This is a genomic window from Dactylosporangium sp. NPDC000555, assembly GCF_040300025.1.
Classification (GTDB): Bacteria; Actinomycetota; Actinomycetes; order Mycobacteriales; family Micromonosporaceae; genus Dactylosporangium.
Window position 1 is genome coordinate 1 of sequence record NZ_JBEPDB010000016.1, and the last position, 57,671, is coordinate 57,671.

Consider the following 57,671-nt stretch of genomic DNA (forward strand, 5'->3'; position numbering starts at 1 on the left):
AGGTTGCCGGCCTCGCGCTCGGCGGTCGCCTTCATGGCGGCGGACTCGGCGCGCGCCTTGTCGGTGATCTCGCGGGCCTCCAGCCGGGCCGCGGAGATGATGCCCTCGGACTCGCGCTTCGCCTCGCCACGGTGGTCGTTGGCCTGCTCCTCGGCCAGGCGCAGGATCTGCTCGACCCGGGTGCCCAGGCCCGACAGCGTCGGCCGGTTGTTCTCTTCCAGCTGCTTGTTCGTGTCGCTGAGCTTCTGCTCCATCGTGCCCAGGCGCTGCTCGGCCTGGCGGACGCGCCGCTGGGCCTCGGCGAGTCGGCCCTCGGCCTCTTCGCGGGCCTGACTGGCCTGCTGCAGCTGCGCGTTGAGGCGCTGCAGCTTGCTGTCGACCTGCTGGCGGTCATAGCCGCGCAGGACGACGCTCAGCTCTTCGTGGTCCGAGCCGTTTTGGAAGAAGTCAACCGAGGACTGCTGCTGGGGCATTGGCACATACTTGCAGACCACCCGGGGGCTTTCGCAAGGGTACGACGGCTAACTTCCGCAGGGCTTCCATGGTCAACTTCGGCAGGCCTGGACGCGCCAGGTTTTTGTCCTGCTTTATGGGCGTGTCACCTGACCGAAAGGGGGCGGGTGAAATTGCCGCACCGGGGAGGTCACCGCGCTGTGACCGTCCCCGGGGCGGGGTCGAGGACCGGCCCCCTACCGGTTGCGGAACCGGTTGATCGCCTGCTCGTGGCGGGAGCGCAGCCGCTGGTCGCGGACCCCGAGGCCCTCGCCGGGCGCCAGGCACAGCACGCCGACCTTGCCCTGGTGCAGGTTGCGGTGCACGTCGTACGCCGCCTGCCCGGTCTGCTCGAGCGGATACGAGCGCGACAGTGTCGGATGGATTCGCCCTCGGGCGATCAACCGGTTGGCCTCCCACGCCTCGCGGTAGTTCGCGAAGTGACTGCCGACGATGCGCTTGAGATTCATCCAGAGATACCGATTGTCGTACTGATGCATGAACCCAGATGTCGAGGCGCACGTGACGATCGTGCCGCCGCGCTTGGCCACGAACACGCTCACCCCGAACGTCTCCCGCCCGGGGTGCTCGAACACGATGTCGGGGTCCTCGCCGCCGGTCAGGGAGCGGATCTCGGCTCCGAAGCGTCGCCACTCGGCGGTGTCCTGGGTCTGCTCGTCCTTCCAGAAGCGGTACGAGGACCGGTCGATGACGAGCTCGGCACCCATGGCCCGGCACAGCTCGGCCTTCTGCGGGCTGGAGACCACGCAGACCGGCGTCGCGCCGCCGTTGAGCGCGAACTGCACGGCGTAGGAGCCCAGGCCGCCGGAGGCGCCCCAGATGAGTACGGTGTCGCCCTGCTTCATCTGCGCGCCGTGGTGGGAGACGAGCTGCCGGTAGGCGGTCGAGTTGACCAGGCCGGGACAGGCCGCCTCCTCCCACGACAGGTGAGCCGGCTTGGGCATGAGCTGGTTGGCCTTGACCAGCGCGAGCTCGGCCAGGCCGCCGTAGTTGGTCTCGAACCCCCAGATGCGCTGCTGGGGGTCGAGCATGGTGTCGTCATGGCCGACCGCGTCCTCCAGCTCCACGCTGAGGCAGTGCGCGACCACCTCGTCGCCCGGCTTCCACTTGCTCACCCCCGAGCCCACCCGCAGCACCACCCCGGCGGCGTCGGAGCCGACCACGTGATACGGCAGGTCGTGGCGCCGGCTCAGGGAGTTCAGCCGGCCGTACCGCTGCAGGAACCCGAACGTCGAGACCGGCTCGAAGATCGAGGTCCAGACCGTGTTGTAGTTGACCGCGCTGCCCATCACGGCGATGAGCGCCTCGCCGGGCCCGACCTCGGGCGTGGGCACCTCCTGCACGTGCAGGGACTTGCGTGGGTCCTTCTCGCGCGTGGTGAGCCCGTCGAACATCTCGGCCTCTTCGGCCCTCACTACCACGCCCCGGTAACTGGCGGGCACCGGCAGGTCCGCCACGGCGCGGAGCTCGGCGGCGGGGTCGGGTGCCCCTTCCGCCCGCATGATCGCGTCGAGGATGTGCTGCACCGTCGGCTCCTAACGTCCGGAAGGTTGTTGAGGCAGCGTCGCCGCGGAAGTGGGCGGACGGCCATGGGGGTCGGCAACACATCTCGGCCCCTCCAACCCGATGTTACTGAACGGTAGCTAGCCCCGGCACCGGCCTGTGAAGAACTGCATCGGCCGGCTCAGGCCTCCGTGCGCGAATCTGCTCGGTTGGGCTCCACCAGCTCCACGAGCACGCCTCCGGCGTCCTTCGGGTGCACGAAGTTGATGCGGGATCCGGCGGTACCGCGGCGAGGCTCCTCGAACAGCAACCGCACCCCGCGCTCGCGCAGCGCGGCGCAGGCGGCATCGACGTCGGTCACAGTGTAGGCGAGCTGCTGCATGCCTGGCCCGCTGCGGTCCAGGAACTTGGCGATCGTCGAGGCGGGTGACAGCGGGGCGAGCAGCTGCAGGCACCCGCCCTCGGGGGTCGGGCCGACCGAGAGCATGGCCTCGCGCACCCCCTGCTCCTCGTTGACCTCCTCGTGCACGCAGCGCATGCCGAATACGCGGGCGTAGAACGCGATGGCCTCGTCAAGGTCCGCCACCGCGATGCCGACGTGGTCGATCCGCTGGATTCCGATGGGTGACATTTCCAACTTCTGAACCGAGGTCTCCATGGCGATAGTCTGAACTTATCTAACGTTCAGGTCGCGATGACGCGGTGTGAACCTTCTCTCGGAGGCCTCCTGGGATGACTCAGTCGGTGATTGTCAACGGCGCCCGCACGCCGATGGGGCGCCTGCTCGGCGCGCTCAAGGACTTCCCGGCCACCAAGCTGGGCGAGATCGCCATCCGGGCGGCGCTCGAGCGCTCGGGTGTCGCGCCGGAGCAGGTGCAGTACGTGATCATGGGCCAGGTCCTGCAGGCCGGCGCCGGTCAGATGCCCGCCCGTCAGGCCGCCGTCGGCGCCGGGATCCCGATGAGCGTGCCCGCGCTCACGATCAACAAGGTGTGCCTGTCCGGCCTCGACGCCATCGCGCTGGCCGACCAGCTCATCCGGGCGGGCGAGTTCGACATCGTCGTGGCCGGGGGCATGGAGTCGATGACCAACGCGCCGCACCTGCTGATGGGGCAGCGCCAGGGATACAAGTACGGCGACGTGGTGATCAAGGACCACATGGCGCACGACGGGCTCAGCGACGTCTACGACCAGGTGTCGATGGGTGAGTCGACCGAGCGGCACGTCGCCCGGCTCGGCATCACCCGCGAGGCGCAGGACGCGTTCGGCGCCGCCAGCCACCAGCGGGCCGCCGCCGCCCAGAAGAGCGGCCACCTCGCGGAGGAGATCGTCTCGGTGGAGGTTCCGCAGCGCAAGGGTGAGCCGCTGCTGGTGACCGATGACGAGCAGATCCGGCCGGAGACCACGGTGGAGAGCCTGGCCAAGCTGCGCCCGGCGTTCACCAAGGACGGCACCATCACCGCCGCGACCTCCTCGCCGATCTCCGACGGGGCCTGCGCCGTCGTGGTGATGAGCCGCGCCAAGGCCGAGGAGCTCGGGCTGACCTGGCTCGCCGAGATCGGCGCGCACGGCAACGTCGCGGGCCCGGACAACTCGCTGACCAGCCAGCCGGCCAACGCGATCAAGCACGCCCTGGGCCGCGCCGGGCTGAGTGCCGCCGACCTCGACCTGGTCGAGATCAACGAGGCGTTCGCCGCCGTCGGCGTGCAGTCCACCGCCGAGCTGGGCATCGACCCGGAGATCGTCAACGTCAACGGCGGCGCGATCGCGCTGGGTCACCCGATCGGGATGAGCGGCGCGCGGCTGGCCCTCACCCTCGCCCTCGAACTGCGCAGGCGCGGCGGCGGCCTCGGCGCGGCGGCGCTGTGCGGCGGCGGCGGCCAGGGCGACGCGCTGCTGCTGCGCGTGCCCAAGCGGTGACGATCCGTCGCTCCCGCGACGTGCCGGTGCTGGTGGGGGCCGCCCGCGAGGGCGACCCCCGTGCCGTGGCCCGGCTCATCAGCCTGGTGGAGGACGGTGACGAGGTGCTGCCGCGGATCGCGGCGGCGCTCGCGCCGCACACGGGAGAGGCCGCCGTCATCGGCCTGACCGGCTCCCCCGGCGTGGGCAAGTCGACCACCACCAACGAGCTCGTCCGCGCGTTCCGCGATGACGGCCGGCGCGTGGGCGTGCTCGCCGTGGACCCATCCAGCCCGTTCACCGGCGGCGCCATCCTCGGCGACCGGGTCCGGATGCAGGAGCACACCACGGACCCCGCCGTGTACATCCGCTCGATGTCCAGCCGCGGCCACCTCGGCGGGCTGTCCGCGGCCACGCCGGCGGCCGCGCGGGTGCTGGAGGGCGCCGGCTGCGACCCGGTCGTGGTCGAGACCGTCGGCGTCGGGCAGGCCGAGGTCGAGATCGCCGGCCTCGCGGACACCACCGTGGTACTGCTGGCGCCCGGCATGGGCGACGCGATCCAGGCGGCCAAGGCCGGCGTGCTGGAGATCGCCGACGTCTTCGTCGTGAACAAGGCCGACCGCGACGGCGCCGACGCGACGTACCGCGACATCCAGGGCATGATCGGCCTCGGCGACCGGGCCCCCGGGCAGTGGCGTCCCCGCGTCGTGCGCTGCGTCGCGCCGCGCGGCGAGGGCATCGACGAGCTCGTGGCGGCCATCGACGCGCACCGCGCGCACCTGCGCGACTCCGGCGAGCTGCGCGCCCGCCGCCAGCGGCGGGCCGAGGCCGAGGTCGAGGCGATCGCGCTGGGCACCCTGCGCGCGCGGATGAAGGACCTGCGCAGCGGCAGCGCGCTGAGCGACCTCGCCGAGGACGTCGCGGCCGGGCGCACGGACCCCTATTCGGCGGCAGAAACCCTGCTGGCCCAGCTCGGCTGAGGCCCGCGCGTCGCTCGGCGGCGACCTGCCCGGCCCGCGTGACGTGCTCGCGATGGTCGTCCCGTCCGAGCGGGCACGCAACCGGCGGCGCCCGCGGCGACTCTCTCCTGGTGGGCGTCAGCGGTTGGCGCTCGCCGTAGGCCGGCCGGCGGCACGGTGCCGCTCGTCCCCGCCCGAGCCGCCGCGGCTCGTCCGAACATGGAGGGTGTGCAGTGAAGACACTGACGGTCGACGGGGTGACGGTCGCGTACGAGCGGGACCGTCCAGTCCTGCGCGATGTGTCGGTCGTGGTGTCGCCGGGCCAGATCCTGGCCGTCACCGGCCCCTCGGGGGCGGGCAAGACGACGCTGCTGTGGGCGATGGCGGGCCTGCTGCGCCCGGCCGCGGGTGTCGTCGCGGTGGACAGCACGCCGCTGCGCGACCGCGACCACGCCGTCTCCGAGCGCGTGGTGCTCATCCCGCAGGACAACGGCCTCGCCGCGATCCTCACGGCCCAGGAGAACATCCAGGTCGCCATGATCGCCGGCGGCGCCGCTCCGGCCGACGCCCGCCGCGCCACGGTCTCCTCGCTGGAGCGCCTGGGCCTCGCCGGCCAGGCCGACCAGCTGGTGGAGGAGCTCTCCGGCGGCCAGCAGCAGCGCGCGGCGATCGCGCGGGGCCTCGCCCTGCACGGCCACGTGCTGCTGGCCGACGAGGTGACGAGCGAGCTGGACGCCACCAACCGCCAGCGGGTCATGGAGCTGCTGCAGGAGGAGGCCCGCCGGGGCGCCGCGGTGGTGTTCGCGACGCACGACCCGGAGGCCGCCGCCGCGTGCGACCGGGAGCTGCACCTCGCCGACGGTGCCGCGCAGCTGGTCCGCGGCTGATCTGCTCCGGTCGCTTCAGGAGACGGTCGGACACCGCAACGTTTTCGCGGTGACGCGGGCGACCTACGGCGCCTGAACGGAGGTCCCCACCGTGGCGCCGCGCGAGTACGCTGCGGGCGATGCGAGACCTGGGACGAATGGGGAGAGAGTGACATGAGCGAAGCCGTTGACCCGGACCTGACCGGCGACGCCCTCGCCACGGTCGAGCCCGCCTCGGCGGCGGTGGTGCCGGCACAGTCGGGCCCGCCGGAGCAGGAGCACTCGCGGCTGGACGAGGTGGCCGAGAGGGTCACCACGTTCGCGGACAAGGCCGGGGAGTTCGCGTCCAGCACCGCCGCCGCGTCCGGCCGGATCGCCTCGCAGGTGGTCGACCGGCTGCGCAACAACGCGGAGCTGGCCGCCGAGCGCGGCACCACGACGATCGCCGACGAGGTCGTCGAGAAGATCGCCGGCATCGCCGCGCGCGAGGTCTCGGGCGTGTACGACCTGGGCGGCGACGTGGCCCGGGCCTTCGCCGCGGTGCGCGACCGGCTCGGCCTGGGCGAGTCCGAGGGCGAGTCCTCCAGCCGCGGTGTGTCCGTGCGCCTGGAGGGGCGCACGGCGGCGGTCCGCATCACGCTCGTGATCGAGTACGGTTTCGTCGTGTACTCGGTCGCCGAGAAGGTCCGCACCAGGGTCATCGGCTCGGTGGAGAACCTGCTCGGGCTCGAGGTGACCGCGGTGGACATCGTGGTCGACGACGTCCACTACGACGACAAGCACAAGGTCCGGACGGGCAACGACGAGGCTCGCGCGGCCGACTACGCATAAGCCCCAAAAGTCGAAAACCGTAGGCCCGCGCCCCGCGACCGGACGCGCGGCGCGGGCTTAGCGCAGGATCGCGGCCGGGTCGATGGTGACGACGACGGGAAGGTGGTCGGAGGCCGTCAGCGACAGTTCGGTGCGGATGACCTTGAGATCGCGCACCGCGGGGACCATGTGCCGGGAGACGCGGATCTGGTCGATGCGGCGAGCCGGCAACCAGTCGTCGGGCCAGTGCCCCGCGGTGGGCTGCCAGTCGGCCCGCAACACCGCGGCGGCGTCCCGAAGGCCGGCGCGGCTGAGCACCTCGGTGGAGCGACGGTCCGCCCGCAACGGCGCTTCGGGGTCGTCGGACCAGCGGACCTGGTGCAGCAGCGCCGGGCTCCAGGCGGCGTCGGTGTAGGGATCCGGATCGTAGAAGGTGCCGTCGGGCAGCCTGTCGGAGCCGACCGCGTTGCAGTCCCCGGCGAGCATCGCGGCCCGGTCCTGCCGGAACATGCTGACGACCCGGAGGGCGTCGGCGAACCGTCGGTCGGGTCGGAACGGGTCAGCGTGGTACGAACCCACTTTGACCGGCTGGGCACCCCCGATGTCCAGGACGACGGTTGCCAGCGCGTGCCACAGGTCACCGGGCCCGATGGCGCGCCACGCGATCGGCGTGATCCCGCTACGCCACAGCACCGCGGTGTTGAAGCCCGAGGTGGCCGAGGCAACGGCGACCCTCGGTGCCGCCTTGCCCGCCGGCTGGGGGATGAGGCATTCCATGCCGGTCGCATCCGCCAGTCGCAGCAACTGATCCGCGGCCGCCTCCGGGGTCGCTCCGATCAGCTCCTGCACCGCGAGTACATCGGGATCGATGTCACGGATCACCTCGAACAAGTTCTTCTCGCGCGCGGCGACATCCGTGACCGCGCCGGGGTCATTCCTGCCGAAGTCGAACAGGTTGTAGGTGGCGAACGTGATCAACCGATGCCCTCCTGTCATGACGGTCACCCAACCCGGCAAAACGTTCGTGGTGACAGCACTAGCATCGGGGTTGACGGACCGACCCGCCGCACGCGAGGAGCGCCGATACCCATGGACGCCCACGACATCGCCGAGGGACGGGCGCGCTGGCAACGCCGCTACGACGAGGCCAGCAAGCGCGACGCCGGCTTCACCACGCTCTCCGGCACCCGGCTCGAGCCGGTGTACGGGCCGCCCGAGGGCGCCGACGCGCCCGGGTTCGAGCGGATCGGCTGGCCAGGCGAATACCCGTACACCCGGGGCCTGCATTCCACGGGGTACCGCGGCCGCGCCTGGACCATCCGCCAGTTCTCCGGGTTCGGCAACGCGCGGCAGACCAACGAGCGGTACAAGATGCTGCTCGGCGCGGGCGGCGGCGGGCTCTCGGTGGCCTTCGACATGCCGACGCTGATGGGCCGCGACTCCGAAGATCCGCAGTCGGAGGGCGAGGTCGGGCACTGCGGCGTCGCGATCGACTCCGCGGCCGACATGGACGTGCTGTTCGACGGCATCCCGTTGGCCGGCGTCACCACGAGCATGACGATCTCCGGGCCCGCCGTCCCGGTCTTCTGCATGTACCTCGTGGCCGCCGAGCGCCAGGGCGCCGACCTCGGCCGGCTCGACGGGACCCTGCAGACCGACATCTTCAAGGAGTACATCGCCCAGAAGGAGTGGCTCTTCCCGCCCGAGCCGCACCTGCGCCTGATCGGCGACCTCATGGAGTACACCGGCCGGCACATCCCGCGGTACAAGCCGCTGTCGGTCTCGGGGTACCACATCCGGGAGGCCGGCGCGACCGCGGCGCAGGAGCTGGCGTTCACGCTCGCCGACGGCTTCGGCTACGTCGAGCTCGGCCGGTCCCGCGGCCTGGACGTCAACGCGTTCGCGCCGGGGCTGAGTTTCTTCTTCGACGCCCACGTGGACTTCTTCGAGGAGATCGCCAAGTTTCGCGCCGCGCGGCGCATCTGGGCCCGCTGGATGCGCGAGGTCTACGGCGCGACCAGCGAGAAGGCGCTGTGGCTGCGGTTCCACACGCAGACGGCCGGGGTGTCGCTGACCGCGCAGCAGCCGTACAACAACGTGGTGCGCACCGCCGTCGAGGCGCTCGCCGCCGTGCTCGGCGGGACCAACTCGCTGCACACCAACGCGCTGGACGAGACGCTGGCGCTGCCCACCGACCAGGCGGCCGAGATCGCGCTGCGCACCCAGCAGGTGATCATGGAGGAGACGGGGGTGGCGAACGTGGCCGACCCGCTGGGCGGGTCGTGGTTCGTCGAGGCGCTCACCGACCGCATCGAGGCCGAGGCCGAGGCGATCTTCGCCCGGATTGGCGACATGGGCGGCGACGGCACGATCACCAGCGGCATCCTGCGCGGCATCGAGGACGGCTGGTTCATGTCCGAGATCGCCGACAGCGCGTTCGCCTACCAGCAGGCGCTGGAGAAGGGCGACAAGCGCATCGTCGGCGTCAACGTGCACACCGGCTCGCTCACCCGTGACCTGGACATCCTGCGGGTCTCGCACGAGGTCGAGGCCGAGCAGAAACGGCTGCTCGCGGCTCGCCGCGCCGGCCGGGACAACGTCGCGGTCAAGGAGCGGCTGGAGCGGATGGTCGCGGCGGCCCGCGGCGGGGAGAACATGATCCCCCCGATACTGGACGCCGCGCGGGCCGAGGCGACGCTGGGTGAGATCTGCGGCGCGCTCAGGGGGGAGTGGGGCGTCTACCGCGAACCCGCCCGATTCTGAAACATCGGGCGTTATCGAACCGCAACATAACGCCGCAACCCGGCCCTTCCCGCGCTGGTCTTCTTAAGACGACCTGACCACGGGGGAGGGGCATTGCTGGCACTCGTGCTCGCGGCGTTGCGAGCCCGGCGCGCACAGGCGTTCACGCTGCTGCTGCTGAGCACGCTGGCCGCGGCCGCCGCGGCGGCCGCACCTTGGTACGTGCTGGCCTCCACCGAGCGTATCGCCACCCGGCACGTCGAGACCGCGCCGGTCCATGAGCGCTCGCTGGAGACGATCGGCGAGGGGCCCGTCGACGGCGGCTCCATCGAGGCCCAGCTGGCCGCCTCGGCCGACCGGACGCAGCGGATCGTCGGGCTGACCGGCTTCACCACCTACACCGGGGCCTACCTCTCCGGCCAGACCTCCGCCGCGGCCACCGCACCGCCGGCGGGTGCCAAGCCGGGCGGTGCCGGCGGTGAGCGCAGCACCAACTCGCCCGTGGCGCTGCGCACCGGCGCGTGTTCACGCGCGTCGATCGAGGGCGCCTGCCCCGCCGCCGACGGCGAGGTGATGGTCAGCTACCGCACCGCCCGCTTCCTGCGGGTCAAGGCGGGCGACACGCTGAACTTCGCCAACTCCGGCCTGGCCCACCCGCTGCGGCTCACTGTCGTCGGCGTCTACCGCCCCGACGACAGCCTCGACCCGTTCTGGAGCAGTGACGAGCAGCTGCTGGCCGCCGCGCTGCCGACCGGCGCCCCGCCCGACATGACCGAGCCGGTCGACGACGCGCTGCTGACCGCGCCGGCTACGTTCGACAAGAGCCTCGCCACGGTGCCGGTGCGCACCATCGTCGACATGGTCGCCCAGCCGCGGCTGCTCGTCGACCACTCGCCCGAGGAGGTGCGCGAGCGCCTCGACGCCGGCTATGTCGAGGCCGTCAACAACCGGCTGATGTTCGTCACCCAGCTGCACGCGACCATCAAGAAGGTCGAGCGGGACGGGCGCCTGGTCTCCCTCGGCGTGCCGGTCGGCGCCTTCCAGCTCCTCGTGCTGTGCTGGTTCGCGCTGTACCTCGCGGTGAAGTACACCGGCGAGGAGCGACGCCCCGACATCGGGCTGGTGAAGCTGCGCGGCGCCCCGCGCGGGCGCATCTGGGCGCTGGTGAGCGGGCAGAGCGCCCTGCCGATGGTGGCCGGCGCGGTGCTGGGGCTGCCCATCGGCTACGCGGTCGCCACGGCCATCGCCGGGCGCATCCGCGACGCCACGGTCAACGAGCAGGCCGCCGCCCTATCCGTCGGCGCGGTCGCGCTGGCCGTGCTCGGCGCGCTGCTCGCCGCGCTGCTGGCCGAGCGCCGGGCGCTGTCCTCGAGCGTCGCAGAGCTGCTGCGCCAGGGCCGGGTGCGCAACCGCATCTGGCGCGACCTGTTCGACCTGCTCCTCGTCGTGCTGGCGGTGGCGGCCGTCTACCAGGTCAAGCAGCGCGCCTCGGGCGACGCGGCCGGCCTCGCGCTGCTCGCGCCGGGCCTGGCCGCCCTCGCCTTCGCGCTGGTCGCGGCCCGGCTCATCACGTTCACCGCGGGCCGGCTGGTCGAGGGCGCGCTGCGCCACGGCCGGGCCGCCCGCGCGCTCACCGCGATCTACCTGGCCCGCCGGCCGGGCGTGCACCGCCTGGCCGCGCTGATGATCGTCACCGTGGCGCTGTTGTGCACCTCCGCGCTGACCTGGGGCACCGGGCGGGCCGAGGGCCGCGCCCGGGCCGAGCTGGAGGTCGGCGCCGACCGGGTGCTGACCGTGCGGGCGGAGAATCGGCTCGCGCTGCTGGGCGCGGTGCGCGCGGCCGACCCCGGCGGCGCGCACGCGATGGCGGTGGTGGAGTCGCTGGTCTCGGGCTACGACCGGGTGCTGCTCGTGGACAGCCCGCGGCTGGCCAAGGTGGCGACCTGGCGCCCGGAATACGGCGCGAGCGCCGCGCGGACCGCCGCCCTGCTGCACCCCGAGGCCCCGCAGCCGGTCATGGTCACCGGCGCCGAGCTGACCGCCGACTTCGCCACGCACTTCACCGACACCGACACCGATCCGAGCCGTGTGGTGTACCTCGACATCGTGCTCGCCGACCCGAAGGGCGCCCGGATCGCCGCCCGCGTCGGCCCGCTCGCCGAGGGACCGCAGGTGATCAAGGCCGCGGTGCCGGCCTGCGCGACCGCGCCCGGCTGCCGGCTCAGCTCGCTGCAGATCGTGCAGTCCACCAAGGAGGAGAAGGTCTTCTTCCCGTCCCGCCCGGGCGTCGAGGTGACCTTGCACGGCATCACCCAGGCCGGCGGCCAGCCGGTGCTGAGCAAGGAGATGCTCGGCGAGCGCACCAGGTGGCGGCTGGGGGTGAACGGCAACTCGCCCAACCTCATCGTCACCGCGGTCGGCGACGGGCTGCGGCTCACCGTCGCCCCGGTGCGCCCGGGCGTCGCCGATCCCGGCGTGTACCCGCTGGACACCCCGGCCCCGCTGGCCACCGTCCGGGCCACCCCGTGGCAGCCGCGGCGCGTCGGCGACCAGCGGATCACCTACGGCTCGACGTCGATCTCCGAGACGGTCGCCGGCACCGCCCGCCGGCTGCCCCGGCTGGGCGAGAAGGGGGTGATCGCCGACCTGGAGTACGCCGACCGCCTCGGCGCCGACTTCGGCGCGGGCGAGTCGCTGCAGGTCTGGCTCAACGCCGGCGCCCCGGGTGACATCACGGACCGGCTCAGGGCTCAGGGCCTGATCGTGCTCGGCGAGGAGTCGATCGACGGCGTCGCCGGCCGGTACGCCTCCTTCGGCCCGCCGCTCACCCTGCAGTTCATGCTGCTCTCGGCGATCGTCGGGCTGGCTCTGGCGATCGGCTCGGCCTCCGTGGTCGCCGCCGTCGAGCGACGGCCCCGCTCTCGCGAGCTCGGCGCGCTGCGGGTCCAGGGCGCCCCAGCGCGGCTGGTGCGGCGGGTGGGCGTCGAGGGGTACCTCGTGCTCGCCGGCGTGTCCGTGCTGCTCGGCTTGCTGCTGGCCGTCATCATCCGCGCCTACATCGGCGACGTCCTGCCCTACTTTGCCGACGGATGGAGAGCGCCGTGATCGGGCTGGTCCTGTCGATGGCGCGGGCCCGCTCCGGGCAGGCCCTCACCGCCTTCCTGCTCGCCATGTTCGCCATGGCGGCCGCGGTCAGCGCGCCGGTGTATTCCACCACCGCCGACGCCGCCGTGGTGCGCAGCGAGGTGGCCGCCGCGCCGGTCGCCGAGCGGGTCGTGCAGGTCCGGCGCACCACGCCGTCGCCGACCGACCACGACTTCGAGGACCGGGTCCCGCAGGTGTTCGACAACGGGTTGTTCACGAGTGTGTACAGCACCGAGTACAACATCATGATCTTCCCGGCCGACCCGAAGTCGACACCGCCGATCGCCCCGCGCTTCGTCTACCGTGACCACGCCTGCGCGCACCTGCGCTTCAGCGCCGGGCGCTGCTTCGTCAGCGAGTCCGAGGTCGTGCTGAGCACCGCGCAGGTCAAGCACCTCAAGCTGCGCATGGGCGACACTCTCCCGGTCAGCTTCGCCCTGCTGGACCAGCGCAGCGGCGAATACTACGAGGCCGGCCCGCGGGTCACGTTCACCCTGGTCGGCGCCTACGACCCGATCAACCCGGCCGACCTGTACTGGTCCGACGCCGACTACTTCAACCCCCGCCCCACCTCGCGGTTGACCACCGAGCCCGCCTTCGCCTCGCGGCTGAGCATGGAGGCGGTGGAGCACCGCGACGAGCGGCAGATCTTCGACCTCGCCATCGACTGGTCGGCGGTCGACCGTGACTCGCTCGACAGCGTCAACGCCGTCGTGAAGCTCGGCGAGGCGCAGCTCTCGGGGTTGCCCGGCCACGCGGTCGTGCAGACCGAGCTGCCGCACCTGGCCGAGCGGATCAACGCCGAACGGAGTCTCGTCGCCGAGGTCGTTCCGGTCGCCGCGGTACCGCTGGTGCTCCTGTGCTGGTTCGTGTTGTTCATCGCCGTCGCCGCGGCCACCCAGGAACGGCGGCTGGAGCTGGGCCTGCTGTCGCTGCGCGGCGTGACCGCGCCGCGGCGCTGGTGGCTCGCCGCCGGGGAGAGCGTCGTGGCCATCCTGGCCGGCGCCGCGGCCGGCTTCGTGCTCGGCCATTACCTGGTCCGGCTGGCCGCCTGGATGCTGCTGGGCAGCTCGGCCGGCGTGCCGCTGTCGGCCGGGCTCACCCGGTGGTCGCTGGCCGCGCTGGTCGGCGCGCTGGGCGCGGCGGTGCTGGCCCAGCGGGCCGAACTGGTCAAGCGCACCGTCGACCTGCTGCGCAACGTGCCGAGCCGGGCATCGCGCTGGGGCGCGCCGGTCTTCGAGGTCGTCGTCGTGGCACTCGCCGCCGTCTCCGTGGTGCAGTTGCGTCGCGGCGGCGGGGGGCTGACCGGCTTCGCGCTGTTCGCCCCGTCGGCGATCGTGATCGCGGTGGCCCTGCTCGCCGCCCGCGCCGTGCTGCCCATCGCCGAGCGGGTCGGCCGGCGGGCCCTGCGCCGCGGCCGGATCGGCCCGACGCTGGCCGCCTACGCGCTGACCCGCCGCCCCGGCACCCAGCGCGTCCTCGCCCTGTTCGTGGTCGCGCTCGGGCTCATGGTCTTCGCAGCCACCGCCGCCACCGCCTCCGCCGACGCCCGCGACCGGCGCGTCCGGGTCGAGCTCGGTGCGCCCCGGGTGCTGTCCGTCGAGATGCTGAGCCGGGCCGCGCTGCTGAGCAAGGTCCACCAGGTCGACCCGCAGGGGCGGTTCGCGATGGCCGCCGCGATGCTGCCGGTCTCCGACGACACCGCGGTGCCACCGATGCTGGCGGTCGACAGCGTGGCGCTGCCCAGCGTCGCGCTGTGGGAGGACCGGTCGCTGTCCGCGCAGACCGCGCACGACCTGCTCAAGCCGAAGGTCGCACGGCCCACCATCGAGGTGACCAACAAGGACCTCTCACTGGACGTCACCATCGACTCGCTCGTCGACGGGTTCCGGGTGCGCTGGATCGCCGTCGTGGTCCCCCGCGACGGCTCCGGCGTCGGGCGGGTCGACCTCGGCGCGGTGCGGACCGGCCGGCACACCTACACCCGCAACCTGCCCATGTGCGTGCAGACGTGCCGGCTCGCCGGGCTGGAGCTGGAGCAGCCCGAGAAGCGCGGCTTCGACGTGACCATGACCTTGCACGGCCTCACCCAGGCGGGCAGGACGATCGTCGACGAGGCGGGCTTCGCCGACGCCGACGGCTGGCGGACCCCGGAGTCGCCCGGGTCGAAGCTGCTCGTGCCGACGCTCACCGCGGCCAAGGACGGGCTGCGGGCCGAGCTCACCAACTACAAGGGGGCCGACACCGCGGTACAGCTGATGCCGACCGACGTCCCCTCGCCGCTGCCGGTGATCATGGCCCGCACGGCCGGCATCGGCGACCACATGACCGGCCTGGACACGAGTCGCCAGTCGATCACCATCGCCGGTGAGGTGGAGACGGTACCGAAGCTGGGCTACAAAGGCGGGCTGGTCGACCTCGACTACGCCGAGCGGCTCGCCCCCGACGGCGGCGACGCGCTGTACCCGCAGATCTTTCTCGGCCCGCAGGCCCCGGCCGACGTGATCGACCGGCTGCGGGCCCAGGGCCTGCAGGTCACCGGCGACCGCGCGCTCGGCCCGCTGCGCGCCGCGCTGGACGAGCAGGGGCCGGTCGTCGCGCTGCGCTTCCACGAGCTCGCCGCCGCCCTCGCGGTGGTGCTCGCTGCCGGCGCGCTGTGGCTGGTGGCGAGCCTGGACCGGCTGCGGCGGGCCGGCGAGCTGCGGTCGCTGCGGGCACAGGGGGTGGCCCGCCGCGACGCCGCCGCGAACGGCTACCTGGCCCTGGTCGGCACCGCGGCGCTCATCGCCCCGTTCGCCGCCCTGGCCAGCTGGCTTCTGGTGCGGGAGTATCTTCCGGTGTTCTCCGACGACGCGCAGGGCTTCCAGGCGTCGATCTGGCCCTCGCCCGGGCCGGTCGCGATCGCCTGGGGAGCGGCCGCGCTGCTGCTGGCCGCGGTGGCCGTGGCCGCCGGGGCCCGGCTGCGCGCCGCGACGGCGCGGCGGAGGCGATGACGCCGATGCACACCAACGACGCGCGCATGTTGGCAACGGACTCTGCGACGGCCGGTTCGACGATCGGGATGGGGACGGGGACGCGATGAACGGATTGGCGGTCGCCTGCCGGCGGGTCGTGCACATCTACCGGGCCGAGGCCGGCGACGTGGTCGCGCTGGCCGGCGTCGACCTCTCGATCGCCCCGGGGGAGACGCTCGCGCTCGTCGGCCCGTCGGGTTCGGGCAAGTCGACGCTGATCGCGCTGCTCGCCGGGCTCATGCGCCCCTCCGCCGGCCGGGTCAACATCGGCACGTACGACATGGGCAAGCTCTCCGACGGCGAGATCGCCCGGCTGCGCGGCACCGAGATCGGCGTGGTGCTGCAGGGGGCGGCGCGCAACCTGCTGCCCTACGCGTCGCTGCACCGCAACATCTGGCTCGCTCAGCGGCGGGCCGCCCGCACCGAGGGCATCAAGCTCGACGACCCGGACCGCATCCTCGACCTGGTCGGCCTGCCCGGGCTCGGCCGCGCCCGCATCGACGAGCTGGCCCCCGGCGCCCGGCAGCGCGCCGCGCTCGCCGTCGGCGTCGCCGCCGGCCCCGGGCTGCTCCTGGTCGACGAGCCCACGAGCCAGCTCGACACCCACGGCCGCGACGAGGTGCTCGAGGCCCTCGAGACCGTCAACCGCGAGCGCAACACGACGATCGTCGTGGTCACGCACGACGGCGAGGTCGGCACCCGCCTCGGCCGCGCGGTGACCATCCGCGACGGGCGGGTCGGCGCCGAGGGGCGCGACGGCCAGGACTTCGCGGTGGTGGCGGGCGACGGCACGGTACAGCTTCCGCCGGAGGTCCTCGGAGACTTCCCGCCCGGCACGCTGTTCACCGTCGAGCACATCGACGGGGCCGTCACGCTGGTGGCGGGTGGATCCGACAGGTCACTCGCGGCGGACCACCTGGGACACGTGCAAAACTAGGGCCATGACCGACCCACGCCAGTCTCAGTCGATCTTCAGCCGCGGGGCCGTGGACCTCGGCGCCCTGGCCCGCAGCAATGCGGCCGCGGCGCAGCGGGCCGCGCAACCGGCCTCGCAACCGGCCTCGGCGGCACCAGCCGGCGCCAACGTAGTCGACGTCACCGAGGCGACGTTCCAGAACGACGTCATCCAGCGTTCGCTGACGGTGCCGGTCGTCATCGACTTCTACGTCGAGATGAGCGCGCCGCATCAGCAGTTCTCCCCGCTGCTGGCGAAGCTGGCCGCCGAGGGCAACGGCGCGTGGGTGCTCGCCCGGGTCGACGTCGAGGCCAACCCGCGCCTCGCGCAGATGTTCCGGATCCAGAACATCCCGTTCGTCGTCGCGATCGTGGGCGGGCAGCCGGTCGACGCGTTCAACCAGATGCTGCCGGAGCAGCACCTGCGCCAGTGGATCGACGCCGTCCTCAAGGCCGCGGGGGTGGAGGTCGAGCAGCCCGAGGACCCGCGGCTGCTCGCCGCGGACGACGCCATGGCCGACGGCGACCTCGACGCCGCCGAGGCCGCCTACCGCAAGATCCTCAGCGAGACGCCGACCGACGCCGTGGCCGAGTCCGGGCTGGCGCAGGTCGGGCTGCTGCGGCGTACCGAGGGCGTGGACATCGCCGGCGCGCTCGCCGCCGCGCAGGCCGCACCCGCCGACCTCCCGGCGCAGTTGCTCGCCGCCGACGTCGAGGTTCTCACCGGCGAGGCCGACAAGGCGTACACGCGCCTGGTCGACCTCATCCGCCGCACGGCGGGCGACGAGCGGGAGACCGTGCGCAAGCACCTGGTCTCGCTGTTCACCGTCGCCGGCCCCGACGACCCAGCGGTCGCCAAGGCCCGCCGGGCACTGGCGAGCGCGCTCTTCTGACGGCGCCCGCCGTGCGCCGGATCGCCGTCGTCGACGCACCGAGCAACCTGGGGCTGCGGCCACCGACCGCCACCTCGGTGCCCGGCTGCGCCAAGGCGCCCGGCGCGCTGCGCGACCACAACCTGCTCGCCCGCCTCGGCGCGCGCGACGCGGGCTGCGTCACCCCGCCGCGGTATGACCCGGCGGGGTGGCAGCCCGGCGACGGCGTGGCCCAGGCGGCCGAGATCGCCGTCTTCGTCCGCCGCCTAGCCGACCGCATCGGCTCGATCCTCTCCTCGGGTGACTTCCCGCTGGTCCTCGGCGGCGACTGCTCGATCCTGCTCGGCGCCGGCCTGGCCATGCGCCGCTACCAGCCCGAGCTGGGCGGGCGCATCGGCCTGGTGTACGTCGACGGCCACTCCGACTTCCGCCACGAGGGCAACGCCTCCTACGTGGGCGCCGCCGCGGGCGAGGCCCTAGCCCTCGCGACCGGCCGCGGCCAGGCCAACCTGTCCTCGATCGAGCAGCGCCGCCCGTATTTCCGCGACGTCGACGTGGCGCTGCTCGGCATCCGCACGCACGACGAGTACCGCCTGGACCTGCAGGCGGCCGGGATCGTCGCCCGGGCCGTGCCGGAGCTACGCTCGGACGGCGCCGCCCGCTCGGCCCAGTGGGCCCGCGACCAGCTCCGCGACTGCGCGGGCTTCTGGGTGCACATCGACGTCGACGTGCTCGACCCGGCCGTGATGCCGGCCGTCGACGCTCCGGACGTGGGCGGCATCGCCTACCGCGAGCTGGAGATCCTGCTCAGCGGCCTCGTCTGCGACCCGCGCTGCGTCGGCGCCCAGGTGACGGTCTTCGACCCGGACTACGACCCCGACGGGCAATACGCGGCGGAAGTCACCGACGTCCTCGTCGCCGGCCTCGAGCCGCTCATCACGTCCTCCGCCCTGGTCGCCGCGTCGCCGGACCCGGTGATCTCGGCCCCGCCGTTCGCGCCGCCGGTGTCCGCGCCACCGGTCTCGGCCCCGCCCTTGACCACACCCCGCACGCCGACCTCGTTCACGTCGCCCATCGCATCCCCCACGCCGCCCCCATCCTGGTCCTCGTCTCCGTCTTCTCCGTCCTCGTCTCCGGCTTCCGTGTCTCCGTCTCCGTCTCCGTCTCCGGCTTCCGTGCCTCCGTCCCCGTCCCCGGCTTCCTCGTCCCCATCCCCGTCTTCGGCTTCCTCGCCCCCGGCCTCTCCGTCCTCGTTCCCGGCTTCCTCGTCCTCGTCTCCGGCCTCCCCGTCCTCGTCCCCGGCCTCCGTGTTTCCGTTCCCGTCTTCGGCTTCCGTGTCGCCGGGCACGCCTTTCGGGCCGCCGAGCCCCGTTCCGGCCTCGGTCTCCGCGCCGCCGGCCGTGGACCTGCCGGATGCCGGGCCGTTCGCGCCACCCGCCGCCGTCACCTTCGTGGCGCCCCTCGTTCCGCCTTCCGATTCGATCGATGATCCGCCCGATTCGCACGATCAATCGGATGATTCCGACATTTCCGAAATTGCGGATATCGGGCGAGAGGGTGAACCGATCGGGGCCGAGATCCTGGGCTCCTCGGGGACCGATACCCTGCGTGACGAGACCGACGAGGCCATGCGCGATGAGGCTCAACGCGATGAGGTCGTTCGCGAGGAGGCCATCGATGCGGGCGCCGGGGTCGAACAGGTCGTGGACGACGCGGGTGGCGAAGCGGCTTCGGGCGATCTCGACGCGGGCGAGCCGTGGGTCGAGGACGACGAGCCCGCCGAGGGCGAGGCACTGGATGACGAAAGTGTGGTCGAGCAGGACATGAGCGAAGGAGTGATGGGCGCGGTGTCGGGCACCGGGGACATGGGCGTGGGGCTGCTGCGGCCGCGGTCGAATCGGGCGGCCGCGCTGTCGCTCGACTCGCTGCCGCACGACTCCATGGGGCCCGGCGGGCTGCGGCCGCGCGGCGGCGGGTCGCCGTTCGTGCCGCCCCAGGGTATTCGCCGCCGTGGCGGGCCGGAGGCGCCCGAGTCGCCGCTGACCGACGCCGTGTCGGTGGCCCGGACCCCGGTCGACGAGGACGAGCCCGCCGGCTGATCGGCGAACGGCCGGCCCGGCGGACGAGTGCCGCGGGCCGGCCGTTTGCGTGCTGTGCGTGTGGTGGGGGTCAGCCGGTCGTCTGGAAGAACTTGCCGGCGATCGGGACGGCGGCCGCGGTCGAGGCGCCGCCGTTCTCGACGAACACGCAGAAGGCGATGTCACCGCGGTACCCCATGAACCAGGAATGGGTGTGCGCCGGATTGTTGTCGTACTCCGCGGTCCCGGTCTTGCCCCGCAGCTCGCCCGGCAGGTCCTTGAGCTGGTTGGCCGTGCCGTCCGTGACCACCTGGCGCATCATCGTCCGCAGCGCGTCCAGCGACGCCTGGTTGAGCTGCGGGCCGTCCGGTGCAGGGCTCTTCGGGGCCGGGTCGAGCACCAGCTGCGGCTGCTTCCACTGGCCCCGGGCGATCGCCGCCGCCGCGCCCGCCAGGATGACCGGGGAGACGAGGTTCGTGCCCTGGCCGAAGGCGGCCGCGGCCTGCTCGGCCTTGGGGCCGTTGACCGAGACCTTGCCGGTGAACACGTCAGTGCCGAGGTCCCAGGGGATGCCGATGCCGAGGGTCTGCGCGGTCTTGCCCAGGCCGTCGGGGGCGATCTTCGGGGCGAGTGAGGCGAACGCCGTGTTGCACGACTTGGCGAAGTCCGTGCGCAGCGGCACGCTGCCGAGCTCCTCGTCGTGGGAGTTCCTGAAGGTACGGCCGTCGACCGTGAGGTTTTTCGGGCAGTCGACGACGTCCTCGCCGGTCATGCCCTTGTCGAGCACGGCGAGGGCGGTGACGGCCTTGAAGGTCGAGCCAGGCGGCGTCTGGCCGGTGAGCGCGAAGTTGTTGGGCGCGGCGCCGGGGCCGTTGGCGAGGGCGACGATCGAGTTGTCGCTGACGCGGATCGCGACCAGGGCCGAGCGCCGCTGCTCGCCGGCCAGGGCCTGCTCGGCGGCGTTCTGCAGGTTGACGTCGAGGGAGAGCTTGAGCTGCCCGCCGGTCGTCGGATCGGTGGAGAAGAGCTGCTTGTCGGGCGTGCCCGTGGGCATGGGCACGACCACCTTGACGCCCGGCTTGCCCTGCAGGACGGATTCGTACCGCTGCTGCAGCCCGGACAGGCCGGTGACGTCGCCGATCTTGTACTTGCCCGGGTTCTTGTCCATGATCTCCTTCGTCACCTCGCCGGTCGTGCCCAGCAGGGCGCGAGCGAACTGCGCGGAGGGGGCGAGGGCCTGGGTCGAGTTGCGGGTGACCACGCCGGGCGTCGAGTTGAGCTTGTTGGCGACCCCGTCGTAGACCTCCTTGCGCAGCGTGACGATCTGCACGAAGGCGTCGGGCGCGGCCTTCTTCACCTGCTCCGGCAGGCCGGACAGGTCAACGGAGACCTTCGCTTGGGTGAAGGCGTCTGTCAGATTCTTGACCACGATGTTGATGTCGGTGATCGACCGCGGCTGGACGCCGATGAGGACGACGGGCTTGCTGCTCACGATCGGCTGACCGGCGCCGTCGAGGATGCTGCCGCGCGACCCGGCGGTCTTGCGTATCGCGAGCTTGTCCGTGGCCTCCAGCTGCGGGTTGATGGTCTTCGCATCGAAGATCACCGTCCACTGCTTGTCGACCCGCTTGGCGTCGACCGTGGTGTCGTACTCCCACACGGAGTCGGCGACGGGCCACGCCACGTGGGCGACGACGCTGCTGCGGTCGTCCTTGACCGCGGGCGAGCCCTTGAGAGTGAGCTTCGGCGGCTGTGCCGCCAGGTCGCCCGCGACCGTGGTCAGCAGCTTCTGCGCCGCCTCACCGGTCAGGGCCTTGCCGTCCGGACCCAGGAACTTCAGGCCCGAGATGTCGCCCTTCTGCCAGGCGCCGAGGAATGTGTTGAGTGAATCGTCCGGCGGTTTGCTGGAGCAGGCCGGCAGCGTGCCGAGCAGCGCCAGGGCGGCGACGAGTGCGGTGACGCGACGGATCGAAACGGCCATGTGGGCGATTCTGCGCCATGAAAGCCCTGATCCGCACGTCCCAAGATCCAACAAGTAGGACAATTCAGTACGCCGGGCCTCGGGTGGCGAACTCCCGTGCCCGAGCGTATTACGCCCCACGAGAACGTCTTAGGCTGAGCGGGGACAACCCACAACGAGGTGGGCGAGGGGAGAACAACCGATGGACCGGCCTGGGGCAACCCCGGTGAAGGACGAGGCACGAGGTTTACACGGCGGGCGAAACCCGGATGCGGGGCCCGAAGACGACGAGCTGGAGCAGTCAGTGCCCAACGCGGAGCACCTGGTCGCGGAGGCGGTCGTGCTGGCCACCGCGCAGGATGCCGACCCCGAATTGGTCGCGGCGTACTGGCGCCTGGTTCCCGATGAGGAGCTGGCCGCCTGCAATGTCGCGAAGATGGTCGAGGCGACCCAGTCGCACCTGGAGCTGGCGCAGCAGCGCCTCCCGGGCGAGCTGAAGCTGCGCCTCGGGCTGAGTGTGACCGGCGGCACGGCGGTGGAGATCGTCACAGACGACATGCCGTTCCTGGTCGACTCCGTGACCAGCGCGCTGTCCTCGCGCGACATTGACCTGAACCTGCTGGTCCACCCACTGGTGGTGGTGCGCCGGGCGCCGCTCGGCGCGCTCGAGGAGATCCGGGTCGGGGTCGAGCCCGAGGACACGATCGCCGGTGACCTGGTCGAGAGCTGGATCCGCATCGAGGTCGACCGCATCCGCGACGAGGCCGAGCTGGAGGAGCTGCGCACCGACCTGGCCCGCGTGCTCAACGACGTGCGGGAGGCCGTCGAGGACTGGGGGAAGATGCGCACCCAGGCCCTCGCCCTCGCTGACGAGCTGGGCAGCGCGCAGCTGCCGGTCCCGGACAAGGACATCACGGACTCGGTCGAGCTGCTGCGCTGGCTCGTCGACGACCACTTCACGTTCCTGGGCTTCCGGCAGTACAAACTGATCAAGGGTGAGCACGGCGAAGAGCTGCTCCAGGCGGTTCTCGGCAGCGGTCTCGGCATTCTGCGCGGCGACCAGGTCAAGCCGCGGGTGCTGTCCTCCATGACCGCGGAGGCCTACGCCAAGGCCCTCGAGAAGCGACTGCTGATCATCACCAAGGCCAACTCGCGGGCGACCGTGCACCGCTCGGCCTATCTGGACTACATCGGCTTCAAGCAGTTCGACGCCGACGGCAACGTGATCGGCGAGAAGCGCTTCCTGGGCCTGTTCTCCTCGGCCGCCTACCGCACCAGCGTGCGCGACCTGCCGGTCGTCAAGCGCAAGGTCGCCGAGGTGGTCGAGCGCTCCGGGCTGTCGCCGCGCAGCCACTCCGGCAAGGACCTGATGGAGACGCTGGAGACCTACCCGCGCGACGAGCTGTTCCAGATCGGCACCGAGGAGCTGCACAAGGCGGTCATGGGCGTGCTTCGCCTGGCCGGCCGCCGCCAGCTGCGCCTGTTCCTGCGCCGCGACGCCTACGGGCGGTTCGTCTCGTGCCTGGTGTATCTTCCCCGGGACCGGTTCACCACGCCCAACCGCCTGCGCATCCAGCAGATCCTGCTCGCCGAGCTCAACGGCGTGGGCGTGGACTACACCACCCGGGTCAGTGAGTCGAAGTTCGCCCGCGTGCACTTCATCGTGCGCACCGAGCCCGGCAACCCGCCCGGCGACATCGACGTCGACGCTCTCACCGAGCGCCTGTCGGAGGCGACCCGGCTGTGGGACGACGACTTCCGCCTCGTCCTGGAGCGCAAGCTCGACGACGAGCAGCAGGCCAAGGAGCTGTACCAGCGCTACGGCGCGGCGCTCTCGGACACCTACAAGGACGAACACACGCCGTACGAGGCCGTCAAGGACGTCTCGAAGCTCGAGCTGCTCGACGAGCCCGGGCAGTTGGTCATGCACGTGTACCGGCGCCGCCAGGACGAGACCGACATCCGGTTCAAGGTGTTCCGCTACGGCGAGCCGATGATCCTCTCGGCGGTCCTGCCCGTGCTGCACTCCCTCGGGGTGTGGGTCACCGACGAGCGGCCCTACGAGGTCGTCCGCGCCGACGGCACGATCTACCTGTACGACTTCGGCCTGCGGCTGCCCGCGGACTCCCGCGCGATCGCCGAGGTGCGGCCCCATCTCGAGAACGCGTTCACGGCCACGTGGCACGGCGAGGCCGAGGTCGACAACTTCAACACCCTGGTGCTCACGGCCGGCCTGACCTGGCGCGAGGTCGTGGTGCTGCGGGCCTACGCGAAGTACCTGCGCCAGGCCGGCACGGTGTTCTCGCAGGACTACATGGAGACGACGCTGCTGGCGAACCCGGCGATCGCCTCCAAGCTCGTGGCGCTCTTCGTCGCCCGCTTCGACCATCGGCTGCCGCTGTCCGACGCGGCCCGCTCGGAGTGGTCGAAGGAGCTGGCCGCGGCGATCAACGCCGACCTCGACCAGGTCACCAGCCTCGACCAGGACCACATCCTGCGCTCGTTCCTGCACCTGATCCAGGCGACCCTGCGTACCTCGTTCTACCAGCGCGGCGAGGGCGGCCGGCCGAAGTCCTACACGGCCTTCAAGCTCGACCCGCAGTCGATCCCCGACCTGCCGGCACCCCGGCCGCGTTTCGAGATTTTCGTGTACTCCCCGAGGTTTGAGGGCGTGCACCTGCGCTTCGGCGCCGTCGCCCGCGGCGGGCTGCGCTGGTCCGACCGGCGCGAGGACTTCCGCACCGAGATCCTGGGCCTGGTCAAGGCGCAGATGGTGAAGAACGCCGTCATCGTGCCGACCGGCGCCAAGGGTGGGTTCGTGCTCAAGCAGAACCCGGGGGACCGCGACGAGGCGGTGGCCTGCTACCAGCTGTTCATCTCGGCACTGCTCGACGTCACCGACAACCTCGACGGCGGCAAGGTCGTCCCGCCGCCCGACGTGGTGCGCCACGACCCCGACGACCCCTACCTGGTCGTCGCCGCCGACAAGGGCACCGCGACCTTCTCCGACATCGCCAACGAGATCTCGGTGCGGTACGGGTTCTGGCTCGGCGACGCCTTCGCCTCGGGCGGGTCGGCGGGCTACGACCACAAGAGGATGGGCATCACCGCCAGGGGCGCCTGGGAGTCCGTGAAGCGGCACTTCCGCGAACTCGGCGTCGACACCCAGGCGACCGACTTCACCGTCGCCGGCGTCGGCGACATGTCCGGCGACGTCTTCGGCAACGGGATGCTGCTGTCCCGGCACATCCGCCTGGTGGCCGCGTTCGACCACCGGCACATCTTCATCGACCCCGACCCGGACTCGGCCGCCTCGTACGCGGAGCGGCGGCGCCTCTTCGACCTGCCCCGCTCCTCGTGGGACGACTACGACCGGTCGCTCATCTCGGCCGGCGGCGGCGTGTTCCCGCGCACCGCCAAGTCGATCAAACTCTCCGCCGAGGCCCGCGCCGTGCTCGGGATCATCACCGACGGCCCGCTCACCCCCAACGACGTCATGCACGCCATCCTCGCCGCGCCCGTCGACCTGTTCTGGAACGGCGGCATCGGCACGTACGTCAAGGCGAGCAGCGAGTCGCACGCCGACGTCGGCGACAAGGCCAACGACTACATCCGGGTCAACGGCCGCGAGCTGCGGGTGAAGGTGGTCGGCGAGGGCGGCAACCTGGGCCTGACCCAGCGGGGCCGCATCGAGTACGCGCTCAACGGTGGCCGCATCGCCACCGACTTCATCGACAACTCCGCGGGCGTGGACTGCTCCGACCACGAGGTCAACATCAAGATCCTGCTCGACCGGGCGGTCGCCGCCGGCGAGCTGGAGGCCGGCGAGCGCAACCCGCTGCTGGCCGAGATGACCGACGAGGTCGGCGAGCTGGTCCTGCGGGACAACTACGACCAGGCGACCGCGCTCGGCAACGCGCGGGCGCAGTCGAGGTCGCTGCTGCCGGTACACAAGCGGCTCATCGCGGATCTCGAGCGTCGCGGGCAGCTGGACCGTGCCCTGGAGGACCTTCCGACCGACGAGGAGCTCGACGAGCGCGCGGCGATCGGGGTGGGGCTGACCTCGCCCGAGTTCGCCGTCCTGCTTTCGTACGTCAAGATCGTGCTCGAGCGCGAGATCCTCGACTCCGGCCTGCCCGACGAGGACTGGACCAACGAGGAGCTGGTCGGGTACTTCCCGACCGCGCTGCGCGAGCGCTTCGTGGAGGCGATGGCCGAGCACCCGCTGCGCCGGGAGATCATCACCACGTCGGTCGTCAACGAGGCGGTCAACCGCGGCGGCACGTCGTTCTTCCACCGCGCCTCGGAGGAGACCGGCGCCGGCGCCGCCGACGTGCTGCGCGCCTCGGTGGTGATCCAGGAGGTGTACGGCCTGGGCGAGCTCCGCCGGGCGGTCGAGTCGCTCGACAATCGGATGCCGACGTCCTCGCAGACGGCCGTCTACCTGGAGATGCGCCGCCTGCTCGACCGGGCCGTGCGGTGGCTGGTCTCCAACCGCCGGCTCCCGATCGACGTGCCCGGCGAGATCGCCCGCCTGCGCCCCGGCGTCGCCCGCCTGCTGCCGCAACTGGACACCCTCTTCCGCGGCCGCGAGCGCGAGGCGCTACGGGCCAACGCCGAGGGCCTGCGCGAGCTGGGCCTGCCGGACGAGATCGCCGATATCACCACCCGCATCATGTACGGCTTCGGCCTGCTCGACATCGTGGAGGTCGCCTCGACGACCGGCCGCGACGTCAACGAGGTCGCCACCGTCTACTACCTGCTCTCCGAGCGCTTCCGCGTCGACGACCTGCTCTCGCGGATCTCGGCGCTGCCGCGCGAGGACCGCTGGCAGACGCTGGCCCGGATGGCGCTGCGCTACGACCTGTACGCGGCGCTGGCGGCGCTCACCGCGGAGGTGCTCAACGCCACGTCTCCGGAGGCGGACCCGGAGGCCCGCGTCCATGAGTGGGAGCAGAGCAACGCGACGTCGATCGCGCGCACGCGCAACGCGATCGGCGAGTTCGGCGAGTCCCCGGGCGACCTGGCCGCGATCTCGGTCCTGCTGCGCCAGATCCGCACCCTGGTCCGCGCCTCGGCCGCCTGACCGCCCACCGGGTTGTGCATGATCGCGGAGCGTTCTGGTAGCGCCGCGCGACGGTTTCTCTCCGCGATCATGCCGGCCCCCGCCGGCTGGAGCGACGCACCGTGCAGCCGGGCCGGGCGCACCGCCGCGGCCGGCCCGGCCAACCCCCGGCCCGCAGCGCCCGGGCGACCTGCACTGCCGTAAGGCACGGCGCAGTGACGTCGACCCAGCCGTACCGCAGCGTCCGCCGGCCCTCGGCGGCCGACTCGTTGTCGCGCTCCCGGTCAAGACGGCGACGCTCCTCGGGGTGGTACGCGCTGCCGTCCAGCTCGACGATGGTGCCGAAAGCGGCGTACTCCACGTCGCGGTAGTGAATGCCGGCGCCCGCGCGCCTGACCTGCCGCCTCCCGGCCGGCAGTCCGTGCCCGCGTTCGACGTCACGTAGATACCGCCGCTCCAGCACGGAGTGCGCCCCGGCGGCCGTGTCGTCGAGCACCCGGGCGAGCGACGGCCGCCGCCGCACCTTCCTGCGCCGCGCCATCGCCTCGGCGAGACGCCGCGGGGTGGTGAGCCGGCGCCCGCACGCCGCGGTGATCCAGCCGACCGCGGTCTCGAGGTCGCCGGCCAGGTCAGTGAGGTCCAGCACAGTGTCCTCAATCCGGGTCCGGCGCAGTGCGGGCCCCGGCATCGTCGCGGAGGCGATCCGGCTGGAACGGTGCACGGTTACGCCGGGGATCGCGGCGATCCGGCGCTCGGACGGAATCGTGACGTGGATTCGCCGATCCGTCGTGTCGGTGAGCCCCAGCAGCTCCGCGGCGGTGCGATGGCTCAGCGCCGCGCCCCGTCCGGCGCGGAGCAGGACCGCCCACAGCAGCGCATCCCGGGGTAGCTGGCCCGTAAACGCCCAGTACACCCCGTGGAGGATCACGGACCAACGACCGGCCGTCAGACGGTGACGGATCGCGCCGTCGCTGAGACCGGCACGCCGCGCCTGGGACTTGGTGATCACCCCCGACTGCAGCCTGAGCAGATCTTCCAGCATCCGCTCAGGCTGCCGTCCCGGGCGGCGGTGCGGAAGACCGCGTCCGCACCTGTGGACAACCGCCTAGGCGGCCAGGCCCAGGGTCTCGGCGGCGGCGCGGCCGTTGGCGTGGCTCGCGCCCCAGGTGGTGATGAACGCCCGCGCGCCGGTCGGGCGCCAGGACGACGGCCAGCCCATCTCCACCACCGTGACCGCGTGCGTCCGCGTCAGGGCCTCGACGAGGGCGGGCGCGCCGGGCAGGCGGTGCACGTTGCGTCCCACGACCACGATCGGACGCGATCCGGCGCGGGTGCCCAGGTCGGCGGCGGAGGCCTGCGCGGCGACCACGCGGACCTGCTCCGTGGCGGTGACGTGCGGGCCGAGGCCCCACGGCACCCGTCCGGCCGCGATCGACGACTCCGACTCCAGCTGGACGATGAGCGGGGCGCGGCCGCGGTCGTGGCTGCCCTCGATGCGGATCGCGCCCAGCGCCGCCGGGTAGCCCAGGCCCGGCTCCTCGCGATCGGTGCGGTCGCCGGTGCGCGTCCAGGCGGCGAGTTCGGCCACGCGGGCCACGGCCTCCTCCAGGCGCTGCAGGGGGAGACGGCCGTCGTGCACGGCGGCGACGATCTCGTCAGCGCAGTCGTTGGTGATCCGCTCGTCGATGTCGGCGCCGATGCACAGCAGGTCGGCGCCCGCGGCGAGGGCGAGCACGGCGCCGGCCGGGATGCCGCCGGCGTAGCGGGCCGCGCCGAGCATCTCCAGGGCGTCGGTGACGACGACGCCGGTGAACCCGAGTTCACGGCGCAGCAGGTCGACGAGGACGGCCCGGCTGAAGGTGGCGGGGGCGTCGCCGGTGAGGGCCGGGACGCGGATGTGCGCGGTCATGATCGACTTGGTGCCGGCCTCGATCGCGGCGACGAACGGCGGGAGCTCGCGGCCGTCCAGCACGTCGCGGCCGATGTCGACCGTGGGCAGCTCCAGGTGCGAGTCGGCGAGCGTCGCGCCGTGGCCCGGGAAGTGCTTCGCGCACGCGGCGACGCCGGCGCCCTGCAGGCCGAGCACGGCGGCGGCGGTGTGGATGGCGACGGCGTGCGGGTCGGCGCCGAAGCTGCGGGTGCCGATGATCGGGTTGTCGTCCGCCGTGTTCACGTCGACGGTGGGCGCGAGGTTGAGGTTGATGCCCAGCGCGTCGAGCTCGGCGCCGATGGTGCGGTACACCCGGCGGGTGACGGCCGGGTCGCCGAGCGCGCCCAGCGCGGCATTGCCCGGGTAGGGGCTGCCGAGCCGGTGCGCGAGGCGGGTGACGTCGCCGCCCTCCTCGTCGATGGCGATGAGCACGCCCTCGCGGGTGGCGTGCAGGCTCGCGGTCAGCGCGGCGAGCTGATCGCGCTCGACGATGTTGAACCCGAAGAGCAGATGCCCGGCCATCCCCTCGGCGAGGAGGTCCACGGCCCATGCCGGGGCCTGCTCCCCGCGGAAGGCGCCCAGCAGAGTGCCAAGGGCCAGCCGGCGGAGTCCGGGATCGGTCGACACGATTGTTTCCCCCCTCAGCGCGAGACGAGTGCCGCACACTCGTCATATGCGCTATTTACGATCGTAAGAGCTTTCGATCAGGTGCGTGTGGGCCGACCGGGTGGTCCGACCGTACGCTTTCCCAATAGGCTGCTTGTGGCACGCTAATAGGAAAGTTTCCTAAATACTAGGGGGCTACGTCACCATGTCCGCCCGACTGCCCGGCACGCCGCGGTTGCTACGCGCGCTCAACGACCGCGCCGCCCTCGAGTTGCTGCTCAGCCGCGGCCCGCTGACCCGCGCGCAGCTCGGCGAGCTGACCGGTTTGTCCAAGGTCACCGCATCGCAGCTGGTGGAACGGCTGGAGGAGCGAGGCCTGGTGGCCCGGGTCGGCGAGCAGGCCGGCGGACGCGGCCCCAATGCACAGATGTATGCGGTGGTGCCCACCACGGCGTTCGTCGTCGGCGTCGAGGCGGGCCCCGCGCACGTCGTCGCCGGAGTAGCGGACATCATGGGCAACATCGTGGGCCGCACCGACGTGGCCATCGGCGACGGCGACGACCCGGTCAAGGTCGTGCACGCCGCGGTTGTCGAGGCCGCGACCGCCGGCGGCGCGCCGATCGAGCGCATCCGGCGCATCGTGCTCGGCACACCCGGCCTGGTCGACCCGAAGAGCGGCGAGATCACGTTCGCCTGGGACCTGCCGCGCTGGCACCGGGGCCTGCTGACCGCGCTGCGCGACGACCTCGGCCGCCCGGTCATGTTCGAGAACGACGTCAACCTGGCCGCCATCGCCGAGCAGCACAGCGGCGCCGCCATCGGCACGCAGGACTTCGTGCTCGTCTGGCTCGACCGCGGCGTCGGCACCGCCGTGGTGCTCGGCGGCCGGCTGCACCGCGGCAGCGCCGGCGCTGCCGGCGAGATCGGCTACCTGCCGGTGGCCGGCACGCAGGTGAGCCGGGACGCGTCGCGCCGCTCGAAGAGCGGGTTCCGCACCCTCGTCGACGCCGTGGCGGTGCGCGCGATCGCCAAGACCCACGGCTTCAAGGCCGCCGGCGCCGCCGAGGCCATCCGCGCCGCCATTGCCGCCGGCACGGCGGGCAGCCCCTTCCTCGACGAGCTCGCCCGCCGCATCTCCCTCGGTGTGGCCTCGGTCGGCCTGGTGCTCGACCCGGAGCTGGTCGTCCTGGCCGGCGAGATCGGCCAGGCCGGCGGCGCGGACCTGGCACAGCGGGTGCAGCACGAGGTGGCCGCGATCGCGGTCGTGTCGCCGCGGGTGGTCGCCACGGAGGTGGCCGCCGAGCCGGTGCTGCACGGTGCCATCCTCACGGGCCTGGACGCGGTCCGTGAGGAGGTCTTCGGCTCGACCGCCTGAAACTGACTCGCTCCGGCCTCATGGCATGCAGCGATAGGGCGTGCGGTGATCCCGTCGCCGGGCGGCGTCAGCGGGCGTCGCGGCGGCGCATCGCCACGAACGCGGCCGTCACCAGGATCGCCACGACCGCGGCGATGACCAGCCCGCCCTGCTGCCAGCTGCCCGAGAAGCCCGTCGCCGCCTCCGGCACGCAGCCGGTGCGGCACGGCCCGGCGTCCGCGTCGAAGGTGAAGTCCTTCGTGAGCCAGGCCGCGATGTAGCTGGAGAGACGGTACTTCTGCGAGTAGTCGACGGTCTCGACGACGCTGAAGAGGACCACGGCGCCGAGCTCGTAGATCATCAGGTAGGCCACGCCGACGCCGAGGGCCGTGGAGGTGTGCCGGCCCAGCGACGCGATGGAGAAGCCCAGCGCCGTGCCGGCCAGGGCCAGCGCGACGACGCGCACGCCGGTCAGCAGCAGCGAGCCGAACTCGTCGGCCGTCATCTGGCTCACCGTGCCGCTGCCGGCCGCGACGCCCATGAAGGCGGCGGTCCAGAGCCCGAGGTACACCACGGAGATGAGGCCCATGCCGGCGCACGCCGCGAGCAGCTTGGCGCCCAGGACCGCGCCGCGGCGGGGGGCCCACAGCAGCAGGGAGGCCATGCCGCCGGAGCTCCACTCGACGCCGACGAACGACGCACCGAGCACGAACCCGGCCACGGCCAGCACGATCGCGGCGGTTGTGTACAGCGACGGCCACTGGCGGTGGAACGAGAAGCCGTAGGTGAGCAGCGACTCGGGCGTCGGGCGCGGGCCGTAGTCGCAGCCGCGCGGGAACGACTCGTTGGGCTCGGCGTTCTCCAGGCCGCTCTGGACCTTCGAGCAGCGGTCGCCCTTGCGGTCCCAGACCTCGCCGGCGGAGGCGGCGTTGGTCTTCGCCAGCTCGATCTCGGTAGCGGTGGGCGTGCTGCGGGTGAGCGTGAAGCCGAACGTGAGCAGCACCAGCAGGGTGCCGATGAGCACGAGGGCGATCAGCGTGACGCGGCGGCTGAACAGCCGCGACCACTCGGCGGCGAACAGCTGGGTCAAACCGGCGGCGTTCACGCGCCCTCCTCGCGGGACCAGTCGGAGTCGTCGACAGGGCGGAACGCGCCGCGGCCGGGGCCGCCGCCGGTGAGGCTGAGGAACGCGTCCTCGAGCTGGGCGACCGGGGCCAGCTCGCGCACCCACAGGTCGTTGACGCCGAGGGCGTGCGACACCCAGGCGGGGTCGGCCAGGTCGTGGACCACCAGGTGGTCGCCGGCGATGCTGACGTGCGCGCCGGCGTCGGTGAGGATCTGCGCGGCGCGGTGGTGGTCCTCGACGCGCACCCGATACGCCCCCTTGTCGGCGACGGCGAGCACCTGCGACACCGGGCCGGCGGCCACCGTGCGGCCGCGCGAGATGATCGTGACCGAGTCGCAGATCTGCTGGATCTCGGCCAGGATGTGGCTGGAGATCAGCACGGTCATGCCCCGGTCGGCCTGGGCGCGCAGCAGGTCGCGCATCTCGCGGACGCCGGCCGGGTCGAGGCCGTTGTTGGGCTCGTCGAGAATGAGCAGCTCCGGGTCCTTGAGCAGCGCGGAGGCGACGGCGAGCCGCTGGCGCATGCCCAGGGAGTACGACCGGATCGGGTCCTCGGCACGGTCGGCGAGACCGACCTGGTCGAGCACGACCCCGATCCGCTGCTTCGGCACGCCGCCGGCCTTCGCCAGCAAGGACAGGGTTTTGTACCCCGTGAAGTTGCCGAAGAACGCCGGCGCCTCGACGATCGCGCCGACCCGGGGCGCGACCCGGGCCTGCTGGCGCGGGACGGGCTCGCCGAGGATGCGCATCTCCCCACCGTCGGCGCGCAGCAGCCCGAGCAGCGTCTTCAACGTCGTGGACTTGCCTGAGCCGTTGGGGCCGAGGAAGCCGTGGATCTGCCCGGGCTCGACGAGCATGTCGAGCCGGTCGATCGCGGCTCGCGGTTTGCCGAACACGCTCTGGTACGTCTTGACTAGTCCGGAGATTTCCAATGCCGGTGTCATCGCAGGGCACAATACGGGGTTTCGGCGGCGACCGTGGGGCCCGTCATCCATCGAGGGGCCGCTCATGGTTGGATTGGCACGTGTCAGATGACCTTGTGATCGCGGTGAAGAATGCGACGGTCACCCGCGACCGCAGCGACCTGATTCGGTCGGTGAGCTGGCAGGTCGAGGTCGACGAGCGCTGGGTGATCCTCGGGCCGAACGGCGCGGGCAAGACCACGCTGCTCAACCTCGCCGGCGCCCGGATGTATCCGACCCGCGGCTCGGTCAGCGTGCTGGGCGAGCGGCTCGGCCGCACGAACCTCGCCGAGCTCAAGACCCGGATCGGGTTCTCCTCCAACGGGCTGGCCCTGCCGCCGGAGGAGACCGCGCGCGACGTGGTGCTCACCGCCTCCTGGGCGGTCGTGGGACGCTACCGCGAGCGGTACGACGCGATGGACGAGACCCGCGCGATGGAACTGCTGGACCAGTTCGGCGTCGCTGCGCTGGCCGACCGGCTTTACGGCACCCTGTCGGAGGGCGAGCGCAAGCGGGTACAGATCGCCCGCGCCCTGATGACCGACCCGGAGCTGTTGCTGCTCGACGAGCCGACCGCCGGGCTGGACCTGGGCGCCCGGGAGGACCTGGTGCGGCGGCTGGCCGACCTGGCCGCCGACCCGGACGCGCCGGCGCTCGTCCTCGTCACGCACCACGTGGAGGAGATCCCGCCCGGCTTCACCCACGCGATGCTGATGCGCGACGGCGGTGTGGTGGCCCAGGGGCTACTCCGGGACACCATCACCGCCGACAACCTGTCCAAGACGTTCGGCATGCCCCTGCGGCTGTCGATTAACGACGACCGGTTCCACGCTGTCAGTTAGCCTGGCTCTTGCTTCGCTCGAGCGTCGGTGTGGGGTTCCCACCCCACACCCCCCATGCTCGTTTCGCTCGCACTTTTTGCGTGCGCTTCGCGCCGCTGCGTTCTGGTTGCGGTTGGCTGCGGGCGCCTTCGGTGCGGGCAAGGCCAGGCTCGTGGGTTGGTTAGCCTGGCTCTCGCTTCGCGCCCGTGCGTTCCGGTTGCGGTTCGCTCAGCGGGCCTTGAACGACGGCTTGCGCTTCTCCATGAACGCGGCCATGCCCTCCGCCTTGTCCTCCGTCGCGAACAGGGCCGCGAACAGCTGACTCTCCCAGGTCAGGCCGGAGGCGAGGTCCATGTCGAGGCCGCCGTCGACGGCGAGCTTCGCGGCGCGCAGCGCGAGCGCCGGGCCGTCGACGTAGGGCCGGACGAGGTCGAGCGCGGTCTCGTAGACCTGCTCCCGCGGTACGACGCGATCGACGAGGCCCATCGCGAGCGCCTCCAGGGCGGGCACGAACCGGCCCGACATGATCAGGTCCTTGGCGCGCGCCGGGCCGACGAGGCGGGCCAGCCGCTGGGTGCCGCCGGCGCCGGGGATGATGCCCAGCGTGATTTCGGGCTGGCCCAGCGTCGCGTCCTCGGCGGCGACGCGCCAGTCCGCGGTGAGGGCCAGCTCACAGCCGCCGCCCAGCGCGTAGCCGGTGACCGCCGCCACGACCGGCTTGGGGATCCGGGCGACGGCGTCGAACGCGCTGGTGAGCGCCCCGGCGCGGGCGGCCATCGCGGCGTAGCCCATGCCGGCCATCTCCTTGATGTCGGCGCCGGCCGCGAAGACCTTCTCCCCGCCGTACAGCACGACCGCGCGCACGTCGTCGCGCTCCGTCGCCTCCCGCGCGGCGTCTCGCAGCTCCTCCTGGACCTGGATGTTCAGCGCGTTCATCGGCGGGCGGTCGAGCCGGATCGTGCCGATGCCGCCGTCGACCTCCAGCCGGACGAGCCGGCTCCCCTCCGTTTTCACCGCGTCCACAGTGTCTCCTCAACGTCGTTGTCGTTGCCCGGAGCGTATTCGGCTGTACCGTCAGAGTTGCCATGGCCACCACTTACTACCGCGATGACGTGGTACACATCAGTTCGGGGGGTGTGCGCGTCCATGATTCGTGGTATCCGCTGGAGACCCTGACGTACATCTGGCACCAGCGCACCGGCCGCCTGCGCCACGGTATGTACATGATCGCCACCCGCGGCGGCACCGTGCTGCTCGTCTTGGGCCTGCTCGTGGCGGCCGGTATGGCGGCGCGGCGCATCGACTTCGGTGGCGAGCAGCGCACGATGTACATCGCCGGCGGCATCCTCGCCGTCATCGTCCTCGGCGGGATCGTCGCGTTCAGCCTCGAGGGCCTGCTCGACCTGCTCGACCGTGCCCACGACCACGGCAAGGGCGTGCACGAGATCTGGGTGCGCACGCACGACGGAGACTCGATGATCTACTCAACCACGGACTCCCCGAAATTCGGGCAGATCTATCGAGCGCTGCAGCGGGCGGTCGAGCAGTCGGCCTAGCCTCACGGTGGCCGTGACACCCGCCGGCGTAGTCCACTCCGCCTACACTGCGGGCATGTCTACGCCAGGGATCCGGCTCGGGGTCGACTTCGGCACCTCGAACACCGTCGCGGTGGTGCGATGGCCGGACGGGCGATCCCGGCCCCTGATCTTCGACGGCTCCCCGCTGCTGCCCTCGGCCGTCTACGCCGAGCCAGGCGGCGCGATCATCGTCGGCCGCGACGCCGTGCACAGCGCCCGGCTGGAGCCGGCCCGCTTCGAGCCCAACCCGAAGCGCCGTATCGACGACGGCGCGGTGCTGCTCGGCGACCGGGAGGTGCCGGTCAACGAGCTCATCGCCGCGGTGCTGCGCCGGGTGCGCGACGAGTGGGCCCGCACCGTCGGCGACGCCGTGCCGGACGTGACCGTGACGGTCCCGGCCTCGTGGGGCGCGACCCGCCGCCTGTCGATCGCCGACGCGGCCGCGGCGGCCGGGCTGGGCCGGGTCCGGCTGGTGCCCGAGCCGGTGGCCGCCGCCGCGTACTTCACCCAGGTCCTCGGCCACGACGTGCGGGTCGGCTCGGTCGTCGTGGTGTACGACTTCGGCGCCGGCACCTTCGACGCGAGCGTGGTCGCCCGCACCGCCGGCGGCTTCGAGGTGCTGGCCGTCGACGGCCGCGACGACATCGGCGGCGTCGACGTGGACAACGCCGTCGTCGAGCACATCGGCACGCTCTGTGAGCCGCAGGCGCCGCAGGAGTGGGCGCGACTGATGCGCCCGCAGACCGTCGAGGACCGCCGGCACCGCCGCCTGCTGTGGGACGACGCGCGGGTGGCGAAGGAGCGGCTGTCCCGCCAGCCGGCGTCCGACCTGACGATTCCGCTGCTCAACGTGGACGTACACCTGACACGGGAGGAGCTCGAGCGCCTCGCCCTGCCGATGCTCAAGCAGACGATCCGCGTGACCGAGGGCGTGATGCGCTGGGCGCAGCTGCCCGAGGACGCGGTGGCGGGCGTGTTCCTGGTCGGCGGCTCCAGCCGGATGCCGCTCGTGGCGACCCTGCTGCACCGGGAGCTGGGCCGGGCCCCGGTGGCCATCGAGCAGCCCGAGCTGGTCGTCGCCGAGGGCAGCATGCTGGCCGGCTCGACGGTGACCCAGGCCGGCGCCTCGCCGGCGCCCGGGCCGGCGACGGGCGGCCTGCCGCAGCTCCCGGGCCTCCCGTGGCAGCAGTCCGGCGCCCCGGTCGCGGGCCCGGTCTCGCCCGCCGCGGGCCCGGTCTCGTCCGCCGCGAGCCCCGTCTCGGCGCCCCCGGGCGAGGGCTTCTCGTTGCCGCCGGCCGGCGGGTTCGGTGCGCCGGTGTCGGCGCCGCCGTCGGGCGGGCCGCTGTGGCCCGATGGCCCGGTGCCGGCGCACCCGCCCGTCTCCAGCGTGCCCGTTTCCGCGCCGCCGCCCGGTGGCTACCAGGTCGCTCCGCCGCCCGGTGGCTACCAGGTCGCTCCGCCGCCCGGTGGCTACCAGGTCGTGCCGCCGCCCGGTGGCTACCAGACCACGCCGGTGTCCGTCCCTCCGGGTGGCGCTGTTTCCGCGCCGCCCGTTTCTTCGCCGCCGGTATCGGCGCCGCCAAACCGGCCGGCGAGCGCGGGGCGGGTGTTCGTCTCCGGCGGCGGGGTCCCGGAGGCGTCGACGCGCTACGACGAGTACGGCAACGCGTTCGGCGCCGGCCGCGCCCCGCTGTCCACCCCTCCGCCCGCCCCGCAGCGCTCGGCCCCCGCGCAGCCGGCCCGGCCGGCCTCGCCTCCGCAGTCCGCCCCGCCGCGCACGCCGGCGACGCCGTCCCGGCCCGCCGCACGGCCGCAGGCCGACGCCGCCGGGTACGACGACGCGCGCCCGCGCCGCGGGCCGGTCGCGCGGGCGCTGCTGGCCCTGTTCGTGCTGGTGCTGCTGGTGGTAACGCCGCTGGCGGCCGGGTACGTGTCGTACTACCTGACGACCGACCACTGGCCGCAGCCCGTCGCGGGCTGGTTCGGCTCGGACAACCCCTGAGCGTGTCCGGCATCACTTCGCCCGATGAACGTGAGTAGGATTCACACATGACGAAGATCGACGGGCATGGCGGAGACCTGGCGCTGGCGGCGCTGCGCGGGTTCGGGGTCGCCGAGATGTTCACCCTGTCTGGCGGCCACGTCTTCCCGCTGTACGACGCGGCGAAGAAGGCCGGCGTGCGCATCGTCGACGTGCGGCACGAGCAGTCCGCGGTGTTCGCCGCCGAGGCGGTCGCGAAGCTGCAGCGCCGCCCGGGGCTGGCCGTGCTGACCGCCGGGCCGGGCGTCACCAACGGCGTGTCCGGGCTCACCAGCGCGATGTTCAACGGCGCGCCGGTGGTCGTGCTCGGCGGACGGGCCCCGCAGTTCCGCTGGGGCTCGGGCAGCCTGCAGGAGATGGACCACCTGCCCATCGTGCGCGCGGTCACCAAGCACGCCGAGACGGTCTTCGCCACCGACGAGGTCTACGCGCGGATGCGGGCCGCGGCCCTCACCGCGCTCACCCCGCACCGGGGACCGGTCTTCGTGGACCTGCCGCTGGAGGTCGTCTTCTCCACCGCGGACGGGATCGAGGAGGAGGCGGCTCCGGCCGTACCGGCGCAGGAGCCGGACCCCGACGAGGTACACCGCGCCGTCAGCCTCCTGGCCGCGGCCCAGCGGCCGGTCATCGTCGCCGGCTCCGACGTCTGGGCCGGCGACGCCACCGCCGCGCTGCGCGAGGCCGCGGAGGCGCTGCGCGTCCCGGTGTTCGCCAATGGCATGGGGCGCGGCACGCTGCCGCCGGGTCACCCGCTCGCCTTCGCGCGGGCGCGCAAGCCCGCGTTCGGCGGCGCCGACGTCATCGCCGTCGTCGGCACGCCGCTGGACTTCAGGCTCGGCTTCGGCGAATTCGGCGGCGCGCAGGTGGTGCACGTCACCGACGCGGCCTCGCAGAAGGCCGGGCACGTCACGCCGGCCGCGGCGCCCACCGGCGACCTGCGGCTGATCCTGTCGGCCTTCGCGGCCTACGGCGGCCCGATCGCCGACCACGAGGAGTGGATCGCGACGCTGCGCGCCGCGGAGAGCGCGGCGAAGGCGCGGGAGACCGAGGCACTCGAGGCCGACACCGACCCGATCAAGCCCAGCCGGGTGTACGGCGAACTGCGCAAGGTGCTGGCCGAGGACGCGGTGACGATCGGCGACGGCGGCGACTTCGTCTCCTACGCCGGCAAGTACCTGGAGCCGGCCCGCCCCGGCACCTGGCTCGACCCGGGGCCGTACGGCTGCCTCGGCACCGGCATGGGCTACGCGATGGGCGCGCGGATCACCTACCCGGACCGGCAGATCTGCGTGCTTATGGGCGACGGCGCGGCCGGGTTCTCGCTGATGGACGTGGAGTCGCTGGTGCGCCAGCAGTTGCCGGTCGTCATCGTGGTCGGCAACAACGGCATCTGGGGGCTGGAGAAGCACCCGATGCGCCAGATCTACGGCTACGACGTGGCCGCCGACCTGCAGCCCGGGCTGCGCTACGACGACGTGGTGAAGGCGCTCGGGGGCGCGGGGGAGACCGTCGAGAAGCCGGGCGATCTGGCCGGGGCGCTGGGGCGCGCGTTCGCTTCGGGCGTGCCGTACCTGGTGAACGTGCTCACGGATCCGGAGGACGCGTACCCGCGCTCGTCGAACCTGGCCTGAGGCCCGGACTGGACCACCTTGTGGGTGGTGCTGCCGTGGGCGACCTTGTGGGTGGTGTCGTGCCAGTGGGTTGATCTTGCTCGTGGGTTGGTCGTGCCGGCTACTCCAGGCCGAGCAGGCTACTCCAGGCCGAGCAGGCGCGGGAGTTCGCCGATCGAGCCGATGACCTCCTGCGCGCCCGCGGCCTGCAGCGCCTGGCGGTCACCCGCGCCGGTCAGGACGCCGATGAGCAGGCCCGCGCCCGCGCGTTGGCCGGCGATGAGGTCCAGCGGCGTGTCGCCGACGACGAGCATGCGGCGCACGTCCTCGACCCCGAGCTTCAGCGCCGAGACGAGCATGAAGTCCGGGAACGGTCGGCCCCGCCCGGCGTCGGCGGGGGAGAGCACCAGGTCGACCTGGCCCCACCAGCCGAGCGCGTCGATGATCGCCTCCTGCGTGGCCCGGGCGAACCCGGTCGTCAGCGCGACCTTGATCCCGCTGGCGCGCAGCGTCTTGATCGCCTCGATGGCGCCCGGGATCGGCAGCACGGCGCCCTCGTCGACGAGCAGCCCGTACGCCTCCTCGAACGTCTCGTTGGCGGCCTGAGCGCGCCGCTCGTCGCCGTTCAGCAGGAGCCGGAACACCTCGATGCGGCTCTGTCCCATCGTCTTGCGCACGACGGCGAGCATGCGCTCGTGCTGCGGGGTGCCAGGCGCCACGCCCTCCCCGGCGAACGCCACCGTGAAGGCCTGCTCAACCAGGCCGTCATCACGCACCGTAGTGCCTGCCATGTCAATGCAGGCGAGTTGCCACGCGGTCATCTCGCGATGGGAGCACGGCGAAGAGGCCGGAGAGTGAACGGCACAAAACCGTCAGAAGGCACCCGTTCGGCGCGGCGCGCGCGGGCGGCCGCCGCGCACGTTTGCCGGCATGCCCGGACTGGGGATTGGCAGACCATGACCCGTTCCGCCGTTGTCATCAACCCGTCGAAGGTCCTGGACCTCGACGCGCGCCGCCGCGAGCTCCGCGACGCCCTGGCGGCGGCCGGCTGGCCCGAGCCGCTCTGGCTGGAGACGACGCTGGAGGACCCCGGGTCCGGCATGGCCGAGGAGGCCGCCGCGGCCGGCGCGGAGGTGGTACTCGTCTGCGGCGGCGACGGCACCGTCAGGGCGGTCGCCGACGTGCTGGCGGGCAGCGATGTGGCCGTCGCACTCATCCCGTCCGGCACCGGCAACCTGCTCGCCAACGACCTGGGTATCCCGTACGACGTGGCCGAGGCGGTCGCGGTCGCCGTCGGCGGCGGACGGCGGCGCATCGATGTCGGCGTGGTGGAGGGCGCGGGCGCGTTCACCGTGATGGCCGGCATGGGCTTCGACGCCGCGATGGTCGGCGAGACGCCCGACGAGGCAAAGCGCCGCTTCGGCTGGGCCGCGTACGCCGCGTCCGGGCTGCGCAACCTCACCCGCCGCCGCATGGCGGTGCGCATCCGGCTGGACGGCGGCCGCTGGATGCACCGCCGGGCTGGCAGCGTGCTCGTCGCCAACGTGGGCCGCCTGCGGGGTGGCATCCGGCTGCTGCCCGACGCCGAGCCCGGCGACGGCTACCTCGACATCGCGGTCCTCAGCCCGAGCCACCTGGCGGACTGGCTGCGGCTGGCCGGCGGGGTGCTGGTGTGGCGCAGCGGCGACACCCACGGCCTGGAGACCTTCCGCGCCCGCGCGGTCGAGGTCCTTGCCGCCCGCGAGGAGCCACGCGAAATCGACGGCGACGTCATCCCGCCCGATCGCCGCCTGGCCGCCCGCGTACGCCCGGGCGCGCTGATCGTGTGCGTCCCGCAGGTCTGACCGTTTCTTCGTCCCGTGCTCGCCCTCGCTCAGCGGCGCGGGTGCGTTATGCGCCCGGGTCGTCCTCGCGGCGTTTGAGGTCCTCCTCCCAGCGTCGCAACAGCTCAGCGTCGTTGCGGGACTGGGAGGTGTCGATGCCGCGCAGGAACTCCGGGTCGTCGTCCGGCGCGGGCGCCCGCCTGCGGCTTCGGCCGCCCGCGAGCACCCCCGCCCGCTGTTCGAGCGAGGCGGGGCGGCCGGCGAAGAACCACGCGATGGGGCCGGCGATCGGCAGGAACAGGATCGCCAGGAACCAAACGGGCCGGGGCAGCCCGCGGATGTCCTCGCGCTCCGAGGACAGACAGTCGATCAGCGCGATCAGCGTCGCGAGCAGCACGATCAAGAAGGGCAGTGCGCGTCCCATGGCGCCATCATGACTCAGGGAAGGGGGTCATGACATCAGCAACAGGGTGCCCATCACGCAGTACACCAGGATGAGCGCGACCAGCGACGGCAGCGTTCGCCCGATCGGGGTGGTGAGATCGCGGATGCGGCGGAGGGTGAGCCACACCGCGGCGGCCCAGCCGAGCGCGACGGCGGCCAGGGCCCACGCCGCGGGCATTGTCGGCTCCAGGTGTACCGCGGCCAGGCGCGCCAGCAGCAGCGCCATCACGGTGAACGAGACCAGGGTCCGGCGCCACGACAGGTAGGTGCGCTCGAGCTGGGCGCCCGAGGGCTGCTGCGGTGCGCTGTGGTGGTTGTCTTCGGGGAACTCGCGTTGCTCCGGACGGTCGCCCGAGGGCTGCTGCGGCGCGTCGTGGTGGTTGTCTTCGGGGAGCTCGCGTTGCTCCGGACGGTCGCCCGAGGGCTGCTGCGGCGCGTCGTGGTGGTCGTGTTCGGGGAGTTCAGGCTGCTTGCGGCGATCGTCCGGGGGCGGCTGCGGCTCGCTCACAGGAGCGTCGCCACGAGCAGCGCGGCTGCGCCCAGGGTGACCGCGAGCGCGAGGATGGCCGGGAACCGCGACCGGGGCAGCGCCTCACCCAGCCGCATCGCCCGCTCGCTGCGGGCCCAGTGATCGACCGCCCGCATCGCGACGAGGGCCCCGAGCGCGAGCAGTGGTACCGCGATCACGATCCGCAGCCGTTTCTCGGGCAGGAACTGCGCGATCGCGAGCCCGCCGCCGATCAGCGCCAGGGCGGTGCGCAGCCAGGCGAGGAAGGTGCGCTCGTTGGCCAGCGAGAAGCGATAGTCGGGGGTGCTGCCGACCGAGCGGACCTCGTCGGGATCGAACCAGAGCCGGACCACCGACCACATTGACATGAATTGTCGGCCCCCTCGGTGCAGTCGCCTGTCGCGCCGAACTCCCGCTTGCCGGACTACGCGCTCCCAAGGTACGTCTCGTGCCGACCGGCGCCGCCGTCATGATCGGTGCCGGGTCCCTTGCCGGCACCCGGTCTTCGGCGACCTCGCCGCGTCGGCCTTTGGCCGACCGTTTCGTGACGCCTTGCTTACGGGGCGTCGGCGCGGCGCCACACGTCGCGGATCGCGTCCGACACGCAGGCCTCGCGCGGGCGGCCGCAGGTGCACAAATGCTCGTCCGGAGCCTCGCGCCTGCGGTGTGTGACCTTTTCCCCAGGTTGCTGTGCGGCGGCGGCGGCAAGCCGCGAGCCCGGGCCCAAGATTACGGATTTTTCCGACATATCACCCACCTCTGGCATCAGAATGCGCCTAGGTGGTGACACTTTTCACCGCCACCCCGAATCTACCGCCCAGTAACATCTGGGAGGCAAACCTGTTACCACTCGCGACGAGCCGTAACGTGGGGTGCAAGTCGCCAGCGATGGCGCGGTGACTGTCAAGCAGGAGGACCTCGGACCACGATGAAGATCGTCGTACTCGTCAAGCAGGTGCCGGACTCCGGCGCGGAGCGCACCCTGCGCAATGACGACAACACCGTCGACCGCGCGTCGGCGAACAATGTGATCAACGAGATGGACGAGTACGCCATCGAGGAGGCCCTTCGCCTCCAGGAGGCGCACGGCGGCGAGGTCGTCGTCCTGACTGTCGGCCCGGACCGCGCGACGGAGTCGATCCGCAAGGCGCTGTCGATGGGCCCGGACTCGGCCGTGCACGTCGTCGACGACGCGCTGCACGGTTCGTGCGCCGTCGCCACGTCGAAGGTCCTCGCGGCCGCCATCGCCCAGCAGAACGCCGACCTGGTCATCTGCGGCGCCGAGTCGACCGACGGCCGGGTGCAGGTCATGCCGCACATGGTCGCCGAGCGGCTGGGCATCGCCGCGCTCACCGGCGCGCGGAAGCTGACCGTGGAGGGCTCGCAGCTGACCATCGAGCGGCAGACCGACGAGGGCTACGAGGTCGTCACCGCCGCCACCCCGGCGCTGGTCAGCGTCTGGGACACGATCAACGACCCGCGGTACCCGTCGTTCAAGGGGATCATGGCGGCCAAGAAGAAGCCGCTGCAGACGCTGTCGCTGGCCGACCTGGGCATCGCCGCCGGCGAGGTCGGGCTCGACGGCGCGACCAGCGCCGTGGCCGAGCACAACAAGCGCCCGCCGCGCCAGGCCGGCAACAAGATCGACGCGGGCGACGACGGTGGCGCGAAGCTCGTCGAGTACCTCGCCTCCGAGAAGTTCGTGTAAGGGGAGACGGAAACCATGGCTGAAGTTCTGGTCGTAGTCGAGGCCTCCTCGCAGGGCGGGGTCAAGAAGGTCACGCTCGAGATGCTCACCCTCGCCCGCACGCTGGGCGGGGACGTCGCCGCCGTCGTGCTCGGCGGGTCCTCGGACGAGCTGACCGCCAAGCTCGGCGAGTACGGCGCCACGAAGATCTACGCCGCCGCCGGCGCCGACCTCGACGAGTACCTGGTCGCCCCGAAGGCGACCGTCCTGGCCGGGCTGATCCAGCGGGTCTCGCCGGCCGCGGTCCTGCTCGCCTCCACGCAGGAGGGCAAGGAGATCGCCGCCCGCGTCGCCGTCAAGCTCGACAACGGCGTGCTCACCGACGTGGTCGCGCTGGAGCCGGACGGTACCGCCACGCAGGTGGTCTTCGCCGGCTCGACGATCGTCAAGTCCAAGGTCACCAAGGGCCTGCCGATCGTGACCGTGCGCCCGAACTCCCTCACGCCCGCCCCCGCGCCGGCCACCCCCGCCGTCGAGCCGGTCGAGGTCGCCGTGGCGGACAAGGACCGGCTCGCCAAGGTCGTGGAGCGCAAGGTCGAGGCGAAGGGCGCCCGCCCCGAGCTGGCCGAGGCGTCCATCGTCGTCTCCGGCGGCCGCGGCGTCGGCAGCGCGGACAACTTCAAGCTGGTCGAGGAGCTGGCCGACCTGCTCGGCGGCGCGGTCGGCGCGTCGCGCGCGGCGGTCGACTCCGGCTTCTACCCGCACCAGTTCCAGGTCGGTCAGACCGGTAAGACCGTGTCGCCGCAGCTGTACGTCGCGCTGGGCATCTCCGGCGCGATCCAGCACCGCGCCGGCATGCAGACGTCGAAGACCATCGTCGCCGTGAACAAGGATGCCGAGGCGCCGATCTTCGAACTGGCCGACTTCGGCGTGGTCGGCGACCTGTTCAAGGTCGTCCCGCAGGCCGCCGAGGAGATCCGCAAGCGTAAGTAGCTGTGAAAGAGGCGCCCGCCGGCTTGTCGGCGGGCGCCTTCGCGTTCACGGCAGTTTGCCGCGCAGCATGCTGCGCCCGGAGTGCGCGGCCTTCCCGTCGTGCGGTTCCGCGGAGATGTCGATGACGTCGTACCGAGCAAGATCCACCGTCGCCGGCACCGCGAGCGAAAGGTTCGGACCTTTGCCCAGCACCCCGAGCGCCTCCATGCGCCCGGCCGGACCGGTCCCGTCGAGTAGCCACGCCTCGTAAACGCCGTCCGCCTGAACGGGCATCCCCTCGGCGCGGACGATGAGCCGCCGTTCGCCGTCGATGGTGCGCACGCAGGCGTACCCGCTCGCCCCTCGCGGCGCCTCCGGCAGCGCGTCGAGCCGCGCCCGCGCGTCCTGCGGCCGGCAGTTGGCCGCGGCGTCGCCGCCGTAGCGCCCGCGAAGCAGGAGGGCGGTCGCCCCGGCGCCGGCCAGCGCCCCCATGATGGCGGCCAGCGCCGCGATCGCCACGACACCACCCCACCCGGGCCCCCGCCGCCTCACGTGCCGCGCCGCCCGGCCGGTCAGCACGACCCCACCGTCCTGCGCCGCCGTACCCTTCCGCATCAGCCCCTTCCGCGTGGCCCTGCCGCTGAGCGCCACTTCACCGCTCAGCGCCGCCCCATCCCAAGCCGCGTCCCATGCCGCGCGGTCGCGGCCGGTCCCATCCCATGTCGCGCGGTCTTGGTCAGTTTCATCCCATGTCGCGCGATCTCGACCAGTTTCATCCCATGTCGCGCGGTCTCGGTCGGCCCCATCCAGTGCCGCGCGGTCTCGGCCAGCCCCATCCCATGCCGCGGGGTTTCGGTCGCCGCCTTCCAATGGCGCGGGGTCTCGGCCGGCCCTATCCAGTGCCGCACGGTCTGGGTCGGCTTCGTCCGACGCCGCGCGGTCGCGGTTGGCGCCATCCGGTGCCGTTCGATTTCGGTCGGCGCTGTCCCATCGCGTTCCGTCTCGGTCCGTGCCGTTCCCGCGGTCGGTGCCGTTCCAGGGTGCTCGGTCTCGGCCGGCGCGATGCCGTGCCGTCCGGTTCTGCTCCGCCCCGCTCGTCGGTCCGGCCGGCGACGTGCCTGCTCCGTCCGCCTCCGCGCCGCCCGCCCCCACTTCGTCGCCTGGTATGTCGCCTGGTATACCGCTCGACGCCGTTTCACCCGGGAACGCTTCTCCCGGGGCCGTCGCCCACCGCCCCTCGCCGGGGGGTGTGTCGGCCTCGGGTGTCGTCCACCGCCCCTCGCCCGGAGGCGTGTCGGCCTCGGGTGTCGTCCACCGCCCCTTGCCCGGGGGTGTGTCGGCCTCGGGTGTCGTCCACCGCCCCTTGCCCGGGGGCGTGTCCGCCTCGGCCGTCGCAGGGCGTTTAGCCGGGTTGGTGTCTGCCCGGGGCGAGGCCAGCTCCGCGCGGACGCGTTGCCACACGCGCTCCGGCGGCGGCGGGAGCTCCCGCAGCCGCTGCGTCTGCCGGCCGAGCGCGGCGACGTCGCGCAGCGAGTCCACGTCCGCGCGGCACCGATCGCAGGTGTCCAGGTGGTCGTTCTCGCGACGGTCGAGGGCCTGCTCACCGAGTGCCAGAAGCACCAGCCGCTCGGGCTCCAGATGCTGCACCGTCCACCTCCCAGCGGCCGCGCAGCCGCGCCATCCCGTTCCGCAGATGGCTTTTCACGGTGCCGGGCGGGAGCCCGGTCAGGGCGGCGATCCGCGGGTGGGGCAGGTCGTCGTAGAACGCCAGCTCCAGTACGCGCCGCTGCTCGCCCGGAAGGCGGGCCAGCTCGTCGGCCAGCAAGAGGCGTTCGACGATGCGGTCGGGGGGCGCGTCGCCCGCGCGGTCGCCGCCGAGGCCGGCCAATCGGCGTATCGAGTCGGTGATGCGATCGTCCCGCGCGGAGGCGCGGGTCTGGTCGACGACCTTGCGCCACGCGATGCCGAGCAGCCAGCCGAGCAGCGAGACGCGCGTCGCGTCGAAGCCCTCGCGCCCGAGCCCAGCCGTCGCGAAGGTGGCCTGCGTGACGTCCTCGGCGTCCGCGGCACTGGCGACGCCCCGCAGCGCGAGATGGAACACCGCGGGCCCGAATCGCTCGTACGCCAGCCGCAGGGCACGCTCGTCCCCGGCTCGGAACAGCTCGACGAAGCTGTCCTCGCCGTGGTCGTCGCGCGGGTGCCCGGTGCTCATCGGCACCGCCCGCCCGGATGCCGCGGTCGCCACCATCGCACGGTTACGTCCTGAAGCTCTCGGAGTTTCACGGGTTGTTCCTGACCAAGCATTCGGCGCCCGGGGCCGCGCGGATGCGCCTCGTGGGGTTTCCCACACCTCGGTTCCACCTGGGGTGGGGCTCCTTACCACCCGCACGGCCCGGAGGCGCTCTTCGGATTGCGAGAATGATCGCCGCACGTTGAACCTTGTCACCCGCAGTGACCGCAGCCGTGCTCGACGCCCGATCTCAGGCCGACGGGCATCCGGGCCGCGACCTCGATTCTTCCGGATCGATGGGCTGCCCGCGTCCGCGCGGTGGGGCCGGTGCCCGTCACGGGCGGTGCTGCCCATTACGGGCACGGACGCGGTCGCCTCGCCGCCCACGCCCGGGTGGCGGGGCGATCACCGCGCTACCGGAGGGGAAGTAAGGAGCGCCTGGCCGTTAGGCTTGGCCCCGATGCCGTACCTCGACCACGCCGCCACCACGCCGATGCTCCCGGAGGCGCTTGACGCCTACGTCGCCACGGCGCGCGAAGTCGGCAACGCTTCTTCGCTGCATGCCCCCGGCCGCCAGGCACGCCGACGGGTGGAGGAATCGCGCGAGCGGGTCGCCGCCGCGCTGGTGGCCCGCCCGTCGGAGGTGATCTTCACGGGCGGCGGCACCGAGAGCGACAACCTCGCCGTCAAGGGCGTGTTCTGGTCCCGCCGCGGCGCCGACGCGCGCCGCAACCGGGTCGTGGCCAGCTCCGTCGAGCACCACGCCGTGCTCGACTCCGTCGCCTGGCTGGAGCAGCACGAGGGCGCGGACGTCACCTGGCTGCCTGTGGACGCGCACGGGCGGGTGCGCCCGGAGGCGCTCGCCGAGGCTCTGGCCGGCGACGACGTCGCGGTGGTCACGGCCATGTGGGCCAACAACGAGGTCGGCACCGTCCAGCCCGTCGCCGAGCTGGCAGCGCTCGCCGTGCGGGCGGGCGTGCCGCTCCATACGGACGCCGTCCAGGCCGTCGGTCAGCTGCCGGTCGACTTCGCCGCGAGCGGCGCGTCCGCGCTCACGGTCAGCGGCCACAAGCTCGGTGGCCCGATCGGCGCGGGCGCGCTGCTGCTGGGCCGCGAGGTCGACTGCACGCCGCTGGCCCACGGCGGCGGTCAGGAGCGCGACGTGCGCTCCGGCACCCTGGACGTGCCCGCCATTGTGGCGTTCGCCGTGGCCCTGGAGCTGTCGGTGAAGACGCAGCGCGAGTCGGCCGAGCGCATCGGACGCCTCCGCGACGCCCTGGTCGAACGCGTCTGCGCAGCCGTACCGGAGGCCATCCTCAACGGCGACCCCGCGGACCGCCTCCCGGGCAACGCCCACTTCTCGTTCCCCGGCTGCGAGGGCGACGCGCTGTTGCTGCTCCTCGACGCCCAGGACATCGCCTGCTCGACGGGTTCGGCCTGTTCGGCTGGGGTGGCGCAGCCGTCGCACGTGCTGCTGGCCATGGGTGCCGACGACGCCCGCGCCCGTTCGTCGCTGCGCTTCACGCTCGGCCACACCTCGACCATGGACGACGTGGACGCGCTCGTCGCCGCGCTGCCCGCCGCGGTCGAACGCGCCCACCGCGCCGCCACCAAGAGCCGCTGACCTACGCCGCGGCCGTGTCCGCGCGTGGCGGGCCCGGGTCAGGGCGCGTCCGTGTGCCGTGTCCGCGCGTGACGGGCCGCGTCCGTGTGTTGCGTCTCCCGCGTCCGCGCGTGGCGGGCCGGGGCAGGGCACGTCCGTGTGCCGTGTCCGCGCGTGACGGGCCGGGTCCGTGCGTCGCGTCCGCGCGTCCGCGTGTCGCGTCCCCGGGTCCGTGTGTCGCGTCTCCCGCGTCTCCCGCGTCTCCCGCGTCTCCCGCGTCTCCCGCGTCTCCCGCGTCTCCCGCGTCTTCGCGTCCCCGGGGGTCCGTGCGTCGCGTCTCCCGCGTCCGCGCGTCCGTGTGTCGCGGCGTAGGGCCCGCGCGTCCCGACCGGCCCTGAGTTCGTGTCCGGCTCTGTGTCCGTGCTGTCGGCCGCGTCCGCGCGTGGCTGGAGCGTGTTTTTCTCGCCGGCCCGCGGGGCCGTGGACGGGCGGGAGGATGAAGGAAGGCGAGCTACCAGTGAGGAACGCCAAACGTGGTCGGCCGTCGGGGCGAAGCCGTTTGGGTGAATTAGCGCCAAGCGCGGCGAGTATTTCCTGGTAGCACGGCTGATGATTTGGTTACGGCAATTCTCTGGCGTCTTTCGGGACCCTTAGGTCTTCGCGTGCCTCTATGTTTGCGCCGTGCCACTCGAAGCCCGTTCCATGGATGACGATACCGACATCATTGCTGTTGGCGATGTCTCGTCACCCGTTTTCGTCGATGCATCCGGCCGCAGGGGAAAACGAATCCGCGTCGCGTTCGGCGTGCTTGGGGCGGCGACGCTCGTTTATGGAGCACTCGTCGCCACCAGCCTTGCCGGTGGGCCGTTGAAGCCGCAACAGTTGCTGCCTTTTCCGGATCTCGTCAATAACCTGCCCGTGCTCGACCCGCAGCCGCCCGTGCCCCAGCCGGGGGCGAAGAACACGCCGGTGGCGAACAGGCCGCTGAACTCCACCGCGAAGAAGATCGTCAAAGGCCAGCCGGTGCCGAGCGCGTCCTTGCCGCCGGGCGCCGCCGGGGTGCTGGGTACGCCCGAGGCGATCGCGACGACGGCGCCCTCCGCCGACGCGACGAGCGCCGCGCCCGAGCCGCAGCCGTCGGCCGACCCGACGCGGACCCCGCGGCCGTCGGTCCAGCCGTCCGCGTCGGTCTCGCCGACGACCCCGCAGACCGGCCAGACCGAGGGGACCTCGGGCACGCCGTCGCGCTCGGCGGGCACTGTGCCGGTCGGTGAGACGGCGACCGCGCGGCCGGGCGCGTCGAGGATGGCGGGGGGCGCCAACGGTACCGATGCGGAAACCGGCGGATCCGGCCCCGTTCCAAGCAGGACCGTGAGCGTGGGCCAGGCGTGACCGGCCGGAGGAAGAGCCGGAAGAAGCGGTTCTCGTTCGCCCGCCTCATCTTCGGCGCCGTCCTGCTGGGCATGCTCGTGGGCGTGCTGTTCGTCGAGGCCTACGTGAACGCCGAGTTCCGCCCCGACCACAGCGGAAACGCCGGACGCCATACACAAGTGCCGCAGTCGGTCGTCGACGGCGGGCCGATCATCGACACGCGCAACGGGGAGGTGCACTCCTACAGCCTGCCTCATAAGACCATCGCGCTCACCTTCGATGACGGGCCCGACCCGGTGTGGACGCCGCGCATCGAGGAAGTCCTGCGGCGGCACAACGTCAACGCGACGTTCTTCGTCGTCGGTACCCAGGTGACCCGGCACGCCGACATCGTCGCCGAGCTCGCGCGCGGAGGCGACGAGATCGGCATTCACAGCTTCACGCACCCGCGCCTGGACAAGCTGTCGCAGTGGCAGCGCGACCTGGAGTACTCGCAGACTCAGCTCGCCGTCGTACGCGCGACCGGGCGCAAGTCCGCTCTGCTGCGGCTGCCGTACTCGTCCAGCGCCAACGCCATCGACGACGACAACTGGCCGCTGATCCAGGAGGCCGGGCGGCTCGGATACCTGTCGATCATGACGGACACCGACAGCCGGGACTGGAGTCGGCCCGGCGTGGACGCGATCATGCGCGGCGCGACGCCGGAGGGCGACAGCGGCTCCATCGTGCTCATGCACGACGCGGGCGGCGACCGCGCGGAGACCGTCGCGGCGCTGGACCGGTTCATCCCGATGATGCAGCGGCGCGGGTACACCTTCACGACCGTCTCCGACGGCCTGGCGAAGGCGCTCGCGGGTCGCGACATCGCCGTCGACACCCCGGCCACCGCCACCGACAAGCGCCGCGCCCTCGCGCTCGTGACCGCCGTCTCCGTCGCCGACGGGATCATGGAGCTGCTACGGGTGCTGTTCCTGATCGTTGGGGTCCTGACGATCGGGCGCACGGCCGCGCTGTTCCTCCTCGCCGGCCGCCACGCGCGGAAGCGGCGGGCGAAGACGTGGGAATGGGGGCCGCCGGTCGAGGAGCCGGTGTCGGTCGTGGTGCCCTCCTACAACGAGAAGGAGGGCATCGAGGCCGCGGTGCGCTCCCTCGCGAACGGCGACCATCCGGGCGGGATCGAGGTCGTGGTCGTCGACGACGGCTCCACCGACGGCACCGCCGCGCTCGTGGAGGCGCTGCGGCTGCCGAACGTGCGCGTCGTGCGCATCCCCAACGGCGGCAAGGCCAACGCCCTCAACGTCGGCGTCGCCCTGGCGAAGCACGACCTGATCGTCATGGTCGACGGCGACACCGTGTTCGAGCCCGATTCGCTACGCCACCTCGTCCAGCCGTTCGCCGACCCCTCCGTCGGCGCGGTCGCGGGCAACGTCAAGGTCGGCAACCGCAAGTCGATCGTCGCGCGTTGGCAGCACATCGAGTACGTCATCGGGTTCAACCTGGACCGCCGGCTGTACGACCTGCTGCGCGTCATGCCGACGATCCCGGGCGCGATCGGTGCGTTCCGCCGTCAGGCGCTGCTCGACATCGGCGGGATCAGCCACGACACCCTGGCCGAGGACACCGACGCGACGATGGCGCTGTGCCGGACCGGCTGGCGGGTGGTCTACGAGGAGCGCGCCCGCGCGTGGACGGAGGCGCCGAGCACCCTGCGGCAGTTGTGGCTGCAACGGTACCGCTGGAGCTACGGCACGATGCAGGCGATGTGGAAGCACCGTCGGTCGCTGATCGACAGCGGCCCGTCGGGCCGGTTCGGCCGCGTCGGGCTGCCCTTCATCGCCTTCTTCGGCATCGGTCTGCCGCTGTTCGCTCCGCTGATCGACGTCCTGTTCGTGTACGGCCTGTTCTTCTCGAGCTGGAAGATCACCACGGTCGCGTGGCTGGCGATGCTGGGCATGCAGTTGCTGACCGCGATCGTCGCGTTCCGGCTGGACAGGGAGCCGCTGCGGCCGTTGTGGGTGCTGCCGCTGCAGCAGTTCGTGTACCGGCAGCTGATGTACCTCGTGCTCATCCAGTCGATGGGAACGGCCCTGACCGGGGCGCGGCTGCGCTGGCACAAGCTGCACCGGGCAGGCTCCGCCGGAGCGAACGCGCCGGTCGCGCAGTCGACGGCCCCCGCGCCCGGCGATGCGTTCGCGTCGAACGGTGCCGCCGAGTCAGAGGGGGATCATGGCCTCGCGCCGGATCGCGCGTCGGCGTCCGAGCCGCGCGGCGTCCGCGCGCCGGATCGCGCCTCCGTGCTCGGGCCGCGCGAGGTCCGTGCGTCGTACAGCCATGTCGCACCGGTGCCGGACGGGGAAAACGCGCCCGTGGGCGCGGCCGACACGGTCGGCGCGGACGCGCACGGGAGCGACGGCGCCGAGGCTTACGGGTGTGACGGCGCGCGGTCGCGAGGTGGGCAACCGCGCGGGGTGGCGCGGGTGCCGCACGCGTCCGCGCCCGAGCACCACGTCTCCGAGCACACCGCGGCGCTGTACTCCGTGTCGCACTCGACCCTGACGCGATCGAGCGCCACCGACTCCGACGAGGAGGGCTCCTGAATGCGCCGCTGGTCCCTGCGCCGTCACATCGGCGTCTCGGCGTTCGTCGTGATGTCGCTCGCGCTCGGGTCGCTCGCCACGCGCGCGCCCGGACGCGGCGAGGCCGGGTCCGACGGGCCGGCCGGAAACACCGCGGCAGCCGCCTCGCCGGCGCCGGGACAGGCGCCCGGGAGCGCGGCCGCGAGCGTTGCTGCGGCGCGGAGCCCGGACGGCCGGCGCGCCGCGCGGGTGGGGCCGGTTCAGACGATCCGTGGTGACCTGTCCGATCCGCAGAAGAAGGACATCGCGATGCGCGTCGTGTCCAGCGCGGAGAACTCCACGCTGGACTGGACCGCGCAGTACGGCTACATCGAGGACATTCACGATGGCCGCGGGTACACGGGCGGGATCGTCGGTTTCTGCAGCGGTACCGGGGACATGCGTGCCGTCGTCGAGCGGTACACGGCCGCGGTGCCGGGCAACCGCCTGGCGGCCTACCTGCCCGCGCTCAAGCGGGTCAACGGCAGCGCCTCGCACGCCGGCCTGGACCCGAACTTCACTGCCGACTGGCGCGCGGCCGCGGCCGACCCCGCGTTCCGTGCCGCACAGGACGCCGAGCGCGACCGCCTGTACTTCAACCCGGCGCTGAGCCGCGCCAAACAGGACGGGCTGCGCGTCCTGGGCCAGTTCGCGTACTACGACGCGATCGTCATGCACGGCGCGAACGGCCTGGCGAAGCTGCGCCGCACCGCGTCCGTGCACGTTCCGCCGCCGGCGAGGGGCGGCGACGAGGCGGCGTACCTGGAGGCGTTCCTGGATGCCCGGGTGCGGTTGATGGCGTCCGAACGCGGCCACGACGACGAAAGCCGCATCAACGACGCCCAGCGGGTCTTCCTGGCGGCGCGCAACTTCGACCTCGACCCGCCGCTGCACTGGCGCGTCTACGGCGACTCGTACGAGATCGCCCCCTGACCGCACCCGCGCGCCGGCGAAACGACGGGCCGCAGTCCAAGCACGCGGAGGCGAGGCCGCCCCGAGGCGCTCCAGGCGTCCGCGCGGAAGCGGTGGCCGGCGACGCGCGGGCCCCGACGGCCGCGCGGAGGCCGCGGGCGGGTGTCGCGGCCGGAGGCCGCGGGTTCTTGGCACCGCGGACGCGGCAGGGAGGGCCGCCAGGCCCGACCGGTGTCTCACGGGAGGAACGGCCGTCAGTCGCACGGACCGGAGCCATGAATCCCGAATTCTCGGCATGGGGTGGCGTCGCGGGTTGCGGCACGCGCGGAGGCATGGCGCGGCACGCCGGTAGGCTGGTGGCGTGAGAGTGCTAGCGGCGATGTCCGGCGGGGTCGACTCGGCGGTCGCGGCCGCCCGGGCGGTGGAGGCCGGGCATGACGTGACCGGTGTGCACCTCGCGCTGGCGCGCAACCCGCAGACGTATCGCACGGGCGCGCGCGGATGCTGCACGCTCGAGGACGCGCGCGACGCGCGACGGGCCGCGGACGTGATCGGGATCCCGTTCTACGTCTGGGACATGGCCGAGCAGTTCCACGAGGACGTGGTCGACGAGTTCGTGGCCGAGTACGCGGCCGGGCGCACGCCGAATCCGTGCCTGCGGTGCAACGAGAAGATCAAGTTCGCGGCGGTGCTGGATCGCGCGGTCGCGCTCGGATTCGATGCGGTCGTCACCGGGCACCACGCGCGGCTCGGGGCGGACGGGCTGCTGCGGCGCAGCGTCGACCAGGCGAAGGACCAGTCCTACGTGCTGGCGGTGCTGACCCGCGCGCAGCTGGACAGGGCCGTGTTCCCGCTCGGGGACTCCACGAAGGCCGAGGTGCGCGCGGAGGCGGCGGCGCGGGGGCTGGCCGTCGCCGACAAGCCCGACAGCCACGACATCTGCTTCATCGCCGACGGCGACACGAAGCGGTTCCTCGCCGAGCGGCTCGGGCAGGCGCCCGGAGACATCGTCGACGCGACGACCGGGGCGGTGATCGGGCGGCACGAGGGTGCTTACGCGTACACGGTCGGCCAGCGCCGCGGGCTCGACCTGCGGGTGTCCGCGCCCGACCGCCGCCCGCGCTACGTGCTGTCGATCACGCCGGTGACCAACACCGTCACGGTCGGACCCGCGTCCGCGCTGGACGTGTCGACCGTGGTGGGGCAGCGGCCGGTCTGGACGGTGCCCACGGAGCGCGAGGTCGCCTGCCAGGTACAGATGCGGGCGCACGGCGACACGGTTCCCGCGTCCGTGCGGCTGGAGGAGGGGCGCCTCGTCGCCTCGCTCGGACGCCCGGCGCGCGGGATCGCGACCGGGCAGGCGATCGTGTGCTACGAGCCCTCGCCGGACGGCGACATCGTGCTCGGCTCGGCCACGATCTCGCAGACCTCGTGATTTCGGAGCAGACGTGACGTCCTTCCCCTGGCCGGTCGGGTCCGCCACCGGCATCGGCTCGATGCCCGGCAGCGACATCGCCGAGGCGCAGCGCATCGTCCTGGGCGAGCTGCCCGACCTGCCCCACCTGCCGGAGCTGCCCGCGCGCGGCCCGGGTGCGGACATGATCGGGCGCGGGGGCGCGTTCCTGGTCGAGCTGCCGATCGAGCTGTACGCCGCGCGGTGGCGCATGGCCGCCCGGCCCGGACACGACCTTCGCGTCGCGCGCGACCTGCTCGAACGCGACCTGGACACGATGACGGAGCAGGCCGCCGAGTTCGCCGGCGTGTTCAAGGTGCAGGTACCCGGGCCGTGGACGCTTGCCGCCTCACTTGCGCTGCCGATCGGCGGCCAGGTGCTGCGCGACCCGGGCGCCTGCCGGGACCTGGTGGAGTCGCTCATCGACGGCGTCCGCGCGCACGTCGCGGAGGTGCGTGCGCGGCTGCCGCACGCGACCGTGCTGCTGCAGCTCGACGAGCCGTCGCTGCCGGCGGTGCTCGCGGGGCGGGTGCCGACCGAGAGCGGGTTCGGCACGCTGCGGGCCGTGGACCCGGCCGTCGCCCGGACGGCGCTGTCGGGGGTCATCGCCGCGGCCGGCGTGCAGGTCGTGGTCCATTGCTGCGCCCCCTCGGCACCGCTGCAGCTGCTCCGCGAGGCCGGCGCCCTCGGCGTGGCCCTGGACCTGTCGCTGGTGCGCGACCTCGACGGGCTGGGTGAGCACCTGGACGCCGGCATGGGGCTGTTCGCCGGGGTGGCCGGGCGCTCGTCGGCGGACCTGGCCGGGCAGGTCCGCGACCTGTGGCGCAAGCTGGGCTTCCCGCTCAAGACGATGGCCGCGCAGGTGGTCGTCACGCCGCCGTGCGGGCTACCGGCCGACGCCGGGGCGCGCTCGACGCTGACCGCAGTCCGCGAGGCCGGCCGCCGGCTGACCGACGACGCCGAGTAGCGGGTTTTCTGTCGTACCCCCACGGTAAGTTCACTGCCATGACCGAAGCACAGGCCGAACCGACGATCGAGGCGCGTGAGCGGCACGCGGAGCTGTCCCGTGAGCTGGACGAGCACCAGTACCGCTACTACGTGCTGCAGTCGCCGGCGGTCGACGACTCGGTCTACGACGGGCTCATGCGCGAGCTGGAGGCGATCGAGGCGCAGTTCCCGTCGCTGGTCACGCCCGATTCCCCGAGCCAGCGGGTCGGCGGCACGTTCTCGACCGACTTCGCCTCCGTCACGCACCGGGAGCGGATGCTCAGCCTCGACAACGCGCTCAACGAGGCCGCGCTCGACGCCTGGGTCGAGCGGGTGGAGCGGGACGCCGGGAGCAAGCCGCGCTACCTGTGCGAGCTCAAGATCGACGGGCTGGCGCTCAACCTGACCTATGAGAAGGGGCGGCTCACCAGGGCAGCGACCCGCGGCGACGGGCGCACCGGCGAGGACATCACGTTCAACGCCCGCACCATCCGCGAGATCCCCGAGCTGCTCGCCGGCGACGAGGTGCCCGACCTGCTCGAGGTGCGCGGCGAGGTGTTCTTCACCCTGGAGGGGTTCCAGGAGGTCAACGCCGCACAGGTGGCGGCGGGGGAGCAGCCGTTCGCCAACCCGCGCAACGCGGCCAGCGGCAGCCTGCGGCAGAAGGACCCGCACATCACCGCCTCCCGGCCGATGCGCATGCTGGTGCACGGGTTCGGCGCCCGGGAGGGGTTCAACCCGGCCAGCCAGTCCGAGGCCTACGAGATGATGCGGGCCTGGGGGCTGCCGACGTCGAAGCGGTGGGGAGTCCATGACGACCTGGCCGGCGTCAAGGCATACATCGAGGAGTATGGCGAGCGGCGCCACAAGCTCGAGCACGAGATCGACGGCGTGGTCGTGAAGATCGACCAGATGTCGATCCAGCGCCGGCTCGGCTCGACCAGCAAGGCGCCACGGTGGGCGATCGCGTTCAAATACCCGCCCGAAGAGGCGATGACCAAGCTGATCGACGTGCAGGTCAACGTGGGGCGGACCGGTCGCGTCACGCCGTTCGCCGTGATGGAGCCGGTGTTTGTCGGCGGCGTCACCGTCCGGCAGGCGACCCTGCACAACGCCCAGGAGGTCGTGCGCAAGGGCGTGCTCATCGGCGACACCGTCGTGATCCGCCGCGCCGGCGAGGTGATCCCGGAGGTGCTCGGCCCGGTCGCCGACCGGCGCGACGGCACCGAGCGCGCGTTCGTCATGCCGACCGAGTGCCCCTCCTGCGGCACGACGCTCGCCCCCGAGAAGGAGAGCGACGTCGACATCCGCTGCCCCAACGCGCAGCACTGCCCGGCCCAGCTGCGCGAGCGGCTGTTCGGCCTGGCCGGCCGGGGTGCGCTGGACATCGAGGCGCTCGGGATGGAGGCCGCCACGGCGCTGCTCGAGTCGGTGATCCGGAACGAGAGCGAGCTGTTCGACGTCGACGCCGAGCGCCTCGCGCGCTCGCCGTTCTTCGTCAACAAGAACGGGGCCCTGGGCTCCAACGCGCTCAGCCTGCTGGCCAACCTGGAGGAGGTCAAGAAGCGCCCGCTGTGGCGGGTCCTCGTCGCCCTCTCCATCCGCCACGTGGGCCCGACCGCCGCGCAGGCCCTGGCCAACTCGCTCGGCTCGATGGACGCGATCGCCAACGCCACCACGGAGGAACTCGTCGCCGTCGAGGGCGTCGGCCCGACCATCGCGCGCGCCGTGCACGACTGGTTCGCCGTCGACTGGCACCGCGACTGGGTGGCCCGCTGGGGCGCGGCCGGCGTGCGCATGGAGGAGGAGCGCGTCGACACCGGGCCGCGCCCGCTGGAGGGCATCACGGTCGTGGTGACGGGATCCCTGGAGCGGTTCTCCCGGGACCAGGCCACCGAGGCCGTCACCTCGCGCGGCGGCAAGGTCTCCGGTTCGGTGTCGAAGAAGACCCACTTCGTGGTCGTCGGGGAGTCCCCGGGCTCCAAGGCCGAGAAGGCCGGGTCCCTGAAGGTTCCGATCCTCGACGAGGCCGGCTTCGAGATCCTGCTCAGCAACGGTCCCGATGCGGCTCGCTCGGCTGCGCAGGCCGTGGAGGCGTCCGAGGGGGAGGGCGAGGAGGCGTCCGCGGGGGAGTAGGCGCGAGTGCGCGGTTCGTGGGTGGTTTGGTCGGCGTGGGCGGCCGGCTCGCGTGGTGACGCCGCTTCGGTGGCGGCGGTGTGTGGCCTGGTTCCGCCGCGTCCCGGCAAGGCTTGCGGACTCACGGCGCTCATGCGCTGACCAAGAGCGTCTGTCAACAACGCTGGGACGCCCACGACCGAAAGCCGCGTGACACTCCAACCCGGTAAACGTTCTTGATCAGCGCACCTCGCTCGCGTCCGGCGGCACCGCAGGGGTCTTTCCGCGCGAACGGCGCAGGGCGTAGACCAGGGCCGTGGCACCGATCAGGGCCTCGGCCAACCAGATCGCGACGTTGACCGGGCGGTAGGGGTATTCGGTGAAGTCGATGTTCGGGCTCAGCCCGGCAAAGTACAAGGCGGGCTCCACGATCAGGCCGACCCCCAGTAGTACCGGGCCCAGGCGGTCGCGCCGGGCCACCCACCGGTAGCCGAGATAGCCGGCCACGGCCCCGGTCACCAGGCCGATCAGCAGCCAAGGGCGGG

The 57,671-nt window shown here is 72.5% G+C and carries 42 protein-coding genes and 1 pseudogene (1 of these 43 running past the window's edge); 26 read left to right on the forward strand and 17 right to left on the reverse strand.

From position 1 onward, the window contains the following. The 3 genes from ABT297_RS13065 to mce all read right to left on the reverse strand — a co-directional run. On the reverse strand, positions 1–473 hold a 473-nt coding region (locus ABT297_RS13065; RefSeq protein ID WP_502885562.1), incomplete at its 3' end, for a DivIVA domain-containing protein. A gap of 216 nt (positions 474–689) precedes the next feature. Next, complete coding sequence (ccrA, locus tag ABT297_RS13070; protein WP_350548317.1) at positions 690–2,039, reverse strand: crotonyl-CoA carboxylase/reductase; 1,350 nt, start codon at positions 2,037–2,039, stop codon at positions 690–692. Between the two features lie 158 nt (positions 2,040–2,197). Then, entirely contained in the window at positions 2,198–2,647 is a 450-nt protein-coding gene (gene mce, locus ABT297_RS13075; protein WP_350548319.1) for a methylmalonyl-CoA epimerase, read from the reverse strand. A 101-nt stretch (positions 2,648–2,748) separates the two neighbouring features. Here mce and ABT297_RS13080 point away from each other — a divergent pair, with 101 nt between their 5' ends. The 4 genes from ABT297_RS13080 (at position 2,749) to ABT297_RS13095 (ending at position 6,571) form a co-directional block, all read left to right on the forward strand. Next, positions 2,749–3,936 carry an acetyl-CoA C-acetyltransferase gene (locus tag ABT297_RS13080; RefSeq protein ID WP_350548321.1) on the forward strand — a complete coding sequence of 396 codons (1,188 nt, stop codon included), beginning with the start codon at positions 2,749–2,751 and terminating at the stop codon, positions 3,934–3,936. Between the two features lie 2 nt (positions 3,937–3,938). Further along, positions 3,939–4,895, forward strand: coding sequence for a methylmalonyl Co-A mutase-associated GTPase MeaB (gene meaB, locus ABT297_RS13085; protein ID WP_502885566.1), 957 nt, complete (start codon positions 3,939–3,941; stop codon positions 4,893–4,895). 212 nt (positions 4,896–5,107) lie between these two features. Next, on the forward strand, positions 5,108–5,761 hold the full coding sequence (locus ABT297_RS13090; RefSeq protein ID WP_350548325.1) for an ABC transporter ATP-binding protein: 654 nt from the start codon (positions 5,108–5,110) through the stop codon (positions 5,759–5,761). A gap of 153 nt (positions 5,762–5,914) precedes the next feature. Beyond that, positions 5,915–6,571, forward strand: coding sequence for an Asp23/Gls24 family envelope stress response protein (locus ABT297_RS13095; RefSeq protein WP_350548327.1), 657 nt, complete (start codon positions 5,915–5,917; stop codon positions 6,569–6,571). Positions 6,572–6,628: 57 nt separating this feature from the next. Here ABT297_RS13095 and ABT297_RS13100 read toward each other — a convergent pair whose 3' ends face one another. Continuing rightward, positions 6,629–7,546: an endonuclease/exonuclease/phosphatase family protein gene (locus tag ABT297_RS13100; RefSeq protein WP_350548329.1), complete on the reverse strand. Its 918-nt coding sequence runs from the start codon at positions 7,544–7,546 to the stop codon at positions 6,629–6,631. A 93-nt stretch (positions 7,547–7,639) separates the two neighbouring features. On the opposite strand from ABT297_RS13100, the gene icmA reads away from it, so the two are divergent. The 6 genes and pseudogenes from icmA to ABT297_RS13130 form a co-directional block, all read left to right on the forward strand. Further along, positions 7,640–9,313, forward strand: a complete 1,674-nt coding sequence (icmA, locus tag ABT297_RS13105; RefSeq protein ID WP_350548331.1) for a coenzyme B12-dependent isobutyryl-CoA mutase large subunit — start codon at positions 7,640–7,642, stop codon at positions 9,311–9,313. Positions 9,314–9,406: 93 nt separating this feature from the next. Then, complete coding sequence (locus ABT297_RS13110; protein ID WP_350548333.1) at positions 9,407–12,397, forward strand: FtsX-like permease family protein; 2,991 nt, start codon at positions 9,407–9,409, stop codon at positions 12,395–12,397. Continuing rightward, the gene (locus tag ABT297_RS13115; RefSeq protein WP_350548335.1) at positions 12,382–15,429 is read left to right on the forward strand and encodes an ABC transporter permease; all 3,048 of its coding nucleotides are present in this window, start codon (positions 12,382–12,384) and stop codon (positions 15,427–15,429) included. Before ABT297_RS13110 ends, ABT297_RS13115 begins: the two co-directional genes overlap by 16 nt. A gap of 85 nt (positions 15,430–15,514) precedes the next feature. Continuing rightward, positions 15,515–16,387 (forward strand): ABC transporter ATP-binding protein, encoded by an 873-nt coding sequence (locus ABT297_RS13120; RefSeq protein ID WP_350548337.1) that lies wholly within the window; start codon positions 15,515–15,517, stop codon positions 16,385–16,387. 4 nt (positions 16,388–16,391) lie between these two features. Further along, positions 16,392–17,297 carry a tetratricopeptide repeat protein gene (locus tag ABT297_RS13125; RefSeq protein ID WP_350548339.1) on the forward strand — a complete coding sequence of 302 codons (906 nt, stop codon included), beginning with the start codon at positions 16,392–16,394 and terminating at the stop codon, positions 17,295–17,297. Positions 17,298–17,308: 11 nt separating this feature from the next. Continuing rightward, positions 17,309–18,556, forward strand: a pseudogene (locus tag ABT297_RS13130) (arginase family protein); the annotation flags it as partial. Between the two features lie 889 nt (positions 18,557–19,445). Here ABT297_RS13130 and ABT297_RS13135 read toward each other — a convergent pair. Then, the gene (locus tag ABT297_RS13135; protein WP_350548341.1) at positions 19,446–21,335 is read right to left on the reverse strand and encodes a penicillin-binding transpeptidase domain-containing protein; all 1,890 of its coding nucleotides are present in this window, start codon (positions 21,333–21,335) and stop codon (positions 19,446–19,448) included. A 181-nt stretch (positions 21,336–21,516) separates the two neighbouring features. Between ABT297_RS13135 and ABT297_RS13140 the strand changes: the two genes are divergently transcribed. Further along, a complete protein-coding gene (locus ABT297_RS13140) occupies positions 21,517–26,400 on the forward strand; it encodes an NAD-glutamate dehydrogenase (protein WP_350548343.1) in 4,884 nt (1,627 codons plus the stop codon). A gap of 67 nt (positions 26,401–26,467) precedes the next feature. On the opposite strand, the gene ABT297_RS13145 is transcribed toward ABT297_RS13140, so the two are convergent. Further along, positions 26,468–27,421 carry a type IV toxin-antitoxin system AbiEi family antitoxin domain-containing protein gene (locus ABT297_RS13145; protein ID WP_350548345.1) on the reverse strand — a complete coding sequence of 318 codons (954 nt, stop codon included), beginning with the start codon at positions 27,419–27,421 and terminating at the stop codon, positions 26,468–26,470. Positions 27,422–27,484: 63 nt separating this feature from the next. Then, a complete protein-coding gene (locus ABT297_RS13150) occupies positions 27,485–28,936 on the reverse strand; it encodes a glycoside hydrolase family 3 protein (RefSeq protein ID WP_350548347.1) in 1,452 nt (483 codons plus the stop codon). Between the two features lie 184 nt (positions 28,937–29,120). Here ABT297_RS13150 and ABT297_RS13155 point away from each other — a divergent pair, with 184 nt between their 5' ends. Continuing rightward, positions 29,121–30,290: an ROK family transcriptional regulator gene (locus tag ABT297_RS13155; protein WP_350548349.1), complete on the forward strand. Its 1,170-nt coding sequence runs from the start codon at positions 29,121–29,123 to the stop codon at positions 30,288–30,290. Positions 30,291–30,357: 67 nt separating this feature from the next. Here the strand turns inward: ABT297_RS13155 and ABT297_RS13160 are convergent, their stop codons facing one another. Together ABT297_RS13160 and ABT297_RS13165 are read right to left on the reverse strand one after the other, a co-directional pair. Further along, entirely contained in the window at positions 30,358–31,374 is a 1,017-nt protein-coding gene (locus ABT297_RS13160) for an ABC transporter permease subunit (protein WP_350548351.1), read from the reverse strand. Then, the gene (locus ABT297_RS13165; RefSeq protein WP_350548353.1) at positions 31,371–32,339 is read right to left on the reverse strand and encodes an ABC transporter ATP-binding protein; all 969 of its coding nucleotides are present in this window, start codon (positions 32,337–32,339) and stop codon (positions 31,371–31,373) included. The genes ABT297_RS13160 and ABT297_RS13165 overlap by 4 nt, the downstream gene beginning before the upstream one ends. Before the next feature lie 80 nt (positions 32,340–32,419). Here ABT297_RS13165 and ABT297_RS13170 point away from each other — a divergent pair, with 80 nt between their 5' ends. Further along, positions 32,420–33,199, forward strand: coding sequence for an ABC transporter ATP-binding protein (locus ABT297_RS13170; protein WP_350548355.1), 780 nt, complete (start codon positions 32,420–32,422; stop codon positions 33,197–33,199). Between the two features lie 207 nt (positions 33,200–33,406). On the opposite strand, the gene ABT297_RS13175 is transcribed toward ABT297_RS13170, so the two are convergent. After that, on the reverse strand, positions 33,407–34,192 hold the full coding sequence (locus tag ABT297_RS13175; RefSeq protein ID WP_350548499.1) for an enoyl-CoA hydratase/isomerase family protein: 786 nt from the start codon (positions 34,190–34,192) through the stop codon (positions 33,407–33,409). Between the two features lie 71 nt (positions 34,193–34,263). Here ABT297_RS13175 and ABT297_RS13180 point away from each other — a divergent pair, with 71 nt between their 5' ends. From ABT297_RS13180 to ABT297_RS13190, 3 genes are read left to right on the forward strand one after another with little or no spacing between them, the layout of a single operon-like run. Next, the gene (locus tag ABT297_RS13180; RefSeq protein ID WP_350548357.1) at positions 34,264–34,734 is read left to right on the forward strand and encodes a DUF6232 family protein; all 471 of its coding nucleotides are present in this window, start codon (positions 34,264–34,266) and stop codon (positions 34,732–34,734) included. Between the two features lie 55 nt (positions 34,735–34,789). After that, positions 34,790–36,757 carry an Hsp70 family protein gene (locus ABT297_RS13185; protein ID WP_350548359.1) on the forward strand — a complete coding sequence of 656 codons (1,968 nt, stop codon included), beginning with the start codon at positions 34,790–34,792 and terminating at the stop codon, positions 36,755–36,757. A 47-nt stretch (positions 36,758–36,804) separates the two neighbouring features. Further along, a complete protein-coding gene (locus ABT297_RS13190; protein ID WP_350548361.1) occupies positions 36,805–38,427 on the forward strand; it encodes an acetolactate synthase in 1,623 nt (540 codons plus the stop codon). Positions 38,428–38,546: 119 nt separating this feature from the next. Here the strand turns inward: ABT297_RS13190 and ABT297_RS13195 are convergent, their stop codons facing one another. Then, a complete protein-coding gene (locus tag ABT297_RS13195; RefSeq protein ID WP_350548363.1) occupies positions 38,547–39,227 on the reverse strand; it encodes a phosphonatase-like hydrolase in 681 nt (226 codons plus the stop codon). 135 nt (positions 39,228–39,362) lie between these two features. On the opposite strand from ABT297_RS13195, the gene ABT297_RS13200 reads away from it, so the two are divergent. Next, positions 39,363–40,250, forward strand: coding sequence for a diacylglycerol/lipid kinase family protein (locus ABT297_RS13200; protein ID WP_350548365.1), 888 nt, complete (start codon positions 39,363–39,365; stop codon positions 40,248–40,250). A gap of 46 nt (positions 40,251–40,296) precedes the next feature. Here the strand turns inward: ABT297_RS13200 and ABT297_RS13205 are convergent, their stop codons facing one another. The 3 genes from ABT297_RS13205 to ABT297_RS13215 are packed head-to-tail and all read right to left on the reverse strand — an operon-like array spanning position 40,297 to position 41,543. Beyond that, positions 40,297–40,653: a PLD nuclease N-terminal domain-containing protein gene (locus ABT297_RS13205; RefSeq protein ID WP_350548367.1), complete on the reverse strand. Its 357-nt coding sequence runs from the start codon at positions 40,651–40,653 to the stop codon at positions 40,297–40,299. 27 nt (positions 40,654–40,680) lie between these two features. Further along, positions 40,681–41,181 (reverse strand): DUF202 domain-containing protein, encoded by a 501-nt coding sequence (locus ABT297_RS13210; RefSeq protein ID WP_350548369.1) that lies wholly within the window; start codon positions 41,179–41,181, stop codon positions 40,681–40,683. Continuing rightward, the gene (locus ABT297_RS13215) at positions 41,178–41,543 is read right to left on the reverse strand and encodes a YidH family protein (RefSeq protein ID WP_350548371.1); all 366 of its coding nucleotides are present in this window, start codon (positions 41,541–41,543) and stop codon (positions 41,178–41,180) included. Before ABT297_RS13215 ends, ABT297_RS13210 begins: the two co-directional genes overlap by 4 nt. Before the next feature lie 566 nt (positions 41,544–42,109). Between ABT297_RS13215 and ABT297_RS13220 the strand changes: the two genes are divergently transcribed. Together ABT297_RS13220 and ABT297_RS13225 are read left to right on the forward strand one after the other, a co-directional pair. Further along, the gene (locus ABT297_RS13220; protein WP_350548373.1) at positions 42,110–42,889 is read left to right on the forward strand and encodes an electron transfer flavoprotein subunit beta/FixA family protein; all 780 of its coding nucleotides are present in this window, start codon (positions 42,110–42,112) and stop codon (positions 42,887–42,889) included. Between the two features lie 15 nt (positions 42,890–42,904). After that, on the forward strand, positions 42,905–43,861 hold the full coding sequence (locus tag ABT297_RS13225) for an electron transfer flavoprotein subunit alpha/FixB family protein (protein WP_350548375.1): 957 nt from the start codon (positions 42,905–42,907) through the stop codon (positions 43,859–43,861). 45 nt (positions 43,862–43,906) lie between these two features. Here the strand turns inward: ABT297_RS13225 and ABT297_RS13230 are convergent, their stop codons facing one another. Together ABT297_RS13230 and ABT297_RS13235 are read right to left on the reverse strand one after the other, a co-directional pair. Next, complete coding sequence (locus ABT297_RS13230) at positions 43,907–44,455, reverse strand: anti-sigma factor (RefSeq protein WP_350548377.1); 549 nt, start codon at positions 44,453–44,455, stop codon at positions 43,907–43,909. Positions 44,456–45,440: 985 nt separating this feature from the next. Then, complete coding sequence (locus tag ABT297_RS13235) at positions 45,441–46,052, reverse strand: RNA polymerase sigma factor (RefSeq protein ID WP_350548501.1); 612 nt, start codon at positions 46,050–46,052, stop codon at positions 45,441–45,443. A gap of 478 nt (positions 46,053–46,530) precedes the next feature. Between ABT297_RS13235 and ABT297_RS13240 the strand changes: the two genes are divergently transcribed. The 7 genes from ABT297_RS13240 (at position 46,531) to ligA (ending at position 57,147) form a co-directional block, all read left to right on the forward strand. Then, complete coding sequence (locus tag ABT297_RS13240; protein ID WP_350548379.1) at positions 46,531–47,694, forward strand: cysteine desulfurase family protein; 1,164 nt, start codon at positions 46,531–46,533, stop codon at positions 47,692–47,694. A gap of 660 nt (positions 47,695–48,354) precedes the next feature. Then, positions 48,355–49,065, forward strand: coding sequence for a hypothetical protein (locus ABT297_RS13245; RefSeq protein ID WP_350548381.1), 711 nt, complete (start codon positions 48,355–48,357; stop codon positions 49,063–49,065). Next, on the forward strand, positions 49,062–51,641 hold the full coding sequence (locus tag ABT297_RS13250; protein WP_350548383.1) for a glycosyltransferase: 2,580 nt from the start codon (positions 49,062–49,064) through the stop codon (positions 51,639–51,641). The genes ABT297_RS13245 and ABT297_RS13250 overlap by 4 nt, the downstream gene beginning before the upstream one ends. After that, complete coding sequence (locus tag ABT297_RS13255; RefSeq protein ID WP_350548385.1) at positions 51,642–52,592, forward strand: chitosanase; 951 nt, start codon at positions 51,642–51,644, stop codon at positions 52,590–52,592. A 340-nt stretch (positions 52,593–52,932) separates the two neighbouring features. Continuing rightward, on the forward strand, positions 52,933–54,006 hold the full coding sequence (gene mnmA, locus ABT297_RS13260; protein WP_350548387.1) for a tRNA 2-thiouridine(34) synthase MnmA: 1,074 nt from the start codon (positions 52,933–52,935) through the stop codon (positions 54,004–54,006). Between the two features lie 61 nt (positions 54,007–54,067). Beyond that, entirely contained in the window at positions 54,068–54,991 is a 924-nt protein-coding gene (locus ABT297_RS13265) for a uroporphyrinogen decarboxylase/cobalamine-independent methonine synthase family protein (protein ID WP_350548503.1), read from the forward strand. Between the two features lie 38 nt (positions 54,992–55,029). Then, entirely contained in the window at positions 55,030–57,147 is a 2,118-nt protein-coding gene (gene ligA, locus ABT297_RS13270; RefSeq protein ID WP_350548389.1) for an NAD-dependent DNA ligase LigA, read from the forward strand. Between the two features lie 219 nt (positions 57,148–57,366). Here ligA and ABT297_RS13275 read toward each other — a convergent pair whose 3' ends face one another. Next, positions 57,367–57,671: the 3' end of a hypothetical protein gene (locus ABT297_RS13275; protein WP_350548391.1), read on the reverse strand. 334 nt of this gene lie beyond the right edge of the window; 305 of the gene's 639 nt are visible here — the last part of the coding sequence; its start codon lies beyond the right edge, outside the window — the gene reads right to left on this strand; its stop codon occupies positions 57,367–57,369.

Coding starts and splice junctions, on each gene's coding strand:
- mce (WP_350548319.1), bottom strand. CDS start 2,647: ATGTCACCCATCGGAATCCAGCGGATCGACCACGTCGGCATCGCGGTG.
- ABT297_RS13080 (WP_350548321.1), top strand. CDS start 2,749: ATGACTCAGTCGGTGATTGTCAACGGCGCCCGCACGCCGATGGGGCGC.
- ABT297_RS13095 (WP_350548327.1), top strand. CDS start 5,915: ATGAGCGAAGCCGTTGACCCGGACCTGACCGGCGACGCCCTCGCCACG.
- ABT297_RS13100 (WP_350548329.1), bottom strand. CDS start 7,546: ATGACAGGAGGGCATCGGTTGATCACGTTCGCCACCTACAACCTGTTC.
- icmA (WP_350548331.1), top strand. CDS start 7,640: ATGGACGCCCACGACATCGCCGAGGGACGGGCGCGCTGGCAACGCCGC.
- ABT297_RS13115 (WP_350548335.1), top strand. CDS start 12,382: ATGGAGAGCGCCGTGATCGGGCTGGTCCTGTCGATGGCGCGGGCCCGC.
- ABT297_RS13120 (WP_350548337.1), top strand. CDS start 15,515: ATGAACGGATTGGCGGTCGCCTGCCGGCGGGTCGTGCACATCTACCGG.
- ABT297_RS13125 (WP_350548339.1), top strand. CDS start 16,392: ATGACCGACCCACGCCAGTCTCAGTCGATCTTCAGCCGCGGGGCCGTG.
- ABT297_RS13135 (WP_350548341.1), bottom strand. CDS start 21,335: ATGGCCGTTTCGATCCGTCGCGTCACCGCACTCGTCGCCGCCCTGGCG.
- ABT297_RS13140 (WP_350548343.1), top strand. CDS start 21,517: ATGGACCGGCCTGGGGCAACCCCGGTGAAGGACGAGGCACGAGGTTTA.
- ABT297_RS13145 (WP_350548345.1), bottom strand. CDS start 27,421: ATGCTGGAAGATCTGCTCAGGCTGCAGTCGGGGGTGATCACCAAGTCC.
- ABT297_RS13155 (WP_350548349.1), top strand. CDS start 29,121: ATGTCCGCCCGACTGCCCGGCACGCCGCGGTTGCTACGCGCGCTCAAC.
- ABT297_RS13165 (WP_350548353.1), bottom strand. CDS start 32,339: ATGACACCGGCATTGGAAATCTCCGGACTAGTCAAGACGTACCAGAGC.
- ABT297_RS13180 (WP_350548357.1), top strand. CDS start 34,264: ATGGCCACCACTTACTACCGCGATGACGTGGTACACATCAGTTCGGGG.
- ABT297_RS13185 (WP_350548359.1), top strand. CDS start 34,790: ATGTCTACGCCAGGGATCCGGCTCGGGGTCGACTTCGGCACCTCGAAC.
- ABT297_RS13190 (WP_350548361.1), top strand. CDS start 36,805: ATGACGAAGATCGACGGGCATGGCGGAGACCTGGCGCTGGCGGCGCTG.
- ABT297_RS13195 (WP_350548363.1), bottom strand. CDS start 39,227: ATGACCGCGTGGCAACTCGCCTGCATTGACATGGCAGGCACTACGGTG.
- ABT297_RS13200 (WP_350548365.1), top strand. CDS start 39,363: ATGACCCGTTCCGCCGTTGTCATCAACCCGTCGAAGGTCCTGGACCTC.
- ABT297_RS13205 (WP_350548367.1), bottom strand. CDS start 40,653: ATGGGACGCGCACTGCCCTTCTTGATCGTGCTGCTCGCGACGCTGATC.
- ABT297_RS13215 (WP_350548371.1), bottom strand. CDS start 41,543: ATGTGGTCGGTGGTCCGGCTCTGGTTCGATCCCGACGAGGTCCGCTCG.
- ABT297_RS13220 (WP_350548373.1), top strand. CDS start 42,110: ATGAAGATCGTCGTACTCGTCAAGCAGGTGCCGGACTCCGGCGCGGAG.
- ABT297_RS13225 (WP_350548375.1), top strand. CDS start 42,905: ATGGCTGAAGTTCTGGTCGTAGTCGAGGCCTCCTCGCAGGGCGGGGTC.
- ABT297_RS13230 (WP_350548377.1), bottom strand. CDS start 44,455: ATGCGGAAGGGTACGGCGGCGCAGGACGGTGGGGTCGTGCTGACCGGC.
- ABT297_RS13235 (WP_350548501.1), bottom strand. CDS start 46,052: ATGAGCACCGGGCACCCGCGCGACGACCACGGCGAGGACAGCTTCGTC.
- ABT297_RS13240 (WP_350548379.1), top strand. CDS start 46,531: ATGCCGTACCTCGACCACGCCGCCACCACGCCGATGCTCCCGGAGGCG.
- ABT297_RS13255 (WP_350548385.1), top strand. CDS start 51,642: ATGCGCCGCTGGTCCCTGCGCCGTCACATCGGCGTCTCGGCGTTCGTC.
- ABT297_RS13265 (WP_350548503.1), top strand. CDS start 54,068: ATGCCCGGCAGCGACATCGCCGAGGCGCAGCGCATCGTCCTGGGCGAG.
- ligA (WP_350548389.1), top strand. CDS start 55,030: ATGACCGAAGCACAGGCCGAACCGACGATCGAGGCGCGTGAGCGGCAC.